Raw genomic sequence first — 44,699 nt, forward strand, 5'->3', positions numbered from 1 at the left:
CGCGGAGCGGGTGCCATCGCGCTGCGCGCGATGCAAGCGAACCCCCGCGCTGCGCGCGGGGGTTCCGCTCCCGCTCCGCGGGAGCGGAGGCGGCTCGCTGCGCTCCCCGCCCAGTAACCCTGCGGAGCAGGGTTACTGACGCTCCTTCCGCTGCGCTCCAGGAGCGCACGCCCCGCTATCGCGGGGCGTGGCCGGCCTTCGGTCGGAAGGTGGCTTCCGCTGCGCTCCAGCCACCGTGACGCTAACGCGTCACAAGGCGTACCACGCTTCGCGCGGCACGCCACAGCTAGCAGCGGGAAGGGTGTGCGGGGGCTGGTTGACTGGCTTTAGGTCACTCGATGTGTCCAGTGTCTGGGTCCACTTGGCGCAGGAACTCCCTCGCGTAGGCTTTCAGTTCCTCCGCGCTCGGCGGCTCGGCTCCATGCACTCGAGAGGTGAAGCCGTACTCCGGATCAGGTCCGGTCAGCCACGTGAAGTCATAGGTCCCCGGCTCGTCCGGGCGATCACAGACCTCGAACCGCTCCCCATCAACACTCAGCGTCCACTGGTGGCTTCTTCGTTCCATGACCGCCAGCCTGCCATCCGGAGCAACGCAGACAGGCACAGATGTGATGCTTCAAAAATACTCCCGGATCGACTTTGGATCACGACGCCTGTCCCAGGCGTGCCAGACAGGGAGCAGGCTGTCCCGGCTGACCGACACCAAGATGCGAAGAGAGGAACCGGCGCTAGTGCAGGCCTCCCAACGAACTTGAAGAGACGTCAGCCCCCCATGCCTCGACACCCACACCGGGATGTGACATGGAAGCCATGGGTGAGATGGGCCAGATCCGCCCGTGGGGGCCGCACGCTGACGCGTTCGTTGGTCGCATATAGAGCGCGCAGCCTCCGCGAGCCTTTGACCTGCGAAAAAGCGCGCAACATAGGCATCGCAGGATGCTCATATCGGCATCCTAGGATGCCGATACATGTCGCTCACGTTCATGTCGTGTGTGGTAATCGAGGGAACTCTCTGATTCTTTCGATTACCACACACGACATGTCGCAGTAGGTAAGCTAAAGACCGTCAGACAGCAGCCACGCAAGCCAGGTCGGGGGACGTACGTGCCGAAGCAGGGGCGGAGCGGGCACAGCCGGGAACTGGTGAACACCGCGACCGGTGAGGTCCATGAGCTGTGGGAGCCAGAGGAAGACGACTCCCGCCGGCCTTACGCCTTCGGCGGCCGACACGGGCAGTTCAGCTTCAGCCGCGTCAAGGCCATGCTGGCCAAGGACTCCGGGATCACCGGCGACGACTTACGCGTCTTCTTCTACTGCGGGATCATGACCTACGAGGAGGGCGGCGCGACCGCGAAGGACGCCGCCGAATTCCTCGGACTGACCCCGCAGGCCACCAGGAGGATCGCGAAGAAGCTCGCCGAGCACAAGATGTTCCTCCTGGCCGAAGTGATCGGCCGGACGATCAAGTACCGGGCAAGTCCGCACATCATTTCCGCCCTCTCCGGGCGGGAACAGTCCGAACAGGCCGCCGCCTTCCACCTGCCGACTCTGCCGGGACGCTCCGGCTCAGCATCGAAGGGCCGACCCCATGCCACGTCAAAGCCCGTACCCAGACCTCGCCGCCCTGCAGGAACGGACGAGGACACTGCCCCACCTGAAGCAGAACGTACTGATGACATACGCAATCCTCGGGGGCCTGGACAACGCCGTCGAGCGCACGGCGGCTGAACTAGCCGAGCGCATAGGAGTTCCAGCGCCGCACTTCTCACGCGCCCGCAGGGAACTCGTGGAAGACGGATGGCTGGAACACACACACAGCGAAGGCCAAGTGAAGTTCTTCCGCCTCGGCGACAAAGCCACCGGACGCAAGGTCGTCGTGTCCCTACGAAACCGACCAACCGCCTGAACAAACGTTTCACAGCCAGGCCCTCTACCCCCTCGCAGCACACCCAGCAAGAACGGCGCACCCACCGCAGCACCGGCGGCCAACTATGCCTGGTCCCCCAATCGGGTGAGCTGAGTTCAGAAGCACGCCGTTTTTTGTGCGCCTGGACCGTTAGTAGTACGTGAGGACTGAGAACGCGAGCGAGGACGGGACATGCAGCTGCTCCCGGCCGGTGGTCATCGTGAACGGTTACCGCTACGAAGTCGTGCCGGTGGAACCAGACACTGCATGTTGCACCCGCTGCTCGGCGCCCATCCACGGCTCCTGGCGCCTTGGCCGCACTTTGGACCTGACCAACCCGAACCTGTGCGGCCAGCCCCGTAAGGACGGTGAACCGTGCAGATGGGACACCTCCCGTGAGCCGTGCCGTGCCCACCCCAGCCCGGAGGCCTTGAAACGCCGACAAGCGGAGGAACAGGCTGCTCAGGAACGCCGGAAACGGGCTGAAGAAGAACGCCGCCACGAGACTGAACGGCGGCGCCGCAACATCATCATGATCCTCTCAGTGCGGTGCCCGCACTGCACTGCGCCGGCTGGCCGCCTGTGCCAATCCCCCAAGGGAGACACAGTGCGCAGCCTCCACCAGGCGCGGCGCAAGCTCGCTGGCGTCGACGGCCCCAAGGCCTTCGCCATCGAGGCAGCCAACTTCTACACGCCAACCGTCCCCGAACCGCCCCTCGACGGCGACCTGCGCGAACTGCTAGGCGACCCGCTCGAAGACCACACAGAGCAGGCCACCCGCCGCTACCTCGCCGAACAACAGCACACCGCCGCACGCAAAATGCTCGCAGCGCGCCGCGAGATGTGGCTCGCCGAAGCCGACCGTACCGCAGAGATCACAGCCCAGCCCTGCCCCACGTGCAACGCAGAGCAGTCGACCCCATGCGAACGAACCGCCCGATGGCACAACCCGTTCCATGAGGCAAGAGTGGACATCGCTATGACAGCCGCAGCAAACCCAGCCGAGTGACTCACACCACCGTGCCAGCCTGTGGCGCCCCGGAGATGAGAGACAGTAGCGGACGCCCTTGGCCCCCACGCCGGGGCAGCTTGGTCAGGTCTTCTCATCGATGACGTCGTGGAGGTATTGCACGGCGAGCTTTTCGGCGTGGCGGCGGCGTTCGATTGTCGCTCCGGTGTCGTCGAACCACCGCCGATAGAGCTCGACGCTGGCGAGGAGAGCCTGGCCGGCGTCATACCGGTCGTAGCCGCAGAGGGTTGCCTGAAGGTCGCGTGCCTCCTCCGGTGCGATTGATTCGAGGTGGCGGACGCCGCGAGGTGATGCACCCACCCGCCGAGCGGCCAGAGGCCCCAGCACGACCTCGCGAAGGTAGCTGAGGAAGCCGATGACCTCGAAGAGCTCACCGCGGCCAAGTTTCGTCGCACCGTAGTGCACCCAGATCCAGAACCGGTCCTCGATCCACTGGAGGTCGAGTGACGGGGCTGTCAGCGGATGCTCCGCGAGCGAGCTGGCCAGGCCGCCGTCTCGGTCCCAGAGGATGTCGGGGTCCTCGGCGCGCTCGGCAAAGTCGGAGGCCCGCACGAACTTGAAGTCGACATGGAGGAGGGGCGGGCCGATCAGCGTGATGATCAGGCGTGGTTCGCCGACGTGCTCCCCGGTAAACCCTGCCACAAGGGCAGCCCACGAACCGATCAACGCGAGTCGCTCCTGCATGACCGAGTCGTACGCCTTGTCATCGATGACCACGATCAGATCGACATCGGAGTAGATGTCGGGGTGTCCCCCGGCGATCGACCCTGCGACGGCAACACCGGCCACTCTCGAATCCTGCTGAATCCGAGGAAGCACCTCGCTGAGGAACTGGCTGTGCGGAGAAAGGGCGTCCATGGCATTCCTTCCGGTACGAGCAAAGTTTTCGAACGTACCATGCCCACCGGCCGGATGCGCGAGGAGCGCGGGGCGCAGAAGGCGCTGACGTACCTCACCAGCAGGCGATTTACGAGTTCCGCATGAAGCGGGCTGAGGAGCGGCGCGAACGACGGCAGCGGTTCGACGCGCGCATGGAGCGGAAGCAGAAGCAGTTCGATGAAATGCACGGGGTGACGATGCCGAAGGAGGACGATCTGTGAGCGGGCTGTTGTTCGCACCGGTCAATGCCGAGGGCGTGGTGGCCTCCCTGAACCTGTCGCAACCGGCATACCGCATCCTTCACGCCCTGCGGTCCCGCAGCGAGCCAGGTGGGCGCATAGAGACAGGCCAGGCTCAGATCGCTGCCCTCCTGGGACTGAGCCGACCGAGCGTCACCTCCGGCCTGCGCGACCTGATACTCGCCCGGCTGGTGAAGAAAGAACGCAACGGCGTCTACCGCATCAACCCCATGCTCGCCGGCTACCAGCATCCAGCTGAGGCCGTGGCCGCCATCGAGCAGATGAACCCCCTCGACCGGCTCGACGACCCGCACTTCGTCACCCGGTACCACCAAGCCGTCGAAGAGTACCGGGAGCAACTGGCCCGCGACCGCCGCAAAAAACTGCGAGTCGCCTGACCGTCCTGCACCCCATGACACCACCCACACGCACAAGGGCCAGGCGCGTTCGTCATGCCCGACATCAGATGGAGTTCAGCGCCCGCCGGGCCCGGTTGATGAGGTTGTGTGCGTTTGCCCCGTACACCGCCGACTCCCGGAGCAGATTCCACACCCGCAGGTAGGTGGCGATGGAGTCGGCATCGTCCAGCCACAGCTCGGCGTGCCAGTCCTCAGTGATGACGACTCGGTCGTCCAGGACGCAGAACCCGTTCGCGGCGGGTACCTTGAGTGAGGCTCCGAGCGGAATGATCCCCAGCTCCACGGTGTCCATACCGATCACGCCCGTGAGGCGGTCCAGCTGGGCTCCGAGGACGGACGGGGTGCAGATCAGGGCGTGAAGTGCCGCCTCCCACACCAGGGAGTAGAATCGGTGACCAGCCTCGTAGAGCCACTCCTGGCGGCGTATCCGGGCCCGTACGGCCTCATCAGTATCGCGGGCCGTCCCGTGGAGGTCGGCATAGCGGATGAAGATGGCCCGCGCGTAATCGGGAGTCTGGAGCATGCCCGGGACGACAGCCTCCTCCCACGCGCGGATGACCGTGGACCGTGACACCTCCAGGTTCCAGCTGTCCTGGACGGGCCGGTGACCGGCAGCGAGTTGGCGACGCCAGGAGCGAATGTGGGATTCGAACCCCTTGAGGCGGGCATCGAGTTCATCGATAGCATCGGACTGACCAACACCTTCAGCCCAGGCCCGCAGGTCATCGCTGGTCGCGGTCTGACGGCCACCCTCGAGTTTGTAGATCTTGGAGTGCGGCCAGCCAAGCCGCTGGGCAAGCTGGGTGCCGGTGAGCCGACCGCCGGGGGCCGACAGGCGCAATTCCCGGAGCCGTACTCCGAGGGCTTCCCGGGCCTGCTGAAAGTCTGTGCCCACCGGCTCCCCGTCAGCGCTGGCGCAGTTGCGCCACGAACTCGTCGTACGGCTTCGAGATGTGTACAGCGGCGTCGCGGATCTGGCAGTACCCCAGCACCACGGCAGGCTCCGTGATGACCTCCAGGTCCCCCAGCACGTCCTCGTCGTCAAAGTGGAGCACGACCACAAGGCGGCTGTCGAAGACCCAGAAGTCCTCGGCAGGGATGCGAGCGCGAACCGCGTCATCCCGCCATGCGTTGCGGACCTCCTCGCCGGTGGCAGCGTTGGTACGCGCGTAGTCCAGAAGAAACAACTGGCCTTCACTGGGCGGGTCGTTGACAACGCGGACGCGCCCGACGTACTTGCCGCGGTCGGTCTGTTGACGGATGTTGGTGCACCAGTCGCTGTCGAGGTCCATCGGGACCCGGCCCGTCCGCTGAAATTCTGCGAAGCCGGCGTCATCCCGATCAGAGGCGTAGCCGCAACGCGTCTCCAAGTGCCAAGCCGAGTGCTCGAACGTCTCGAAGAGGCGGCCGAACTCTTCGAAGCTGATCAGCTTGGCTACGCGTTCCATCTCCTTCGGTCCGTGGTTGACGAGCAGCTCACGCGGCACCACCACCGCCGCGTCGCCCGAACCGAAGTGCTGGAGCTGGACAAGATCTTCGGGATCGGTGAGCGGACTCCCTGGACGATGATCTCTCCGGAGTCAGCGTCGCTGTGTAGCGCCGGGCAGCCCCCGTTCTTGCTGTCCGTACCGTTGAACCGCAGTCGTCGTGCCATGTCGCCTCCGTCTTCGGAGTGTGGACGACCAGCATCACGGCGCGGGCAGGCCCCGCACTACAGGGCACCGCCCCCTTCACCAGACCACACGAGAACATCCGGCCAGTGTGCAAGAACATTCGAGAACATCGCCTGGCCCAGGTCAAGAGCGGGTCCCTACCGTCCTGTTCATGGCCCCACAACCAGCGACTTCGGCCCTCGCGCATATGGACCACGACCGAGGCCGCACAGCCGTCGCGCTGCGCCTCGCCGAACTCTTCCGCCAAAGGGGCGCCGTAGCATGACCACCGCGACTCCGTCGGCCCACTCGCGGGCGCTCGCCTCACTTCAGCTGCCTGGCACGGGACGACTGACACCCGCACAGCTTCGCAGCGCCAACTGCGTATGGTGCGGGACCGAGCTGCAGGGCGACACCGCGGTCGACCTCGGGCAGCGCTACGACAGCATCCTTGGTGTCGTCGGCCGCTGGTTCCCCCGCGGCTGCCGCCACTGCACACTCAAGCCGATCCTGACCAGCTACAACGGCCACCTGGGGACCTGCAAGCAGTGCATGGGTGGCCCAGCCCTCTGCCAGACCCGACGCGCCCTGAGGGCCCTGGCCCGGGAGCTGCGCCGATGAACGGCCTGAAAGCAGTACAGCCAGTCCAAACCGCGCCCGGTGCGCTCGTACACACCAGCGCCAAACGGCGACTGGCCGCCGGGCACTGGCTCCTCGCCGCCCACCCCGCACCCGAACAGGCCCGCCTGGAATGGCAGGAACACAAACTCGCCCTACTGCCCCTGGGCACGCTCTTCTCCGCCGTACGCATCCCCAGCCAGCTCATCCACACCCTCACCGGAACCGAAGAACCCGACGAGACCGACGACTTCCTCGACGACGCCCTCGACGGCGGACCCGTCATCCACGACCCCCGCGGACACCGCTACTACGCCCTCGCCCCCGCCAGCATGCCCCACACCTGGCAACACGCCGCAGCCGAATGGCGGGCCAAACTCGGCATCGAACTCCTCGGACACGGCACCCACCTCGGCGTTCCCAGCCCGGAACACGTGGACTTCGACCCCCGCTCATGTCCCTCCTACTGGGCCGTACCCATACACTCCCCCGCCACCCTCTGCACCCCACTCCGAGTCGCCCGACTCCTCACCACCACACACCACCAACTGACCAACGAACCCCACTGAGATCATCCGCTACAGCGACGCGGTGTCATCAGCCGGAAAAGGAGCGCCGTGCCCAGGGACGATCAGGCCGGCGACAATGAGCACTCGCAGACGGGAGACGCGCACGGCCTCGCAGTCCCGGGCCACCGGGCCGTCCACCGAGCCGTCAGGCCACCACCACAGGTCGCCGGCGAACGCCACCACGCCCTCGCTCGTGCCCGCGAGAAGCGCGATGTTCTCGGAGCTGGAGTCCTACGACTGAACGGGGCGTACGGCCGAGTACCACCGCGCGCAGGTCCGGGGACACCTTGGCTCAGCAGCTTGTGGTGGCCCGGAGCCGGCACGAGCGTCCTGGGCGGTCACTTTCCCTGTCTGTTGCTGACGGTGTCGCACAGCGCGCGGTCGACGAGGTTGCTGGCGGCCTTTTGTTGCCGGAGCGTTTGATCGAGGTCGTTGAAGCTGGTGGACATGGAGACGGTGACGGTGCGGCTGCCGTCGTCGGTGGCGCCGTTCAGGGTGATGTAGCCGGCTTCGCCTCCTTCATGGCTCCAGTAGCTGCCGCCGCAGGTCAGGGGGCGGTTGACCAAGCCGAGGCCGTAGCGTCCGCCGGGCCAGAATGCCTGGAACGGCTTGGGGACCGGGACGGTGTCCTGCATCTCGGCCATGCGCGCCCTGGGCAGCAGCTTGCCGCCCAGCAGTCCCTGGAAGAAGCGGTTGACGTCCGCCGTGGTGGAGACATAGCCGCCGAGGTCGGGGACGATCTGTTCGGTGACGTCGGTCCGTTCGCCGGGGGCGAATACCTGGTAGCCGTCGGCGTGCGGGCGGCGAAGGGTGGGCGTGGTGCCCGGCAGGTAGGTGTGGTTCATGCCGAGCGGTTTCAGGATCCGGCTCTCGACCTCCTCCTGCCATGGGCGGCCGGCGGCCTTTTCGACGATCATGCCGAGGACGACGTAGCCGGTGTTGGAGTAGCTCCAGCCGGTGCCGGGCTGGAAGTCCGGGTGGTGCTTCATCGCCCGGGCGACGATCTGTTCGGGGGTGTAGGTGTCGTAGCGGTGCTGGTGGTACTCCTGCGGGGTGTCGAAGCCGGGAAGGTCGTCGTGCAGGCCGCTGGTGTTCTGCAGGAGTTGGCGCACGGTGATCTTCCGTCCGTCGTTGCCGTTGCCGTTGATCACACCGGGCAGCCAGCGGTCCACCGTGTCGTCCAGTGACAGCTTGCCGTCGTCGACCAACTGCAGGATCGCAGTGGCCATGAGTGTTTTGCCGGTGCTGGCGATCCGGAAGTAGCCGTCGCGGGGCACCGGGCGGTTCGTGCCCGCCACGGCGACGCCGGTGGTGGCGACCAGATCCCGGCCGGAGGCGGTGGTCACCCGCGCCTGTACGCCCGTGACCCGCAGCGCCTGGATGGCATCGATGTCCCGGCGCAGGTCGTCTTGTTGGTAGCCGGGTGCGGACGTCGCGGCCGCGTCGTCCGAGGACTGGACAGCTATGGCCACACCCGCTGTGACGAGTGCTGCCGCCGCGACGGCCAGCCACCCTCGGCCGATCCGGCGGTGACGCTGCTGGGACGGGTGGCGCTGCGGCGCGGAGGCCGGGGTTGTGGATCTCATGAATCCCACGCTAGGTAAGCGTCGACTTGCAAGTCGCTACCACAGGCGGCCGATTGAAACCTACAGGTGGCTGTAGTGCCGCAGGGGCGGCCCGGCACGTACAGTGGCGCGTCCGAGGGCCGCTCCCGGTCCCGTACGACAGACGAAGGCGAACCAGTGCACCGCGTGATCGGCGAGGCCCGCGCACGGTTGGTCCAGACCGGGCGCAGCGGACGCTACCTGCTCGGCACCCTGATGACCGCGACGGTGACGCTCCTGGCGGCGCCACTGCTGTGCGTACCGTCGCTGGCAGCTCCCTGGGCGGAGAGCCACCGCCGGCGCGCCGGGGCGCTGCTGGGCCGACCGGTGCAGCCGCGCCCGCGCGACCTCCGCCGCGACCTTGCGTGGGTCGTGACTCAGGTGGCCACCGGCCTGCCCGCGGGCACACTCGCCATGCTGTGCCTGGGTAACCTGCTCCTCACCCTTGTCGTCACCGTGGGGTGGTGGGCCTTTCCCACGTCGGATCCGCCACGGCTGCTGCTCGGTGTCCGTATCAACAGCTGGGCCTCCGCGCTGACGATCAACCTGGCGCAATTCCTGCTCCTTGCGGCGCTGGCGGCCATCGCCCTGCCACCGCTCGCCCGGGTGCACGCGCGGTGCTGCCTGGCAGTCCTGGCACCGTCTCCCGCGGAGCAACTGGCCGCGCGCGTCACCGAGCTGACCCAGACGCGCGCAGACGTCCTGCAGGCGCACGGCGCGGAACTCCGCCGGATCGAACGCGACCTGCACGACGGCACCCAGGCCCGGCTGGTGGCCATCGCCATGCGGCTTGCCGTGGCCGGGGAGATCCTTCCCCAGAACCCGGACGCGGCCGCTGCGCTCGTACGGCAGGCCCAAGCCGAGACCGAGGAGGCTATGACCGAGCTGCGCTCGGTCATCCGCACCATCTACCCTCCGGTCCTGGCCGACCAGGGCCTCGTCGGCGCGCTCAGCACCCTGGCCACCAGGGCCGGCGTACCGACCCGCATCGACATCGGCGAGCTCGGTGAGGTCCCTGCCGCGGTCGAAGCGGTCGCCTACTTCGCCGTCACCGAGGCGCTGGCGAACATCGCCCGGCACAGCCGAGCCACCAAGGCCGCCGTCCACGTCACCCGCAACGGCGCGATGCTGTCCGCAGAGATCACCGACGACGGGACCGGCGGGGCGGACGCATCTCGAGGCAGCGGCCTGGACGGAATTGGCCGCCGCGCCGCCGCCCTGGACGGCACCATGAAGATCAGCAGCCCGCCGGGCGGGCCGACCACCATCACCGTGGAGCTGCCGTGCGTGTAGTCATCGTCGAGGACAACGTCCTGCTGTCGTCCGGACTCGAACTCCTGCTGGGCTCCCAGGGCTTCGAGGTCGCCGCGATCACGGATGACGCCCCCGGCTTCCTCGCCGCCGTCGAGACCCACCGCCCGGACGTCACCATCGTCGACGTGCGGCTGCCCCCGACCTTCCGCGACGAGGGTATCCGCGCCGCCCTCCGGGCCCGCCGCGACCGCCCCGGACTTCCCGTCCTGGTCCTGTCTCAGTACGTCGAGCAGGAATACGCCGGCCGCCTCCTCTCCGACACCCGCGGCGGCATCGGCTATCTACTCAAAGACCGGGTGAGCCGTATCGCAGAGTTCACCGAAGCACTGCGCCGCGTGGCCGCCGGCGGCACCGCCATGGACCCCGAGGTCATCGCCCAGCTCCTCGCCGTCCGCGGCGACCCCGTCGACGCCCTCACCCCCCGCGAACGCGAGGTCCTGGCTCTGATGGCCGAAGGTCACAACAACGCCACCATCGCCCAGCGGCTTTTCATCACCGACAACGCCGTCCACAAACACATCGGCAGCGTCTTCCTCAAACTCGGCCTGTCGGCCGGCGACAGCGGGCACCGCCGGGTCCGCGCCGTCCTGGCCTACCTCCGCCGCCACGGCGGCACCGAACCCAGCCCCTGTTGAGTAATCGACCGATTGATGAGCAACGCCGGCAACGCTTCGCCGCACAAGCTGCCAACCTCCCCCACACCGCCTGAACGAGGGCACGGCTCCCTTCGCAGACCCACGCGATCAAACTACGCTCGCGATATGGCCGACTTTCTCCAGGTGTCCACGGCAACCCCGACCCGAGACCAGGCTGTTGAACTGGCGCGGGCAGTCGTCAGCCATCGCCTCGCGGCAGGGGCGCAGATCGTCGGGCCCGTGATCTCCGCGTTCTGGCACGACGGGGAATTCGGCACCGGCGAGGAATGGCAGCTGCTGCTGAAAACCACCGCCGCCCGTTACCCGGAGCTGGAAGCCCACCTACTCAAGCATCACCCCTGGCAGAACCCTGAAATCGCTGCGGTGCCGATCGCAGCAGGGTCACAGGGCTGCCTCGACTGGATCGCTGCCAACACCACGCCGGAAGAGTAGGACGCCAGGTCACCGCGGCCTTGTCCAGAACGGCAGCCACCACGGGCGAAGAGACCTCGGCAGAAAGATCCAGAGCGCGTTCCGTCACCGTGGCCGCCTGCTCCACTTCGCCGACATGCAAGTAGGCGATGGCCAACTGGCGGATCCGTTCCCATGCCAACCCAGGCCACCTGCGGTTTCCTTGGGAGCAGGCGGAACGGAAACACCAATCAGAACCGCCCGACTTCTCACCACCACACACCACCAACTGACCAACGAACCCCATTGAGACGATCCGCTACAGCGAGGCGGTGCCGTCGGCCGGAAAAGGAGCGCCGTGCCCGGGGACGATCGGGTCGGCGACAGTGAGCACCCGCAGACGGGAGGCGCGCAGGGCCTCGCGGTCCGGGGCCACCGGGCCGTCCACCGAGCCGTCAGGCCACCACCACAGGTCGCCGGCGAACGCCACCACGGCCTCGCTCGTGCCCGCTAGAAGCGTGATGTCCTCGGGGCTGTGGCCCGGCGTTTGACGCGCCTCGCAGAAGCACAACACTGACCAACAAACGAGCCCCCGAACTGCGTGAGGCGGTGCGGCGCAACGAGGTCGTGCTCGCGGACCTGGAGCCGCTGCAGGGGGGCGAGTGGAGCCGATCGAGGGCGTCAGCCACGGGGCAGGAGGAGGCGGGATAGGGCGGCGGTGGCGAGGAGGAGGGCGGCGACGGTGAGGAGGCCGATGCGCATGCCCGGGAGGGAGAAGCCTCCGCCAGGGCCGGAGAGCAGGCTGCCGAAGAGGGCGACGGCAAGCGCACCGCCTGTCTGGCGGAACGAGTTGAGCAGCCCCGACGCTGTCCCCGCGCGCTCACCCGGGACGGCGTCCATCAGCAGCGCGGTCAGCACGGGCACCACGAGCGCCCCGCCGACGCTCAGCGGCAGCAGCAGCACCAGCACCAGCCACACCGGGGTGTGCGCGGCCAGCGGCAGCATGGCCAGCATCGCTCCGGTGAAGATCAGCTGGCCGGCGACGATCACCGGCCGCCGCCCGATCCGCTCCGCCAGCCGCGGCGAGACCAGGTTGGTCGCCGTCACCACCGCCGACATAGGGACGAACATCAGCCCGGCCGCGATCCCCGACATTCCGCGCAGCTGCTGGTAGTACAGCCCGAGGAGGAAGATCCCGCCGTAGAAGGCCGCGTTGACGGCGAAACCGACCGCCAGCGGGACGGCCACCCGGCGGTCCATCAGCATGCCCAGCGGGACCATGGGCTGGCGGTGCCGGGCCTCCACCACACGGAAGGCGCACCCGGAGGCGACGGCGAGCGCGGCGGCGGCCAGCACGGGGCCGCTGGTCCAGCCCAGGTGGCCACCCTCGATCACCGCGAAGGCCAGCCCGGCCAGGGCCAATACGGCGGTGAGCTGGCCGCCGCCGTCCACCGCGGCGGGTCGGCGCGCGGAGCGCGGCACGCGGACCAGCAGGCCCAGGATCACCGCGCCCACCGGGAGGTTGAGCAGGAAGACCGCCCGCCAGCCGGCCGAGTCGGTGAGCAGCCCGCCCAGCACCGGACCCGCGGCCATCGCCACCGAACCACCGACCGTCCACAGCGCGATGGCGCGGGCACGCGCCCGGGCGTCCTCGTAGGCTTGCCGGATCAGCGCCAGCGAGGCCGGCATCACGATCGCGGCGGCACCGCCCTGCGCCACGCGCGCGCCGACCAGCACGCCGATGCCGGGCGCGAGTGCGCAGCCGAGGGAGGCGAGGGTGAACAGGGCCACGCCCCAGGCGTAGGCGCGGCGGGCGCCCGCACGGTCGGCGAGGGCGCCGGCGGAGATCATCAGGGCCGCGAACATCAGGGTGTACGCGTCCACCACCCACTGCAGTCCGGTCATCCCGCCGCTGAGGGACTTCCCTATCGCGGGCAGGGCGATGTTGACGGCCGAGACGTCGATGGTGATGACCGTGAAGCCGAGCAGCGAGGCGACCAGCGCGACGCCACCGCGCCGCGGCACGGTGGGGGCGTCGGCGGGCGGCGCGGTTGGTCGGGACCGGTGCGGCTGTCGTCGCCGGAGCGTGGGCGTCGATGATTGCTGACCGTGCCCGTGGGCGATCGCGGTGGACGCGGACGTGGGAAGGACAGGGGTGGACCGCATGATGAACTCCTGTGTGAGCAAGTGGAATTGACTGTGAATCGGAGGGCGCCGGCGGGCGGCTCCAGCCTGCCGAGGCCGCGGTCCTGTGCCTCGCACCCCCTGGGCCCCGGCGGCCGGGCCGCCCGCTGCGGGAACAACTCTCCGCGCCCACGCGGCCTCCTGGCAGACCGGGCTGTTCCCGGGGTGCGGCGTTCCAGGACCTGACAGGGCCCCCCACGTTCCCGGTCCGCCTGCCACAATGGGCCGAATGGCAGCAGCAGACGCACGGGGCACCGAGCTCGGCAGATATCTGAAGGCCCGCAGGGCACAGGTCCGCCCGGAGGACGTCGGCCTCCCGGTCGGCGCGGGACTGCGCCGTACTCCCGGACTGCGCCGGGAGGAGCTGGCCGCGCTGGCCGGAGTGAGCGTCGACTACTACATCCGCCTGGAGCGCGGCCGGGAGACCAACCCCTCCCCCGCCGTCGTGGACGCCCTCGGCCGCGCGCTGCGACTGCGCGGCGACGCTTACGAACGCCTGCACGAGCTCGTGGAGTTGGCCTCAGGCCGGATCGGTGAACTGCCCGCCTCCTCCGATCACACCGTCCGCGACTCGGTGCTGCGGATGCTGGAGTCGGTGCGTCCGCTCCCCGCTTATGTGGTGAGCCGCTACAACCGCATACTGGCCGCGAACCCACCCGGCCGGCGACTGATGCCCGGACTCTGGGACTGGCCGCAGGACCAGCGCAACCTGACCCGCTATCTCTTCCTCCACCCGGTCGGCCGGACTCTCTACCAGCCGTGGGAGGAGACGGTCGCGCTCTCGGTGGCACATCTGCGGGCGGTCGCCGGAGCCGACCCGGACGACCCTGAGCTGACCGCGCTCGTCGGTGAACTGGTGCTGAAGTCACCGGAGTTCGGGCGACTCTGGGAGCGGTACGACGTCTGCGAACGCGGCGGCGGGCAGAAGTCCTTCCGCCATCCGAAGGTCGGACCGATGACCCTGACCTACGAGGTCATGCAACTGGCTCGGACGGGCGGCCAGCGGATGGTGGTCTACCAGGCAGCCCCCGGCACCCCGGACGAGACGGCCATGCTCCGCCTGGACTCCGCGGACGCCCGACCTGAGTCGGCGCCCTCGGACCATCCGGAGCCGGCCACCGGGCCATGCCCCGCCAGCATGCTTTCCCCCGCCCACGCCTCAGCCAGCTGAGCCTGGACCGCGACCCTCGCCTCTTCGGGCACATCTGCCCGACGATGAGCTCGCGCTGGAGCTCGGCGAGGGCCGCAGGCCGAACTTCGCGCGGCCCTCCAGAGCTTTGGAGGGCCGCCACCCGACAAGTAGCTCTCCGTAGCGGACCTGCGGGCTAGTTGTCCGTCCCGCCCGGGGCGTTCGGTCCAGTGACAATCGGGCCGTCGTGGGCGTCCACAGGATCCGCGACGGGGGTCGTGGTGACCAGGGCCAACGTGGCACAGCAGACAGCCAGAACAGGAAGTAGCGCACGGGGGCGCCACGACGAGGTTCGAACGGGACGCTCGATCAGTCGGTAGCTGGCCGCGGAGAGCAGGACGGCCGCGCAGACGGCTACGGACGCCTTCGCGGCCTGGTTCCATTCCGGGTGGCTGACACCGAGGTAGACCCACACGGGCCAGTGCCATAGGTAGAGCCCGTAACTGCGGTGCCCGAGCCATAGGAGCGGGCGGGACGACAGTGCCCTGCGGAACCGCTCCGCGTGCGCGATGGCATCGATCGACGCCGCCGCCGCGATCCCTGCCAGAGGCAGCTGCCAGGCGTAGAGGGCGGCCGAGTCGATGTCTGCGGTGCACCACAACCAGCCGAGGACCGCTACCGCCGGCCAGGAGAACCGGGAGAACCGGGAGAACAGACCCGGGCGGAACGCGATGACGGCTCCGAGCAGGAGCGCCCCGGCCCGGGTGTCGGTGCCCAGATAGGCGCGATCCGGGACGCCGGGGAGGTAGAGAAGGTGCGCCAGGAGGTAGCAGACCGCCGCAGCCGCGAGGAGAAGCCGGTGGGGATGGCGGATCCGCCCGGCCCCCCAGGTGGTGAGCCCGATCAGAAGGAGGGGCCACAGGAGGTAGAACTGTTCCTCGACGGCCAGGGACCACAGGTGGTTCAGTGGGGCCTGCTCTTTGGACACGTCCCAGTAGTCGACGTGTCCAAGGACCGCGTACCAGTTGGATGTATACGTGAGGGCGGCCAGTGTCTGGGCGTTCACGGTGGGACGCAGTCCCGGAGGATCCTGCAGGAGCATCCACGTCTGGACGGCTCCGACCACCAGCAGGACGGCGGGGAGGAGTCGTTTGACCCGCCGGAACCAGAAGCTCCACAGCGACGGGCGGGGAGCTGCTCGGACTCGCTCTGCCAGAAGCAGCCGGGTGATGACGAACCCCGAGATGACGAAGAACAGATCGACGCCGAGGAATCCGCCGTTCAGCCCGGTCCCGTAGTGGAAAGCCATGACTGCGGCAACGGCGAGGGCCCGTAGGCCGTCGATCGAATCGATCCTCCCGCGGAAAGTCTCCCCTGCTGCTGTGGCCGGACGTTGTTCGAGGGCCAGCGACACCTCAGGCACCGTCCTTGGTGAACATTGAGTTCAGAGCCCAGTTGGCGAGCCGTGCGCGGGCGGGTTTGGTGGGGTGGTCAGTGGGGTCGTAGACCTGTGTTCCTGCGAGGAGTTTGGGACACCCGTCGTCATTGCACAGTTGGCCGCGCAGATCCAGCAGTCGCACACCGGGATGTTTCGCCGAGGCTTCCCGCAGGACCCGGTTCATCACCAGGGCGGAGGAGCGGTACTTCGGATTGCCGACTTGCTGCGAAGTCATCAGGTACAGCGGGGTGTTCCGGCGGGTCAGGAGAGAGACGGCCTGGTTCAGCCGGTCCCGGAAGGCCTGCTCGTGGGTCGGCGAGGCGAGATCACGGGGATTTTCGTCGCCTGCCAGCCGCTGCGGGGTGACATCCCAGAAACCGACTGTCAACAAGGTGGCATCGGGCTTGTACTTCTCCAGATAGGAGGGCCACTGGGTGGGCCACTTGCGACATGCCTCCGGGGTCTCCTCGCCCACGGGGAGCAGGATTCCGCAGCCGCCGAGTCCCGCGTTCACGACGGTGTTGTGAGAGGCCGCGACTTCGCTCATACCGCGGCCGATGCTGGCGGACCAGGAGTCCCCTACCACCAACACGGTCTTCCCGGTCACCGCGGGGGAGAGAGAAGGGGAACCGAGAGGGGGAACTGCTGCCCCGTAATGTGGTTCACCGGCACTGCCCGGGACTGCTTCGGCATGTGTCGTCGCGTTCTTCTCCGCATGTTGTGGAGCGCAACCGCACGCCAGCACGGCGACCACTCCGGCGACGCCGAGTTGGCGAATTCTTCCTCGCATCATTATTACCCACCTGGATTCTCGGGAGTCCGTCATCGCCGGACGGCGCTTATGGATTCCGCGCGCAGGAGCTCTGTAATCAGGCGGAACGACACCCCGCGCTGACTCGGAAGCAATCGGATTGATCACGAGGAGGCTAGCCGTTCGGCCGCTACTGCCAAGTTCTGGCGCGCCCGTTGGTGCATCATCCGGAGGCAGTCTTCCGGTCGGCTTGGCCCGATTCGGTGAAATGCCGTACAGCCGAGTCGTGTCGGACAGTTGTCCAGCTGCCCCCCAGTACGCTCTGGGGTCGTACTCCGAGTTCTCGGAACCTGCTGATGAGCTGCGTACTGTCTTCGTCCGGAGGGATTGGCGATAATGCCTGTAGGTCAAGCACTGAAAGGTGTTTCCCTGTTCCTGGCGGGCAGTATTTCGGGGTGGCCGAGTGGGGCCTCCGGGGTTATTCAAGAACTCAAACCGGCACGCCCGGATCTTCCTTGCTATGCCGCTCCGTGCTCGTTCCCTGAAAGATCTCCATCCCTGCGCAATACCGGCCTACCCCCGTGGGGGGATCCAGCCCTCCTGCCGGGTACGGAAGGGAAGAAGGTGCTGGTTGTCGGAGACTCCTGGGCGCGGGATGCGGCTTCCGGGATTGCCACGGCCTTTGCCGGAAAGGGGCGAGTCAAGGATGCCTCTGCACTCGCCTGTGGGATCCGTAAGCCGATCAATCCGCTGCCGAACCGACATTGTCCGAACTGGGAGGTCGAATGGCCTGCCCTGATGAACAAGGTGCGTCCGGACGCGGTTCTGCTGAGCGTCCAGTGGGATGCGGCCGAGCAGCAGATCGACCCGGGTGGGAAGCAGGTGACGATTCGCGACGACGAGGCACGGAGGAGGTTTGTCGTCAATCTTGACCGGGCCATCCGAATCCTCTCCCAGAGGCACACCCCGGTCTACGTCTTCGGGTCTACCTTTGCGCATACCCCGGGCTCGATTGCGGTCTTGTTGTCCGGGATTCTTCTAGAATTTAGCAAGAAGTATCCCGGGGTGCATTACCTGGATATCTTCCACCAGCTCTGCAATGATTTGAATCAATGCCCGAGGAAGATTTCCGGGGTGCCCGTCTACGGCACCAACGTGCACTGCAGCAAGGAAACCAAAGCACGCCTCGGGAATTGGATTCTCAATTCGATGTTTCATCGGCAGATGGCGCGCATGGAAAATACCCGAAGAGGCTGGAGTGGGAAATGATTGACGTGAAGGTCGTGCGAGCGGCAGGCCCGGGACTACTGGCGGCCGCTCTGCTGGCGCTGCTGCCGGCGCCCGCGCATGCGGCTGACGGGGACTTCTACTGGAGTACCTCCGGACTGGGTGCGCAGGACGGAGTGCTGTCTTCCCCGGTGTCGGGTCGCTGTTACTCCCTAAGGGGGGACAACCCTCCGTTCTATGCGTCGAACTACACCGGCTGGACGGTGCGTTCGTATCAGTCCAGCGGGTGTGGAGGCGCAGTCCGGAGCACCATCGAGCCTGGTGGCGTGGGGCACGTCTACAAGTACGTGAAGTTTCAGTAGTGCTGGGGCTTTGGCGCATACATCTTGAGCCAAGGCCACAGGAAGAGCACAAACGAAACGGGACCCGTGACAGGCAGAAGATCAACACTGCCATCAGGGGTCCCGCTTGGCCTTGGCTCTGTTCACCGTCCAGCAGATCGCAGACCTCCCCGCCAGCCCAAGAAGACCGGCTGGCGGGTGGCCGATGTGGGTCCGAATCCCCCGCGCTAATCGAACTTCACGTACTTGAAGACGTGCCCAAACTCGCCGGGACCGATGGTGCTCTGGACTTTGCCCCGACAACCGCTGGACGGGTACGAACGAACCGTCCGGTCCGTGTTGTTCGATGCGTAGAATGGAGCGTTGTTCCCGACCAGGGAGTAACAGCGGCCCGACTTCGGGGAGGACAGCACTCCGTCCAGCGCACCCACTCCGGAGGTGCTCCAGGAGAAGTCCCCGTCCGCCGCGTGCGCGGGCGCCGGCAGCAGCGCCAGCAAAGTGGCCGCCAATAGCCCCGGGCCTGCCGCTCGCATGACCTTCACGCCATTCATTTCCACAGACTCCTTTCTTCTCGATTATTTTCCATGCAATGCGCCCGCATGGAACATGGAATTGAGAATCCAATTCCCAAGGCGCAGTTCAGATTGCTTACTGAGGTGACTGGGGCCGTAGACGGGAATCCCGGAGATCTCTTTCGGGCATTGATTCAAATCGTTGCAGAGCTGGTGGTGGGTATCCAGGTGATGCACCCTGGGATACTTCTTACTGAATTCCAGAAGAATCCCGGAGTATGCGACCGTCACCGAGCCCGGGTAATGCGTGCCAGGCCATCCGAGCAGGTACACCGGGGTCCGCCTTTGGGAGAGGATCCGGATGGCCTTGTCGAGACTGGTGACGAACTGCTTTCTCGCTTTGTCGTCGAGAATCGACACCGACTTCCCGCCCGGGTCGACCGGCTGTGGCAGCGCGTCCATCTGGACACTCATCAGAACCGCGTCCGGACGCACCTTGTTCATCAGTTTGGGCCACTCGGTCTTCCAGTTCGGACAACTTACGGAATGCCGAACGCGGATCCCGCAGCCGCCTCTCGCGGCATCCGTGACTTGCCCCTTTCCGGCAAAGGCCGTGGCAATCCCGGAGGCCGTAGCCATCCCCCAGGAATCTCCGACCACCAGCACTTTCTTCCCTTCCGCGCCCGGCAGGAGGGTGGGATCGCCCCACGGGGGGAGGCCGGTGTTACGCAAGGCTGGGGGTGTTTGAGGGAGCAAGCATGGAGCGGCGTAGCACGGAATGTCCGAGCGCGTCGGCTCTTGAGTGATCCCGGGGGTGCCACTCAGGCACCCAAAAATACCGGTTGCCAGGCACAGGGAGGTGCCTTTCAGCACTTGAAACGCGGGCATTTTCGCCAGCCCCTCCATGGAAGGAAGTACACAGTTCACCAGCAGATTTCGAGAACTCAGCGAACCAGAGCGTACTGGAGAGGAGCTGCTGTACGACTGCCCAACACGGCGAGGCTAGACGGCATTACGCCTGATCGGCCCTGGGCGACCGGGTGACTGCCACCGAATGATGCATCGACAACGGGCGTGCCAGAACCTCGCGCCGGCGACCGGACGTCTAACATCTTGCTGATCAATCCGATTGCTTCCGAGTCAGCGCGGGGTTTCGTTCCGCCTGATTACAGAGCTTCTGCGCGCGGACTCGACAAACGCCGTCCGGCGATGATGGACTCCCGAGAATTCCAGCCGCTCGGGCGGATGCGTTCTTCGATCTGTCGGACGTATTGCTGTGCGCGGACGGGCCGGTGAAGACACCGGTGGAGCTGTCGCTGACCGCTGAACACCGCCGTGGCTACGGCTCCCTGTACGCCGCGCTCAATCACGGCCGTCTCGACGTGGATCGGCTGCATGACCTGCTGGTATCAGTGTCGCTTCCGCGCTTCGGCGGGCGGCTTGTGGTGACCGTGGACGTCTCCCCGTGGCTGCGCTCGGACGCGGCGTGTTCGCCGCAGCGGTTGTTCTGCCACGTGCACGGCCGCTCCCGGTCGGCCGCGCAGATGATCCCCGGCTGGCCGTACTCGGTCGTCGCCGCGCCGGCCCCGGACCGCACCTCGTGGACCGCCGTGCTGGACGCTCGCCGGCTCGGTCCCGAGGACGACGCCGCGGCCGTCACCGCCGCCCAGCTGCGGCAGGCGATCGAGCGCCTCATCGCCGCCGGCCAGTGGCGCGGCAGTGACCGGGACATCCTGGTCGTGATGGACGCCGGCTACGACGTGATGCGACCGCCAGTCGAAGCACGGACCGGAGTTCCGCCTGGCGAAGGCGGAGACCGTAAACGGCACGCCCTGCTACGGCAAGGCCGAGGCCCGTGCGTGGGACCGGGTGTACCCCCGGCTCACCCACCGCTCGGCCTGGATCGATCTGGACGGCGAACTCCTATTGGTCGAGGGGATGTTGAGCCGACTCAAGGTCGACCACCTTCCCGGCGACCGCGACGCGCCACCGGTCTGGCTGTGGTCCTCCGCGACAGGCGCGGTCCCGGCAGAGGTCGGCGGACCGGTGGACCTGGCTCGTCATCGTCGCCCACACCCAGATCCGTCTCGCGTTGCCGTTGGCTGCCGATCAGCGCAAGCCCTGGGAGAAGACCACCGCTCCGGCACAACACCAAGCAGGATCCCGACCAGCCAATCTGCAAAGCCCCAGGTCAGGAAGCACACCACTGTGCAGGCACATCGGTCGACGACACACCCGTGTCCGTTGCCAATGATTCCAGCCTGTTTGCCAACGAACCCAGTCGCCGGGGCGGAGCGTTGGGGAAGCACGGACGTAGTCGCCGAGCCCATCGCCTCAGAGGATGACGGGTGGTCCCCCACGCGGTTGATCACGTCGTCCAAGTCTCGTGCCGCGTGGCTACCCGAGACAGCCACGCAGGCCGATAAAACGCGCTGCGCAGCGCGTGAAGATGGCCTGCATGAGCATTCAGCCCAACCCATCCACTGTTGTCACACCCCCGGCGCCAGCCCCTCGTTGGGCGATCTGGGCCGCGCATCTGACCACGCTGGTGGTCCTGCCGAGCAGTCTGTGGCGCATCGCCCTGGTGCTCGGATACCCGGCGGGTTACAGCAAGGCGGGCTTCGCCGGCTTCGAGACGACAGGGGCAAAGGTGTGGATGCTGACACTCAGCGTGATCTGCGAGCTGGGTGCCTTCCTGACGATCGGTCTGGTTCGGCCGTGGGGTGAGATCGTGCCGCGCTGGATACCTCTGATCGGAGGGCGAAGAGTCCGTCCCATGGCCGCCGTCATCCCTGCCGCTTTCGGGGCAATCGCGCTGACCCTGCTCTGGGCCAATGTCCCATGGTGGTGGACATACCCGCACACCGACATGACGCGCGCCGGGCACCTCTTCGTCGGCATGCTCTACCAGCCGTTGATCCTCTGGGGCCCGCTACTTGCTGCCGTCACCCTCTCCTACCACCGCCGCCACCACGCCCCGCGCCGCCGGGCAACGACGGACGAGTGAATGCCTGGCATTGCCATGGACGGCTGGATTCGGTGACAAGAGGGCTGGCTTCGTTGCCAACGGACCCGCCGCACTCTGCACCCCGCTCAGAATCGCCCGACTCCTCACCGCCACACACCACCACCTCGCGAACGAGCCCTAGCAACACAGCGCCGACCGCGCCAACAACTGGCGGATCCGTTCCAATGCCGACCGAGGCCACCTGCGGTTTCCTTGGGAGCAGGCGGAACGGAAACACCAATCGGCGCATCAATAGTCCAGCTCCAGCTGCTCGATACCCGTGAACACCACCAAGAGGCCCGCGGACGCCGCCCAGCGGGTCACCCGGGTCGGTTGCTCACTTCGGCCAGGCGACCGACCCCGGGTCTGCGTCGCCGAGTCCCCACGTCCCGGGGGCTCGCAGGCCGCGGACGCCGTCGGGGGTGCCGATGCCGGTGGGTGGGTCGTATCCCGGGCCTGCGCAGAAGGAGCCGGCGCATCCGGTGACGATGTCGTGGAAGTACTGGGGTTGTGCGTACGGGTAGGAGTTCGGGTAGGTGCCCGGGGCGGGCGTGCCGGCCAGGGCGTAGATGCCGGCGATCAGCGGGCCGGAGAGGCTGGTGCCGCCGGTGACCAGCCAGCCGGAGCGGCCGCTGACAGGGATCGTGTCGTACACCGCGAAACCGGGGTCGGGATCCGCGAGTGCGGAGACATCGACGGTGGTGCGGTTGCTGGGGCAGAAGGAATCGTGCTGGAAGGGCGGCTTGGGTTCGAAAGCAGAGCAGCCGGCTCCGCCGTGGGCCCAGGCGCTTTCGGCCCAGCCGCGGCGATTGTGTGCAGGGATCAGCGTGGTACCGCCCACCGAGGTGACGTAGGGGGAAGCCGAAGGGTAGACCGTCTGGCCTCCGATATCGCCCGAGCCGAAGGCGAAGACGACCCCGGGATGGTCGCGGAAGTGATGGTCGAACACACCCTCGTTCGGGCCCTCAGTGAGGGCCCAACTGTTGGAGACGAACTTCGCACCCTGGGCGACGGCCTGGTCGACTGCGGACAACAGGTTGAGGAGGTGGCTGTCGTCAGCCTCGACGACAAGGATCCTGCAGGACGGGCAGGCCGCGCTGACCGCGTCCACATCGATCGACTCTTCGAGCGCCCAACCCGGGTCGGTGACGGACGGGGGCGTGGGTCCACCGCGCTGGTTGATCACACGCAGGCATCCGCTGACCCTCGTACACGGCGGCAGGTGGAACTGGCGGCGGTAGACGGCCAGATCACTCTCCAGGTTCGGATCATGAAAGGGGATGGTGATCGCGACCGTCCGCCCTCCGCCGCCGCGGGGCAGCTCGTAGGCGCTCTGGATGTCCCTCGGGCCGTATCCGGCCGGTTGCTCGCCCGGCCCAAGGACCCGCCTCGCGGGCACATCGGTACGGGCCATCGCCAGGCAAAACGCCCGGTCAGGATCGTGCGTCTCCGGGCAGACACGCACGGACGCCGGGCCCGGGCCCGCGTTCGCACCGGTCGTTCGCGTCAGCCGCGGCCCATCTCCGGCCGGAAACGTCCCGACCTGAGCCGTCGCGGAACCGGCGACCCCGCTCGCTACCACAACCGCGGCGACCACAGATCCCAGCACGCGAAACCGCATGACTCTCCTTCAGGACAGCGAGCACAAACTCCCGTGAGCCGAAGGTCATCGTGGTCACACACACGCCTCGGTCCGGACGATCGACACGTGATCGCCCAACGGACGGCTCAGCATCTGCGCTCCAACAGGCCCGCAGGGGCAGACCACCGGGCCGCGCAGTCAGACCTTGAGGGGCCCCGCGGCCTCGAGTCCGAGGAGTGTGGGAATGCAAACAGGCACGAAGACAGCGCGGCGGGCTCGCGAGCATGTGGCGGCCCGCCGACCACGGATGCAGGTGAGCCGGTCGGAGCAGCAGGCCGTGGTGGACCGATTCCTGGCCGCCTTGCGCACCGGGCAGTTGCAGGAGCTGATGGAGATCATGGCACCCGGGGTGTTGTTGGTGACGTGGACATCACCGTTCGGGGCGACGGCCATGCCACCGTCCGCCTCGATCTGTTTGGCGACCTCGCGCGCCTCGTCCACCGCCTGGACGTACGGCAACGTACAGGCCGGAGCGCTGCCGCTTCTGGTGTGAGGCGGGCTACAGCACTTTCGGGTGCTCTTGCTGCCAAGGCGCCGCCCGTGTCACTATATCTGCACGCCTCCCCTGCCCAAATGCCGACGGCACAGGCCCCTCGCCGCCGACGGTTCGACTTCGCCGCCTCGCCCAGGCTGGAGTCGGCGGGGGAATCCATCCCCACAGCATCTGAGTTGAGAAACCCTCAAAGACCCCGCTCCCATGCGGGGTTCTCTGCATGGTTCGCCCCCACGACCCGGCTGCTGTGCGTCGTGATGGCAACGCCGGCAACTGATCATCCGCGGTCATGTCACATCCCGGGGAACCGCTTCGTCGTACTGCAGACATGCGTATCCCTGTGCGACCGGCACGCCGGGCGGGCACGCCCGCCCGGTGGTCCTCATCGGCCGCTGATGACCCGGAGGAACCACCAAGGCAATGAGTACCGTGGCCAAGGATTCACGAGACGGGGCGGACGGCGTCGCCGGCGGCGACCCGCGGCGTTGGCTGGCGCTGACTGTCCTTGCGGCAATGCAGTTCATGCTCGTCATGGACATAACCGTGGTGAACGTCGCGCTCCCCAAGATCCAGACCAACCTGCACTTCTCGTACGAGAACCTGGCCTGGGTGGTCAACGCCTACGTGCTGGTGGCGGGCGGCTTCCTGCTGCTGGGCGGGCGTCTCGCCGACATTTTCGGCCGTCGGCGCATGTTCATGACCGGTGTGCTGGTGTTCGGTGTCGCGTCGGCCGTCTGCGGCTCCGCGACCCACTCCTGGATGCTGGTCAGCGCCCGCTTCGTCCAGGGCCTGGGTGAGGCGTTCGCCGGACCGGCGGCGCTCGGCCTGATCCCCGTCCTGTTCCCGGACAACAAGGAGCGGGCGAAGGCGCTCGGCATGTGGGGCGGTCTGTCGGCGCTGTCCGGCGCGGTCGGCTCCGTCCTCGGCGGCACCTTCACCGACACGATCAGCTGGCGCTGGGTCTTCTTCATCAACATACCCGTCGCGATCATCGCGCTGATCATGGTGCCGCGCGTGATGGACGAGAGCAGGATGCCCGGCCGGCGCCGGATCGACGCGGTCGGTGCGGCCACCGCCACCGGCGGCCTCGTCTCGATCGTCTACGGCCTGCTCCAGGCCGCCGAGCACTCGTGGGGCTCCGGGCACGTGCTGCTGCCGCTGTTCGGCGGCATCGCCCTGCTGCTCCTCATGATCGCGTGGGAGGCCCGCGTTGCGGACCCGATGATCCCCCTGCGGTTCTTCAACAACCGCACCCGCGTGACGACCAACTTCGTCAGCCTGACCATGATCGGGTCGTTCCACGTCTACGCCTTCCTGCTCACCCTGTACGTCCAGCAGGTGCACCACTGGTCCCCGATGAAGACGGGCCTGTCCTACATCCCGCTCACCGTCACGATGATCTTCGGCGCGGGTCTGGCCACCGTCCTGATGCCGCGCATCGGCGTCAAGGGCGTCATGAGCATCGCCGTCTTCGGCTGCTCGGGGGCCCTGCTCATCGTCGCTGCCGGTCTCGACCCCACGGCCTCCTACGTCAGCGGGTTCATGCCTGGCCTGATGGTGTTCGGCTTCTTCAACGCCCTCGGCTACCCGGCCCTGATCAACGGCGCGCTGCACGACGTCACCGGCGCGGACTCGGGCCTGGCCTCCGGCGTCCAGACCGCCATGCAGCAGATCGGCGCGGCGCTCGGCCTGGCCACCCTGGTCCCCTTCGCCTTCCGCTACGTCAAGCACCACATCGAGGACGGCACCCTCGCGCAGGTCGCGCAGACCGACGGTTACGCGCTGGCGTTCCGCATCGCCGCCGGCATCCTCGCCTTCATGGGCCTGGTCGTCCTGGCGGTGCTGCAGAAGGGGGTGGCCACCGAGATGCGCGACGCCGTGTCCGAAGCGGCCACCGCCGAGCAGGCAGGCGCCCGGCCCTCCGCTGCCGCCGCCTCCTGAACCGCGTCTGAACGACGCGACCCGCACCGCCCCCGGACACCTCCCCGGGGGCGGTGCCTTGTTGTGGGCGGGCGGCCGGATGCCGAGGCCTCGTAGAACGCGACCCGAAGGCGGGACAACACGCCAAACGGCTCCACGACAGGCGCATCGGCGGGGAGACTGACGCGAGTTACAGATCAAGTTCAGGGAGTCCTGGATCTGATGTCCTGCTTCATTCCCTCCCAGAACGCGGGAGTTGCGATCTCAATGCAGAAACGACATGGGGAGCTGAGCGTGTTGACTCTACCGGCCTCAGCTGAGGGGGTATCAGAAGGCCACGGGGCCCGCTCCGTCGGCGTGGGCCGCGCCCACGCCAAGGCCATTTTGCTCGGGGAGCACGCGGTCGTCTACGGGGCTCCGGCACTCGCCCTTCCGGTTCCGCAGCTGACGGTCACGGCCACCGCCGGATGGTCCGACACCCCCGACGACGGCGGCGACGTGTCCTTCACGATGACCGGCTCCGCGTGGGGCCCGGTGGTCACCCAGGCCTCCGAAGGACTGCGCCGTCTCATCACCGAGTTCAAGTCCGCCTCCGGCGTGACCGACAGCCGCCACCTCGACGTGATCATCGACGCGGCGATCCCGCCCGGCCGGGGACTCGGCTCCAGCGCGGCCTGTGCGCGCGCGGTCGTCCTCGCCCTCGCCGACCTCTACGGCCGCGAGGTGACCGAGAAGGCGGTCTTCGACCTGGTGCAGTTCGCCGAGAACGTCGCGCACGGCAAGGCCAGCGGTGTCGACGCCCGCTCGGTCGGTGCGACCGTCCCGCTGCGCTTCCAGGCCGGCGAGGCCGAGGAGCTGAGCATCGGCTGCGACGCCCTGTTCATCCTCGCGGACAGCGGCGAAGCGGGCAGCACCAAGGAAGCCGTCGACATGCTGCGCGCGGGCTTCGAGCGCCAGGAGGGCGCGCGGGAGAACTTCGTGGGCCGTGCCACGCAGCTGACCGACGAGGTCGCGCAGGCCCTCGCCGACGGCAAGCTGGCCGACGCCGGGGCCCGTATGAACGACTGTCACGAGCTGCTCAGCGAGGTCGGCATCAGCACCGACCGGATCGACGCGCTGGTCGAGGCCGCACGCGCGGCAGGCAGCCTCGGCGCCAAGATCACCGGAGGCGGTCTGGGCGGCTGCGTGATCGCGCTGGCCCAGCCGGAACAGGCCCGCGAGGCCACGCGCCGGCTGCACGCGGCCGGCGCCGTACAGACATGGGTGCTACCGCAGAAGGGGCTTGCCGGGCATGCGCGCTGAGACGCGAACCACGCTGGTGCGACCGCGCGAGGGGGACACCGCGGCAGGTGTCACCGCCGTCGCGCACCCGAACATTGCGCTGATCAAGTACTGGGGCAAGCGCGACGAACAACTTCTCCTGCCGCGCACCGACAGCCTGTCGATGACCCTGGACATCTTCCCGACGACCACCACCGTCCGCCTCGCCCCCGGGGCCGGGCAGGACGCAGTGACCCTCAACGGCGTGCCCGCCGAGGGCGAGGCACTGCGCCGCGTCGCCGGCTTCCTGGAGCTGGTGCGGGAGACGGCCGGGGCCTCCGAGCGGGCCGTCGTGGACACCGTGAACACCGTGCCCACCGGCGCGGGCCTGGCGTCCTCCGCGAGCGGGTTCGCCGCCCTCGCACTCGCCGCCGCCGCGGCCTACGGGCTCGACCTCGACGCCACCGGGCTCTCGCGCCTGGCCCGGCGCGGATCCGGGTCGGCCTCGCGCTCCGTCTTCGGCGGCTTCGCGATGTGGCACGCCGGGACCGGCACACCCGCCGAGGCGGACCTCAGCTCCTACGCCGAGCCCGTGCCCGCGGCCGACCTCGACCCCGCGCTGGTCATCGCGGTCGTCAACGCCGGCCCGAAGGCCGTCTCCAGCCGCGCGGCCATGCGCCGCACCGTCGAGACCTCGCCGCTGTACGAGCCGTGGGCCGTCTCCAGCAAGGACGACCTGACCGAGATGCGCGCGGCGCTGCTCGCCGGCGACCTCGAAGCGGTCGGCGAGATCGCGGAGCGCAACGCGCTCGGCATGCACGCGACGATGCTGGCGGCGCGCCCGGCGGTGCGCTACCTGTCGGCGCCCACGCTCACCGTGCTCGACAGCGTGCTCCAGCTCCGGCAGGACGGCGTCCTGGCCTACGCGACCATGGACGCCGGACCGAACGTCAAGGTGCTGTGCCGCCGCGCGGACGCCGAGCGGGTGGCCGAGACCGTGCGCGGCGCCGTCGGAGACGGCCAGGTGCACATCGCCGGGCCGGGGCCGGGCGCGCGCCTGCTGCCCGAGGGCGGATGATGACCCGTCAGCACACGGTGGTCCGGCGGGCGCCGGGCAAACTGTTCGTCGCGGGCGAGTACGCGGTGGTGGACGCCGGCAACCCGGCGATCCTGGTGGCCGTCGACCGGTACATCACCGTCACCGTGACCGGCTCCGCCGAAGCGGGCGTCGAGATCTCCTCCGACCTCGGCCCGCGCGGCGTGCGCTGGCAGTGGCAAGACGGCAGGCTCCGCCCGTACGGCACGGACGACGAACAGGGGGTACGCGCCCGCCTGGCCCACGTGGTGTCGGCGATCGAGACCGTGGCCCGGCTGCTGGCCGAACGCGGCCTTCCCGTACCGGCGTTCAGCCTCGGCGTCGAAAGCGGCCTGCACGACGACGGCAGGAAGTACGGCCTCGGGTCGAGCGGCGCGGTGACCGTGGCGACCGTCGCGGCCGTGGCCGCCTTCGCGGGCCTTCGGCTGTCGCTCGAGGACCGCTACCGCCTGGCCATGCTCGCCACCGCCGCGCTCGAACCCAGGGCCTCCGGCGGTGACCTCGCCGCCAGCACGTGGGGCGGCTGGATCACCTACCAGGCGCCCGACCGGGCCGCCGTGCTCGACCTGGCCCGTGGAAGGGGCGTCGAGGAGGCGCTGCGCGCCCCCTGGCCGGGCTTCGCGGTACGCCGGCTGCCGGCGCCCAAGGGCCTGGCGCTGGAGGTCGGCTGGACCGGAAACCCCGCCTCCACCGCGGCCCTCGTCTCCGACCTGGACCGGCGGCGGGCCTGGCGGGGCAGCGCCTCCCACCAGAGGTTCGTGGAGACCACCACCGACTTCGTCGGCGCCGCCGTGGCCGCACTGGAGCAGCAGGACCGCGAGGGCCTGCTGGACCAGATCCGGCGGGCCCGGCAGGAGTTGGCTCGACTGGATGACGAGGTCGGTCTGGGAATCTTCACGACCAGGCTGACGGCGCTGTGCGACGCGGCCGAAGCCGTAGGCGGCGCCGCCAAGCCCTCCGGGGCGGGCGGCGGCGACTGCGGCATCGCTCTGCTCGACGCCGACGCGTCACGAGACATCGCTCACGTGCGGGAACGGTGGGCCGAGGCAGGGGTGCTGCCCCTGCCGATCGCCGCCGCGGAAGGGAACGAGGAATGATCGCACAACGCAAGGACGACCACGTCCGGCTCGCCGTGGAACAGCACCGGGAGCACAGCGGACGCAACCAGTTCGACGAGGTGTCGTTCGTCCACCACGCCCTGGCCGGCATCGACCGCGAGGACGTGTCCCTGGCCACGACGTTCGCGGGCATCACCTGGCAGGCGCCGCTGTACATCAACGCCATGACCGGCGGCAGCGAGAAGACCGGCATCATCAACCGGGACCTGGCCATCGCCGCCCGCGAGACCGGCGTACCCATCGCGTCGGGCTCCATGAGCGCCTACTTCAAGGACCCCGACTGCGCCGGCACCTTCAGCGTGCTGCGCGAGAACAACCCCGACGGGTTCGTCATGGCCAACGTCAACGCGACGGCGTCGGTGGAGAAGGCGCAGCGCGCCATCGACCTGATCAAGGCCAACGCCCTGCAGATCCACATCAACACGGCGCAGGAGACGCCCATGCCGGAGGGCGACCGGTCGTTCTCCTCCTGGGTCCCGCAGATCGAGAAGATCGCCGCCTCCGTCGACGTCCCCGTGATCGTCAAGGAGGTCGGCAACGGGCTGAGCCGCCAGACCGTCGACCTGATCGAGAAGCTGGGCGTGAAGGTCGCGGACCTCGGCGGCCGGGGCGGCACGGACTTCGCCCGCATCGAGAACGGCCGGCGTGAGCTCGCGGACTACGGCTACCTCCACGACTGGGGACAGTCCACCGCCGCCTGCCTGCTGGACGCGCAGGGCGCCGGCATCCCCGTCCTCGCCTCCGGCGGCGTACGCAACCCGCTCGACGCCGCCCGCGCCCTCGCGCTCGGCGCGTCCGGCGTCGGCGCCTCCGGGAAGTTCCTGCGCACGCTGCTGGACGGCGGCGTCGACGCGCTGGTCGCGTTGCTGACGGCCTGGCTGGACCAGCTCGCCGCGCTGCAGACCATGCTCGGCGCGCGCACCCCCGCCGACCTGAGCCGCTGCGATCTGCTGATCCACGGCGACCTGCGCGACTTCTGCACCGACCGAGGCATCGACACACGGCCGCTGGCCCGCCGCTCCAGCAGCTCCGACGCCGCCCACTGAGACGACAGGAACCACAACGATGACTGAGGCACACGCGATCGCCGGCGTCCCGATGCGCTGGGTGGGACCCCTGCGCATCTCCGGGAACGTCGCCACCACCGAGACCCAGGTCCCGCTCGCCACCTACGAGTCGCCGCTGTGGCCCTCCGTGGGCCGTGGCGCGAAGGTCTCCATGCTGGCCGAGAAGGGCATCGTCGCCACCCTCGTGGACGAGCGGATGACCCGTTCGGTACTGGTCGAGGCAGTGGACGCGCAGACCGCGCTGACGGCCGCGCGGACGATCGACTCGCGCATCACCGAGCTGCAGGAAGTGGTGCGCACCTGCAGCCGCTTCGCCGAGCTGATCAACATCCACCACGAGATCAACGCCAACCTGCTGTTCATCCGCTTCGAGTTCCGCACCGGCGACGCCTCCGGCCACAACATGGCCACCCTCGCCTCCGACGTGCTCCTCAAGCACCTGCTGGATACGATCCCCGGCATCTCCTACGGGTCGATCTCCGGCAACTACTGCACGGACAAGAAGGCGACCGCGATCAACGGCATCCTCGGCCGCGGCAAGAACGTGGTCACGGAACTGCTCGTGCCGCGTGAGGTGGTCGAGAACGTCCTGCACACCACGGCCGCCAAGATCGTCGAGCTGAACATCCGCAAGAACATGCTCGGCACGCTGCTCGCCGGCGGCATCCGCTCGGCGAACGCCCACTTCGCGAACATGCTGCTCGGGTTCTACCTGGCCACCGGCCAGGACGCGGCCAACATCGTCGAGGGCTCCCAGGGCGTCGTCATGGCCGAGGACCGCGACGGCGACCTCTACTTCGCCTGCACCCTGCCCAACCTGATCGTGGGCACGGTCGGCAACGGCAAGGGGCTCGCCTTCGTGGAGACCAACCTGGCCCGGCTCGGCTGCCGTGAGGAGCGCGAACCCGGCGAGAACGCCCGCAGGCTCGCCGTGATCTGTGCGGCGACCGTGCTGTGCGGTGAACTCTCGCTGCTCGCGGCCCAGACGAACCCGGGCGAACTGATGCGTGCACACGTCCAGCTGGAACGCGACAACCAGACAGCAAAGGTCGGTGTTTAAGGAAATGGCCAGCGATTCCTCCATAGGAATTCACGATCTGTCCTTCGCCACCACGGAGTACGTCCTGCCGCACACGGCACTCGCCGAGTACAACGGCACCGACATCGGCAAGTACCACAAGGGCATCGGTCAGCAGTCGATGAGCGTGCCCGCCGCCGACGAGGACATCGTGACCCTGGGCGCAGCCGCCGCCGCGCCCATCATCGCCCGGCACGGCAGCGACGGGATCCGTACGGTCGTCTTCGCGACGGAGTCGTCGATCGACCAGGCCAAGTCGGCCGGCATCTACGTGCACTCGCTGCTCGGGCTGCCCTCGGCCTGCCGCGTCGTGGAGCTCAAGCAGGCCTGCTACGGGGCGACCGCCGCCCTGCAGTTCGCCATCGGCCTGGTGCGCCGCGACCCCACGCAGCGGGTCCTCGTGGTCGCCAGCGACGTCTCCAAGTACGAGCTGGACAGCCCGGGTGAGGCCACCCAGGGCGCGGCGGCCGTCGCCATGCTGGTCAGCGCCGACCCCGCCCTGCTGCGCATCGAGGACCCCTCGGGCGTGTTCACCGCCGACGTCATGGACTTCTGGCGGCCCAACTACCGCGACGAGGCCCTGGTCGACGGGCAGGAGTCCATCACCGCGTACCTCCAGGCGGTGGAGGGCAGCTGGAAGGACTACACCGAGCAGGGCGGGCGCCCGCTCGACGAGTTCGCCGCGTTCTGCTACCACCAGCCGTTCACGAAGATGGCGTACAAGGCCCACCGGCACCTGCTGAACGTCACCGGGCACGACACCGACGAGGACCGCGTCGCCCGCGACCTCGGGCTGACCACGGCCTACAACAACGTCATCGGCAACAGCTACACCGCCGCGGTGTACCTGGGCCTCGCCGCCCTGCTCGACCAGGCGGACGACCTGACCGACCGGGCCATCGGCTTCCTCAGCTACGGCTCCGGCAGCGTCGCCGAGTTCTTCGCCGGGAGCGTCGTACCCGGCTACCGCGAGCACCTGCGCACCGAGGCCAACCGCGAGGCGATCGGCCGGCGCAAGACCGTCGACATCCCCCGCTACCGCGAGCTGCACGAGCGGTCCTTCCCGGCCGACGGCGGCGACCACCTCACCCCGGCCGAGACCACCGGACCCTTCCGGCTGGCGGCCCTGCGCGGACACAAGCGCATCTACGAAGCCCGCTGAGACCCGCTGGTCGCACAGCCCGTGACCCGCGGGCACGTCGCACGTCCACCGAGCCGCCCGGTCGCGCTCCTCGGTGCGCCTCACCCCGGTCGCACTGGTGCCGCTGATCACCCTCATCAGCGCCGCCGACCCGATGAACGTCGTCATCCGCGAGCCCGCCGGCAACCATCAGCCCGGCCGGCCCGGATCACACGGACTGCACAGACAGCGCAGACAGCACAGACAGCACAGACGGCAGGCAACGACGCCTGCCGGTTTCGCGGGCCCCGGCCGCATGCCGGGGCCCGGTTCGGTTTCTTGCCGACGACGGCCGCCCAGCCGCGGCCGATCGCACTGTCATGTCAAGACCACCTGAGGGGGGAGGCAGGCGCATGACCGAAGTCGGAATCCTCGGTACGGGTGCCTATGTGCCGGAACGAGTCGTCTCCAACGACGAGGTCGGAGCGACGGCACAGGTCGACGACGCCTGGGTCATCCGCAAGACCGCCATCCGGGAGCGCCGCTGGGCGGCCCCCGAGCAGGCCACCTCGGACCTGGCCGCGGCGGCGGGACGGGCCGCGCTTCGGTCGGCGGGCATCACCGCCGACGAGTTGTCCGTGATCGTGGTCGCCACTTCCACGCCGGACACACCCCAGCCACCCACCGCCGCCTATGTGCAGCACCTGCTCGGCGCGAACGACGCGGCGGCGTTCGACGTCAACGCCGTGTGCTCCGGGGAGGTGTTCGCGCTCGCCGCGGTCGAGGGCATCCTCGCCAGGCGCGGCGGCCACGCGCTGGTCATCGGCGCCGACGTGTACTCCCGCATCCTGAACCCGGCCGACCGCAGGACGGTCGTCCTCTTCGGGGACGGCGCCGGCGCGATGGTCCTCGGCACCGGCCGGGGCTCGCGCGTGCGGCACCTCAGCGCGCACACCTTCGGCGAACTGTCGGGCCTGATCCAGGTGCCGGCCGGCGGCAGCCGGCTGCCCTGCGACCCGGCGGTCCTCGAGGCCGGCCGGCAGTACTTCACGATGGACGGCCGCGCCGTGCGCGCCTTCGTCGAGGACCATCTGCCCGGGCTGACCAAGCAGTTCCTCCACGAGGCCGGTGTCGTCCCCGACGACATCCGCCACTTCGTGCCGCACCAGGCCAACGGCGTCATGCTCGACACCGTCTTCGGGGAAATGGCCCTGTCCCGGGCCACCATGCATCTCTCGCTGACGCACTACGGCAATACGGGTGCCGCCTCCATCCCGATCACCTTGGACGAAGCCGCCCGCGCGGGCGCCTTCGAGCGAGGCGACCTGATCCTCCTGGCCGGCTTCGGCGGAGGAATGTCGGCTGGATTCGCACTGGTCGAGTGGTGAAACCACTGCCTGGTTCACGGCGTTCAAGTCGGCCGGCGCGGCGCCCGCACGGCCCTCGCTCCGTTGCCCGACATCGGCAGAAACAGGAATCATGACAACGACACATCGCACTGTGTGCGTGATAGGCGCCGGCCCGCGTGGCCTCTCGGTGGTCGAGCGACTCTGCGCCAACGCCCGCTCGCTGTCGGACGGCACCACCGTCCAGGTCCATGTGGTCGACCCCTACCCGCCGGGACCCGGCAAGGTATGGCGCACGGACCAGTCCCGTCACCTGCTCATGAACACCGTGGCCGGCCAGATCTCGGTGTTCACCGATGCCAGCGTGGACCTGGGCGGTCCCCTGGAGCCGGGGCCGAGCCTGCACGAGTGGTCCGTGGCCCTCGTCGCGGGCGAGTTCGGCGACGCCCACCCGGCACACGTCGTGGAAGAAGCCCGCGCGCTGGGCCCCGACACCTACCCGACCCGCGCGTTCTACGGTCACTACCTCGCGTGGGTGTACCAGCGCATCGTCGAGGGGGCGCCCGCCGGGGTGACCGTCACCGCGCACGCCTCCCTCGCCGTGACCCTGGACGACGCCCCGGACGCCGGTGACGCGGCCCGCCAGCTGGTGGTGCTCGCCGACGGAACCGTGCTGGCGGACCTGGACGCGGTGATCCTGTGCCAGGGCCACCTGCCGGCCCGGGCGGACGCCGCCGAGCGGGAGTTCGTCTCCCGCGTACGGGAGGCGGGCCTCGCCTACATCGAGCCGGCCAACCCGGCCGACGTCGACCTGGACGTGCTGGCCCCGGGCACGAAGGTGCTGCTGCGCGGGCTCGGGCTGAACTTCTTCGACTACATGGCCCAGCTCACCGCCGGCCGCGGCGGCTCCTTCGAGGCGGTCGACGGCCGGCTCGTCTACCACCCCTCCGGCAAGGAGCCGCAGCTCTACGCCGGGTCCCGGCGCGGCATCCCGTACCAGGCCCGGGGCGAGAACGAGAAGGGCCCGCACGGCCGGCACGAGCCGCTCGTGCTCACCGCCGAGCGCATCGCCGAGCTGCGCCGCACCCACGAGCACTCCGGGCTCGACTTCAGGGAACAGCTGTGGCCGCTGATCGCCCGTGAGGTCGTGGCCGTCTACTACCGGACGCTGTTCACCTCGCGCGGACACGCCGCCCGGGCGCAGCAGCTCCAGGACGACCTGCTGGCGGCAGGATCGGGGAAGGAGGCGGGGCGTGCCGTCCTCGACGCGTACGGCCTCGACGAGAAGTACCGCTGGGACTGGGAGCTGATCGCCCGCCCCTACCGGGGCCGGGAGTTCACCAGCCCGCGGGACTTCACCGACTGGCTCCTCGGCTACCTGCGCGAGGACGTCGAGGAAGCCGAGTCCGGCAACGTCAGCGGCCCGCTCAAGGCGGCCCTCGACGTCCTGCGGGACCTGCGCAACGAGATCCGTCTCGCGGTCGACCACGGCGGCCTGCACGGCGACTCGTTCCGCACCGACCTGGACGGCTGGTACACCCCGCTCAACGCGTTCTTGTCGATCGGCCCGCCGGCGCGCCGCGTCGAGGAGATGACCGCGCTGATCGACGCCGGTGTGCTGCACATCGTCGGGCCCGAGCTGCGTGTCGAGGCCGGCGAGGGCGGCTACTCCGTCAGTTCGCCGCTCGTGCCCGGCTCCGCGGTCCGGGTGGACGTGCTCGTCGAGGCACGCCTGCCCGAGATCACCCTGCGCCGCACCGAGGACCCGCTGCTGCGCCACCTGCTGGAAACCGGGCAGTGCGGCACGTACCGCATCCCCACCCGTTCCGGCGGCACGTACGAGACCGACGGACTGGCCGTCACCGAGCGGCCGTTCCACCTGGTCGACGCGGCGGGACGGCCGCACCCGCGGCGCTTCGCCTTCGGTGTGCCGACCGAGTCGGTGCACTGGGTGACGGCCGCGGGCATCCGGCCCGGCGTCAACTCGGTGACGCTCACCGACTCCGACGCCATCGCGCGCGCGGCCCTGGGACTCACCCATGTCCACTGACCTGAGCCTCGCCGCGGAGACGGGGCTCGGCCTCGCGTCCATGGCGGATCCGGGTCTGCTGTCGCCGGTCTGGGCGGACACCCCTGTCGTGGCCGCGGTCTGCGACGGGGCGTGGCTGCAGGCCATGCTGGACGCCGAGGCGGCGCTGAGCCGGGCGCAGGCCCGGCTCGGCACGGTGCCCGCGGCTGCCGCGCGGGTGATCACCGAGGCCGCGCGGGCCGACCGGCTCGACCTGGTCTCCCTGGCCCGGCAGGCGCGCGAGTCCGCCAACCCGGTGGTGGCGCTCGTGCGGGAGTTCACCACGCTGGTAGCGAGCGAGGACCGGGAGGCGGCCCGGTATGTGCACCGCGGCTCGACCAGCCAGGACATCCTCGACACGGCGACCGTCCTGGTCGCCCGGCGGGCCCTGGAGCTGATCCGCGGCGACCTGGAACGCGTCGAGGAGGCGCTGGCCGTCCTGGCCGCAGAACACCGGGACACCCTGATGGCGGGCCGCACCCTGGCCCTGCACGCGGTGCCGACGACCTTCGGCCTCAAGGCGGCGGGCTGGCGCCACCTCGTGCTGGACGCGGTGGACAAGCTGGACGCATTGGGAGCCGGCCGGCTTCCCGTCCAACTCGGCGGTGCGGCAGGCACGCTGGCCGGATATCTCGAGTTCGCGCCGGCTGCCGAACCGGCCGTCTACGTCCAGGAGCTGACGGAGGCGTTCGCGGCCGAACTGGGGCTGTCGGCCCCCCTCGTGCCCTGGCACGTGCTGCGCACGCCCGTGGTGGATCTGGCCACGGCCGCCGCGTTCGTGTGCGGCGCCCTCGGCAAGATCGCGGTCGATGTGCTGTCGATGACCCGGACCGAGGTCGGTGAGGTGCACGAGCCGGCGCCCAGCGGCCGGGGCGCGTCCTCGGCGATGCCGCACAAGCGCAACCCCGTACTGGCGACGGCCATCCGGTCCGCCGCCCTGCAGGCCCCGCAGCTCGCCGCGACGGTGCTGGGCTGTCTGCCGAGCGAGGACGAGCGCTCGGCCGGCGCCTGGCACGCCGAATGGGAGCCCCTGCGCGCCCTGCTGCGGCTGGCCGGCGGCGCGGCGCACCAGGCGGTGGAGCTCGTCTCCCAGCTGTCGGTGGACCCGTGGCGCATGCGCGCCAACACCCAGATCACCGGGGGCCAGATCGTCTCGGAGCGGATCGCCGTCGTCCTCGCCCCGCTGCTCGGCAAGGCTCAGGCACGCGATCTGCTCAACGAGGCGTCCGCCCACTCGGCGCGCACCGGCGAGCTGCTGGCCGACGTCCTGCGGCAGGACAGCCGGGCGTCCGCCGTGCTCTCCGATGCCCGGCTGACCGATCTGTTCGAGCCAGAGGCGTACACCGGGGCCGCCGGCCCCCTGACGGACCGCGCGCTGTCCCGGTCCCTGCCGTCCGGAGGCAGGCGATAGGCGTCATGACTGCGCGGCTGTCCGATCATGGAACGTCGTCACCGACGGTCACGATCGGACGGCCGCGCTCACACCCACAGGCACCCCGCCGACCTGCGCGAGAACCACGACGATAAATGCGTCAGGACCGACGCCGTAAAGCTATCTCGGTAAGTTCGTCTATATCGAACTCCGAGCGGCCCGGTGTGCCGTAGCGGGTTATCTTTCCGCGGCTCACCCATTTTCGGATGGTTGCTTCGGACACGCCCGCCGCGAGGGCGGCAACATTCGTGGGAACGAGCCTGTGGCGGGGCGGTTTGGTCACGTGTTGACGACCTTTCGCTGACTCTCCATCAGCGGTCGCAGAGTAATCCACTCGTGCATCTCCCAGATATGTCCCGACGAGCACCCGATACTGCTCTTTCCAGCGCTCCCGATGCTCTGCGACGACGTGCTGATCGTCCCCGTGCAGTCGTCCACGACGCAGTCCCTGATGACGACGTGGAGTTCGCTCGGACCGGGGTCGATGGTGCGCAGCAGTTCCTGCCCGAGACTGTCGATCTCGTCCGCGAGATCGGCGGCCGGCGGCTGGGCTGCGAGCCACTCGAGGTTGAGCAGCAGAAAGTGCGCCAGGTGCGGAACCGACCGCGTCGGGGCGGCCTTGCCGAGCTTCTCCACGACGTATCCCGACCACGCCTCCAGGACGGCGAGGATGTTGTGCCGGGCGTCGAGCACGGACATGTTCAGGTGATCCCTGTTGCGGCTCCCGGAGACCTTCGCCTGGTACACCTGCCGGGATATTGGTGATATGTGATGCAGGCATTCCTGATAGAGACTGGGAAGGTTGCGCAGATTACGCTCGACCTGCCTGATGCACGGAATGCAGAGGACGGACCCAGCGGCGGCACGGAGTTCTCGGGCGTGATTTCTGGGGCATCTGTGAAACTCCATGGAATCTCCTTCATGAGGTGACTCGCCCTGCCGCCGTCACGGATATCGTGAAACCCCATGACGACGTTTTGTTGGTGTCAGTTGGTGGACCATGGAGGGAGGACCGGAATGAACGGACCGCACGCCGAAATCACGGAAGAACGTCACGGTGGTGAACCGGACGCTCTGCGGCAGAGAATGTCGACAAAGGGCCCGGTCCGGCCTGGCGGAATACCGGCCCCGACACATTCAGCGGATATCGCGTGTAACGTGCGTCCCGTACCCCCCGACGCTGCCCAGACATAACTGTGGGTGCACTGAGAGACTTCCACGGGGCGGTTGAAGGTGTCAACGCTGATCGTTGCCAATCAAGATGCTCTGAATTGACAATCAAGATGCTCTAAAGGGGAACTCCAGACTCTCTCAGTGCCGATCTGGGCATGTGATGCAGGGTCTGCGGGCCCTGCCGGACCCGGCCTTCGCCGTCTGAGTGCTCGACGTTCACCGGAGTCCTCATCGCAACCGCCTGGAAAAACGCTTGAGACCTTCGCGCCCGCCCGGCGCCGCGGGCCGGGCCCGCACAGTGCCGCCGACCGGGCCGACGTGCGCGCCCCCCACCAGGCAGATCAGCCCGGAAAACCCCCAAGGCACGGGGCGTTTCCCGGCTCCGCCCAAAGCGGTGCCACCGCGCCCGTCGCCGTCCGGACCGGCCGGGAATCCCCTGCCGCGGCGAGGGCCCCGCACCGCATGATGCATCTACAACGCACAGGAGGGGGACCGGAGATGAGCCTGGAGGCAGGTGCCGTCGACGGGGACGGCGGCCACGGCCACGCCGTGGTGATCGGCTCCGGCCTCGCCGGGCTCACCGCGGCCCGGGCCCTGGCCAACTTCATGGACCGGGTCACCGTGATCGAGCGCGACCGGCTGCCCCGCGGATTCGGGCGGCGCCGTGGCGTGCCCCAGGCCCGGCACACCCACACCCTCATGCCCGCAGCACACCAGGGCCTGGAGCAGCTGTTCCCGGGCATCGTCGCGGATCTCACCGGCGCCGGAGCGGTCCGGGTCCGCATGCCCAAGGACATGCTGCTGCTCGGCCCGGCCGGCTGGCTGCCCCGCTTCGACGCCGGCCTGTTAGTGCTCAGCGCCGGCCGCGACCTGATCGACGCCGTCGTACGCGACCGGCTGCGCGCCGACCCGAAGGTGACCTTCCTTCCGGAGCACGAGGTCGTCTCCCTGGAGCCCGGCCGCCATGACACCGTCGTCGGCGTCTGGGCGCGCGGCCGGGACCGGCAGACGCCCGACGGCTGGGGCCCCCGGCACCTGATCTCCGCCGACTTCGTGGTGGACGCCACCGGGCGCGGCTCCCACGCCCCCCAATGGCTCGCCGCACTCGGCTACCAGACGCCCCGGGAGTCGGTCGCCCACACCCGGACCACCTACGCCTCGACCGTGTTCGCGCCGCCCATCGGCCATGTCGCCGACTTCAGCAGCCTGCTGCTCATGGGCACCCCCGACCACCCCCGCCAGGGCATGCTCCACCCCATCGAGGGAGGCCGCTGGTCGGTGACGCTCAGCGCCGACGACGGCAGCCGCCCGCCCGCCGACCACGAGGCCCTGCTGCGCGCCGCGGGCGACCTGCGCCACCCGCTGCTGCGCGATGTCATCGAGGCCGCCACCCCCCTCGGCCCGGTCTACGCCTGCGCCCGCACCGAGAACCGCTGGCGCCACTACGAGAAGCTGCGCCGCTGGCCCGACCAGTTCTTCGTCGTCGGTGACGCCTACGTCTCCCTCGACCCGGCCCACGGCCACGGCATGACCCTCGCCGTGCAGTCCGCCCTCGTCCTCGACCACGTGCTGGCCAGCCAGGGAACCGCCATCGGCGTCAACTTCCGGCTGCGCCGCGCCCTCGCCGAGCACCTGGCCCCCGCCTGGCAGGCGAGTCTGCGCAACCTCGGTGCGGCCGGCGCCGAGGCGCACCTGGCGCCGGACGGACTGCGCGCCCGGCTCGGCCGGCGCTACGAGGCCCGGATCGCCGCCGCCGCGACCTGCGACGAGGACGCGGCCAGGCTGCTGCTCGAGCGCCTGCACACCGTGGACCCGCCGGCCGCCGGGCTGCGCCGCCGCGAGCTGCGGGCCCTCCTGCGCGCCACGCGCGTGCCCGCCCCGCTGACACCGCCCAGCACCACCCACGGCCAGGGCGCCCGGCCGCGCCGCCGCCTCACCGCGCCGGCCGTACCCGCCATCGGGGTCTCCATCGGCTCCGCCAGGCCCCCGGCCACGACCTCCTCGGCCCACTGGAGCGGCGCCGGTGGCTGAGCGGCCGGGCGGGCTGGGCGAAGGCCCCGATGCGGCAGCGGCCGGCCCACGGTCTTCTTCGCCTCCTCGATGTGCATGATGGTCCGTCAGCTTGCCGGCGGACCCTGTTTTTCATGCCTTCCTCGCGCCGGAATATTTCCTTCAGCGGATTTCAAGTCCGCTCGGCGGCCGGTTCCGGGAAACCCACCCGCATCGGGCGCCGGTGATAGCAGCTCAGCAGGGAGAGCAGCTTCTCCCCCGGTAGATCCGGCAGGAAGTCACACCCACCCGTCGCGTCCAGACGGGCCAGCAGTCCCAGGATGAGGGGGCCCGCGTCGCAATGGGCCGTCGAACCTTTCGATTCCGTCGCCATGACTGGAAGGTAACAGCACAACCCTGCCTGAGAACAGATGCCGGGGTTCCCCGGGACCCGCCCCTGGACGACGGCTGGAGAAATACTAGACGACACCTCGCGTATAACTCCATGAAAGCTTTATGGCCCCCTGAGGCAGACCGAGCAGAATCGACGCTGCAGACACTATCCAAATCCTGGTTAAAACCCTGAATCGACGGCCACTGGCAGGGTACGGAGGAAGAATGAACATAAGAGTGCTGGGTGCCCTGAGTGCCGAAGTGAACGGAATCTCGATCGTCCCGACCGCGGGCAAGCCCCGCCAGATCCTGGCGCTGCTCGCCCTCTCCCCCGGCCGGGTCGTGCCGGTGCCCACCCTCATGGAGGAGGTCTGGGGCACCGACCTGCCGCAGAGCTCGCTGACCACGCTCCAGACGTACATCCTCCAACTGCGTCGCATGCTGAGCACTGCCATGGGCCCGGACGTACCGGGCTCGGCCAAGGACATACTCGCCACCCGCTACGGCGGCTATCTGCTCCAGATCCCCGCCGAGGCGGTCGACGTCTACCGCTACGAGCGGCTGGTCACCAAGGGCCAGCACGCCTTCGAGGACGGTGAGGACGCCAGCGCGGCCTCCCTGCTGCGCGAGGCGCTGGACCTGTGGGAGGGACAGGCGCTGGTCGACGTCCGGGTCGGTTCGGTGCTGGAGATCGAGGTGCTGCGGCTGGAACAGAGCCGCCTGGTCGCCCAGGAACGCCGTATCGACGCCGAGCTGCGGCTGGGCCGGCACGTCGAACTGATCGCCGAGCTGACCGATCTGGTCGCCCGTCACCCCCAGCACGAGGGGCTGCACTCGCAGGCGATGGTGGCCCTGTACCGCTCGGGCCGGCAGGCCGCCGCGCTCGACGTCTACCTCCGGCTGCGCCAGTGCCTCATCGAGGAACTCGGCGTCGAGCCCTCGCCGCAGCTCCAGCGCATGCACCAGGCGATGCTCTCGGTCGACCCCCGCCTGGACGTCGTCGCGGGCCCCCGCCGCACCTCCACGTTCGACTTGTACGCGGCCTGACGCCGACGCACCTCATCTGTCCCCCTGCTCCCGGACCGACCATCCGGGCTGGTGACGCTCGGACGGATGCTCTGGCGTTCTTTTGGGATCCCGACTCCTTTCGACGGATGTCCCGCTGAGCAATCTGGGCGATGACACCGCCTGACCGGTCCCTGCATTCTGGTCTGTGAATGCGCTTTGCGGGAGCAGCAGTTGTCCTCACACGTCTCGCGAATGCGGCCGGATCGGAACTGGGGAAGGTCTCGTATGTCGTCCACTCTCTTCGGGTTTTCTGGCGATTTCGACGTCATCGTCATCGGCGGCGGACCCGCCGGTGCGACCACCGCAGCGCTTCTCGCCAAGCGCGGACACCGTGTTCTCATGCTCGACCGTGAGCGATTCCCCCGGTATCACGTCGGGGAGTCGCTCATCCCTGGCGTGATGGTTCCCATGGAGGAACTCGGCCTGAAGGAACGCATGGAGGCCAAGGGGTTCGAGCGTAAGTACGGCGGCACTCTGGTCTGGGGCAACAACGAGGTTCCGTGGAATTTCTCGTTCACCACGGGCGGTCGTATTCCCTACGCCTTCCACACGCGCCGTGCCGACCTGGACGCGCTGATTATGGACCGGGCCCGCGAACTGGGTGCCTTCGTCGTGGAGGACGCGACGGTGAAGGAGCCCATCGAGGAGGACGGCCGCGTCGTCGGCGTCCGCTACGCTCTGCGCGGCCTCAACGGAAACCACGAGGCCAGGGCCCGCCTGGTCATCGACGCCTCCGGGCAGGCCCGCGTGCTCGGCCGGAAGTACTCCGAGGTCAACTGGAACGAGCAGCTGCGCAACGTCGCGGTGTGGACGTACTTCGACAACTGCCACCGCCTCCCCGGCGACGAGTGGAGCAACATCCTCATCGAGGGCACCCAGGACGGCTGGTTCTGGGGCATCCCGATCGACAAGGGCGTCTTCAGCGTCGGTTACGTGACGCGTTCGGAGCTCGCGAGCGCGTCCGACAAGTCCCTCGAGGACCTCTTCGAGTCCGAGATCGCCCAGACCACCAAGCTGAAGGACCTGCTGCGGGACGCGACCCAGGCCGCGGGTTACCGCTCCGCGCGCGACTGGTCGTACACCAACGAGCGCTTCCACGGGAACGGCTGGGTGCTGGTGGGTGACGCCGCCGCGTTCGTCGACCCGCTGTTCTCGACCGGTGTCGCGCTCGCGACCCTGGCGGCGAGCACGCTGTCGAAGGTCGTCGACCAGATACTCCAGCACCCGGAGATCGAGGAGAAGGCGCTCGACCGGTACTCCGCGGCCTACCAGGACTTCTTCCACGACATCCGCCAGTTCGTCGAGGGGTTCTACGACCGCTCGAAGACCAAGGGCTTCTACTTCAACATGGCCCAGGACATGATCGACCCCGAGAAGAAGAACGACGCCGAGGTCGACTTCGTCAAGCTGATCTCCGGACTCAGCGGACGAGCGGGCGGACTGTTCGAGCTCAGCCTCGACGACCTCATCGAGGACGCCACGGGTGCATCCAGCGCCGGGAACTGAACGCAATGACGGAGCTCGCCGGCAGTCCCCGTGAGCGGGGACTGCCGGCGAGCTCCGTTTTCTTTCCGGTCACCGGCGCGAAGACGTCTTTCACGAATGCGAGCCTGCCGTCTGCTCTGCACGCAGAGGTTTCTCGGCAGGCGCAAGCCGGTTCCGCGACTTCGACTGACCGACAATCACCAGGGCGGCCGACACGATCACCAGGTTCTTGATGATGTACTGCCCTTCAAGAGTTCCGACGCAGAAGGACTCCCAGGTTTCTCTCGGGAACAAGAAGAGCGGAGTGAACGTTCCCGCCATGTGCCCGAGAAGTATCATGACCGTCAGAGTGCGCGCTTTTCCGCTGATCAAGAGCAGGCCGATAAATACTTCCAGTACGCCGGTCAGGACGGAAGCGACTGTTCCGTGGATGATCCCCAACGTCAGCTTGTCCACGGTTTTCAGGACCAGGGGTTCCGCCGGGCTGACCCCCGGAAAGAACTTGGGCACTCCGAACCACAGGTAGATGATTCCTATGGAGATCCGAAGTGCCACGATCCCGAACGAGGCACCGAGACTCTCGAGGAAGCGAGCGAACTGTCCATAAGTACGCATGGGCCTTAACTCCCCGTATGTGTCACGATTTCCGGCTATTTTCCCTTGACCGTCTCGCGTCCCGCTTAAGGCTTGGTGGAGACACGGCAGGGCGGGGTCCTGCGACGGATTGCAGGCGGCACGGGTACGCCAAACGCCTGGTGGTCACGGCTGGACAGCCGCCGTTCCACCAGGCGTTCTCACGTTCTGGCGTCTCCCGACATCGGTCACGCCTCGAGTTCCCGGGCACTCACCGCCCAGGGAATCGGCGCACCACTACTGGCCGGCCTCCGGGGCCGACGATGCGCCGGCGCCGGCGGGGCCGAGCAGGACCTTCGCCTCCAGGGAGCCCTCGCTCAGCTGGTGGTACGTCTGGAGCTTGAAGTACTCGCCGCCAGCGTAGGAGGCGACGTTGTAGAGGCCCTGGAGGGGGCCGGGGTAGGTGTGGGAGACGTTCTTGGCGAACTTCTCGACCTGCGCATCGACCGTGAT

Annotated in this window: 37 protein-coding genes and 6 pseudogenes; 27 read left to right on the top strand and 16 right to left on the bottom strand. The window is 68.6% G+C overall.

Features of this window, described 5'->3' with window-relative positions:
- Window positions 1–331 precede the first annotated feature (331 nt).
- Window positions 332–565 (bottom strand): hypothetical protein, encoded by a 234-nt coding sequence (locus tag ACWD35_RS38195; RefSeq protein ID WP_451355967.1) that lies wholly within the window; start codon window positions 563–565, stop codon window positions 332–334.
- 539 nt (window positions 566–1,104) lie between these two features.
- Between ACWD35_RS38195 and ACWD35_RS38200 the strand changes: the two genes are divergently transcribed.
- Both ACWD35_RS38200 and ACWD35_RS38205 read left to right on the top strand, forming a co-directional pair.
- A complete protein-coding gene (locus tag ACWD35_RS38200) occupies window positions 1,105–1,728 on the top strand; it encodes a MarR family transcriptional regulator (RefSeq protein WP_451355968.1) in 624 nt (207 codons plus the stop codon).
- A gap of 428 nt (window positions 1,729–2,156) precedes the next feature.
- Window positions 2,157–2,915, top strand: a complete 759-nt coding sequence (locus tag ACWD35_RS38205; RefSeq protein ID WP_451356002.1) for a zinc finger domain-containing protein — start codon at window positions 2,157–2,159, stop codon at window positions 2,913–2,915.
- 84 nt (window positions 2,916–2,999) lie between these two features.
- On the opposite strand, the gene ACWD35_RS38210 is transcribed toward ACWD35_RS38205, so the two are convergent.
- Entirely contained in the window at window positions 3,000–3,794 is a 795-nt protein-coding gene (locus tag ACWD35_RS38210; protein ID WP_451355969.1) for a nucleotidyltransferase domain-containing protein, read from the bottom strand.
- Window positions 3,795–4,032: 238 nt separating this feature from the next.
- Here ACWD35_RS38210 and ACWD35_RS38215 point away from each other — a divergent pair, with 238 nt between their 5' ends.
- The gene (locus ACWD35_RS38215; protein WP_451355970.1) at window positions 4,033–4,452 is read left to right on the top strand and encodes a MarR family transcriptional regulator; all 420 of its coding nucleotides are present in this window, start codon (window positions 4,033–4,035) and stop codon (window positions 4,450–4,452) included.
- Between the two features lie 64 nt (window positions 4,453–4,516).
- On the opposite strand, the gene ACWD35_RS38220 is transcribed toward ACWD35_RS38215, so the two are convergent.
- Together ACWD35_RS38220 and ACWD35_RS38225 are read right to left on the bottom strand one after the other, a co-directional pair.
- Window positions 4,517–5,368, bottom strand: a complete 852-nt coding sequence (locus ACWD35_RS38220) for a helix-turn-helix domain-containing protein (protein ID WP_451355971.1) — start codon at window positions 5,366–5,368, stop codon at window positions 4,517–4,519.
- A gap of 10 nt (window positions 5,369–5,378) precedes the next feature.
- A pseudogene (locus ACWD35_RS38225) lies at window positions 5,379–6,127 on the bottom strand (DUF6879 family protein).
- Window positions 6,128–6,407: 280 nt separating this feature from the next.
- Between ACWD35_RS38225 and ACWD35_RS38230 the strand changes: the two are divergent.
- From ACWD35_RS38230 to ACWD35_RS38240, 3 genes are all read left to right on the top strand, one after another.
- Window positions 6,408–6,746 (top strand): hypothetical protein, encoded by a 339-nt coding sequence (locus ACWD35_RS38230; protein ID WP_451355972.1) that lies wholly within the window; start codon window positions 6,408–6,410, stop codon window positions 6,744–6,746.
- Window positions 6,743–7,312 (top strand): hypothetical protein, encoded by a 570-nt coding sequence (locus ACWD35_RS38235; protein ID WP_451355973.1) that lies wholly within the window; start codon window positions 6,743–6,745, stop codon window positions 7,310–7,312. The genes ACWD35_RS38230 and ACWD35_RS38235 overlap by 4 nt, the downstream gene beginning before the upstream one ends.
- A 76-nt stretch (window positions 7,313–7,388) precedes the next feature.
- Window positions 7,389–7,553, top strand: a complete 165-nt coding sequence (locus ACWD35_RS38240; RefSeq protein ID WP_451355974.1) for a hypothetical protein — start codon at window positions 7,389–7,391, stop codon at window positions 7,551–7,553.
- A gap of 97 nt (window positions 7,554–7,650) precedes the next feature.
- Here the strand turns inward: ACWD35_RS38240 and ACWD35_RS38245 are convergent, their stop codons facing one another.
- Window positions 7,651–8,898, bottom strand: a complete 1,248-nt coding sequence (locus ACWD35_RS38245; protein WP_451355975.1) for a serine hydrolase domain-containing protein — start codon at window positions 8,896–8,898, stop codon at window positions 7,651–7,653.
- 156 nt (window positions 8,899–9,054) lie between these two features.
- Between ACWD35_RS38245 and ACWD35_RS38250 the strand changes: the two genes are divergently transcribed.
- The 3 genes from ACWD35_RS38250 (at window position 9,055) to cutA (ending at window position 11,318) form a co-directional block, all read left to right on the top strand.
- Window positions 9,055–10,209, top strand: coding sequence for a sensor histidine kinase (locus tag ACWD35_RS38250; RefSeq protein ID WP_451355976.1), 1,155 nt, complete (start codon window positions 9,055–9,057; stop codon window positions 10,207–10,209).
- Window positions 10,200–10,865, top strand: a complete 666-nt coding sequence (locus ACWD35_RS38255) for a response regulator (RefSeq protein ID WP_451355977.1) — start codon at window positions 10,200–10,202, stop codon at window positions 10,863–10,865. The genes ACWD35_RS38250 and ACWD35_RS38255 overlap by 10 nt, the downstream gene beginning before the upstream one ends.
- A 126-nt stretch (window positions 10,866–10,991) precedes the next feature.
- Window positions 10,992–11,318, top strand: a complete 327-nt coding sequence (gene cutA / locus ACWD35_RS38260; protein ID WP_451355978.1) for a divalent-cation tolerance protein CutA — start codon at window positions 10,992–10,994, stop codon at window positions 11,316–11,318.
- Between the two features lie 277 nt (window positions 11,319–11,595).
- Here the strand turns inward: cutA and ACWD35_RS38265 are convergent.
- Window positions 11,596–11,826, bottom strand: a pseudogene (locus ACWD35_RS38265) (MBL fold metallo-hydrolase); the annotation flags it as partial.
- A 131-nt stretch (window positions 11,827–11,957) separates the two neighbouring features.
- Window positions 11,958–13,442: an MFS transporter gene (locus ACWD35_RS38270; RefSeq protein ID WP_451355979.1), complete on the bottom strand. Its 1,485-nt coding sequence runs from the start codon at window positions 13,440–13,442 to the stop codon at window positions 11,958–11,960.
- Window positions 13,443–13,689: 247 nt separating this feature from the next.
- Between ACWD35_RS38270 and ACWD35_RS38275 the strand changes: the two genes are divergently transcribed.
- On the top strand, window positions 13,690–14,631 hold the full coding sequence (locus ACWD35_RS38275; protein WP_451355980.1) for a helix-turn-helix domain-containing protein: 942 nt from the start codon (window positions 13,690–13,692) through the stop codon (window positions 14,629–14,631).
- A 154-nt stretch (window positions 14,632–14,785) separates the two neighbouring features.
- On the opposite strand, the gene ACWD35_RS38280 is transcribed toward ACWD35_RS38275, so the two are convergent.
- Window positions 14,786–16,012 carry an acyltransferase family protein gene (locus ACWD35_RS38280; protein WP_451355981.1) on the bottom strand — a complete coding sequence of 409 codons (1,227 nt, stop codon included), beginning with the start codon at window positions 16,010–16,012 and terminating at the stop codon, window positions 14,786–14,788.
- Complete coding sequence (locus tag ACWD35_RS38285) at window positions 16,005–16,853, bottom strand: DUF459 domain-containing protein (protein WP_451355982.1); 849 nt, start codon at window positions 16,851–16,853, stop codon at window positions 16,005–16,007. Before ACWD35_RS38285 ends, ACWD35_RS38280 begins: the two co-directional genes overlap by 8 nt.
- 321 nt (window positions 16,854–17,174) lie before the next feature.
- On the opposite strand from ACWD35_RS38285, the gene ACWD35_RS38290 reads away from it, so the two are divergent.
- Entirely contained in the window at window positions 17,175–18,047 is an 873-nt protein-coding gene (locus ACWD35_RS38290; protein WP_451355983.1) for an SGNH hydrolase domain-containing protein, read from the top strand.
- A 526-nt stretch (window positions 18,048–18,573) separates the two neighbouring features.
- Here ACWD35_RS38290 and ACWD35_RS38295 read toward each other — a convergent pair.
- Both ACWD35_RS38295 and ACWD35_RS38300 read right to left on the bottom strand, forming a co-directional pair.
- On the bottom strand, window positions 18,574–18,897 hold the full coding sequence (locus ACWD35_RS38295; protein ID WP_451355984.1) for a hypothetical protein: 324 nt from the start codon (window positions 18,895–18,897) through the stop codon (window positions 18,574–18,576).
- A gap of 24 nt (window positions 18,898–18,921) precedes the next feature.
- A complete protein-coding gene (locus tag ACWD35_RS38300; protein ID WP_451355985.1) occupies window positions 18,922–19,764 on the bottom strand; it encodes a DUF459 domain-containing protein in 843 nt (280 codons plus the stop codon).
- A gap of 320 nt (window positions 19,765–20,084) precedes the next feature.
- Between ACWD35_RS38300 and ACWD35_RS38305 the strand changes: the two are divergent.
- Together ACWD35_RS38305 and ACWD35_RS38310 are read left to right on the top strand one after the other, a co-directional pair.
- Window positions 20,085–21,001 (top strand): annotated as a pseudogene (locus tag ACWD35_RS38305) (transposase); the annotation flags it as partial.
- Window positions 21,002–21,316: 315 nt separating this feature from the next.
- The gene (locus tag ACWD35_RS38310; protein ID WP_451355986.1) at window positions 21,317–21,865 is read left to right on the top strand and encodes a hypothetical protein; all 549 of its coding nucleotides are present in this window, start codon (window positions 21,317–21,319) and stop codon (window positions 21,863–21,865) included.
- A 337-nt stretch (window positions 21,866–22,202) separates the two neighbouring features.
- On the opposite strand, the gene ACWD35_RS38315 is transcribed toward ACWD35_RS38310, so the two are convergent.
- Window positions 22,203–23,279, bottom strand: coding sequence for a S53 family peptidase (locus ACWD35_RS38315; protein WP_451355987.1), 1,077 nt, complete (start codon window positions 23,277–23,279; stop codon window positions 22,203–22,205).
- 427 nt (window positions 23,280–23,706) lie between these two features.
- Here ACWD35_RS38315 and ACWD35_RS38320 point away from each other — a divergent pair.
- The 11 genes and pseudogenes from ACWD35_RS38320 to pcaB all read left to right on the top strand — a co-directional run.
- Window positions 23,707–23,871, top strand: a pseudogene (locus tag ACWD35_RS38320) (RNA polymerase subunit sigma-24); the annotation flags it as partial.
- A 549-nt stretch (window positions 23,872–24,420) separates the two neighbouring features.
- Window positions 24,421–25,941: an MFS transporter gene (locus tag ACWD35_RS38325; protein WP_451355988.1), complete on the top strand. Its 1,521-nt coding sequence runs from the start codon at window positions 24,421–24,423 to the stop codon at window positions 25,939–25,941.
- A 336-nt stretch (window positions 25,942–26,277) separates the two neighbouring features.
- Window positions 26,278–27,222 carry a mevalonate kinase gene (mvk, locus tag ACWD35_RS38330; RefSeq protein WP_451355989.1) on the top strand — a complete coding sequence of 315 codons (945 nt, stop codon included), beginning with the start codon at window positions 26,278–26,280 and terminating at the stop codon, window positions 27,220–27,222.
- A complete protein-coding gene (mvaD, locus tag ACWD35_RS38335) occupies window positions 27,212–28,258 on the top strand; it encodes a diphosphomevalonate decarboxylase (RefSeq protein WP_451355990.1) in 1,047 nt (348 codons plus the stop codon). The genes mvk and mvaD overlap by 11 nt, the downstream gene beginning before the upstream one ends.
- Entirely contained in the window at window positions 28,258–29,373 is a 1,116-nt protein-coding gene (locus ACWD35_RS38340) for a phosphomevalonate kinase (protein WP_451355991.1), read from the top strand. Before mvaD ends, ACWD35_RS38340 begins: the two co-directional genes overlap by 1 nt.
- A pseudogene (gene fni / locus ACWD35_RS38345) lies at window positions 29,370–30,459 on the top strand (type 2 isopentenyl-diphosphate Delta-isomerase); the annotation flags it as partial. The gene ACWD35_RS38340 and the pseudogene fni, both read left to right, overlap by 4 nt.
- Window positions 30,460–31,521, top strand: a complete 1,062-nt coding sequence (locus tag ACWD35_RS38350; protein ID WP_451356003.1) for a hydroxymethylglutaryl-CoA reductase — start codon at window positions 30,460–30,462, stop codon at window positions 31,519–31,521.
- A gap of 4 nt (window positions 31,522–31,525) precedes the next feature.
- Window positions 31,526–32,701, top strand: coding sequence for a hydroxymethylglutaryl-CoA synthase (locus ACWD35_RS38355; protein ID WP_451355992.1), 1,176 nt, complete (start codon window positions 31,526–31,528; stop codon window positions 32,699–32,701).
- A gap of 371 nt (window positions 32,702–33,072) precedes the next feature.
- Window positions 33,073–34,047 (top strand): 3-oxoacyl-ACP synthase III family protein, encoded by a 975-nt coding sequence (locus ACWD35_RS38360; RefSeq protein WP_451355993.1) that lies wholly within the window; start codon window positions 33,073–33,075, stop codon window positions 34,045–34,047.
- A gap of 91 nt (window positions 34,048–34,138) precedes the next feature.
- Window positions 34,139–36,055, top strand: coding sequence for an FAD/NAD(P)-binding protein (locus tag ACWD35_RS38365; RefSeq protein ID WP_451355994.1), 1,917 nt, complete (start codon window positions 34,139–34,141; stop codon window positions 36,053–36,055).
- Window positions 36,045–37,484 (top strand): 3-carboxy-cis,cis-muconate cycloisomerase, encoded by a 1,440-nt coding sequence (gene pcaB / locus ACWD35_RS38370; RefSeq protein WP_451355995.1) that lies wholly within the window; start codon window positions 36,045–36,047, stop codon window positions 37,482–37,484. The genes ACWD35_RS38365 and pcaB overlap by 11 nt, the downstream gene beginning before the upstream one ends.
- Before the next feature lie 300 nt (window positions 37,485–37,784).
- On the opposite strand, the gene ACWD35_RS38375 is transcribed toward pcaB, so the two are convergent.
- Entirely contained in the window at window positions 37,785–38,204 is a 420-nt protein-coding gene (locus ACWD35_RS38375) for a hypothetical protein (RefSeq protein ID WP_451355996.1), read from the bottom strand.
- Window positions 38,205–39,176: 972 nt separating this feature from the next.
- On the opposite strand from ACWD35_RS38375, the gene ACWD35_RS38380 reads away from it, so the two are divergent.
- The gene (locus ACWD35_RS38380) at window positions 39,177–40,709 is read left to right on the top strand and encodes an FAD-dependent oxidoreductase (protein WP_451355997.1); all 1,533 of its coding nucleotides are present in this window, start codon (window positions 39,177–39,179) and stop codon (window positions 40,707–40,709) included.
- A 151-nt stretch (window positions 40,710–40,860) separates the two neighbouring features.
- On the opposite strand, the gene ACWD35_RS38385 is transcribed toward ACWD35_RS38380, so the two are convergent.
- The gene (locus tag ACWD35_RS38385; RefSeq protein WP_451355998.1) at window positions 40,861–41,061 is read right to left on the bottom strand and encodes a hypothetical protein; all 201 of its coding nucleotides are present in this window, start codon (window positions 41,059–41,061) and stop codon (window positions 40,861–40,863) included.
- Between the two features lie 224 nt (window positions 41,062–41,285).
- Here ACWD35_RS38385 and ACWD35_RS38390 point away from each other — a divergent pair, with 224 nt between their 5' ends.
- Both ACWD35_RS38390 and ACWD35_RS38395 read left to right on the top strand, forming a co-directional pair.
- Complete coding sequence (locus tag ACWD35_RS38390; RefSeq protein ID WP_451355999.1) at window positions 41,286–42,107, top strand: AfsR/SARP family transcriptional regulator; 822 nt, start codon at window positions 41,286–41,288, stop codon at window positions 42,105–42,107.
- Window positions 42,108–42,353: 246 nt separating this feature from the next.
- On the top strand, window positions 42,354–43,634 hold the full coding sequence (locus ACWD35_RS38395) for an NAD(P)/FAD-dependent oxidoreductase (RefSeq protein ID WP_451356000.1): 1,281 nt from the start codon (window positions 42,354–42,356) through the stop codon (window positions 43,632–43,634).
- A 90-nt stretch (window positions 43,635–43,724) separates the two neighbouring features.
- Here ACWD35_RS38395 and ACWD35_RS38400 read toward each other — a convergent pair whose 3' ends face one another.
- Together ACWD35_RS38400 and ACWD35_RS38405 are read right to left on the bottom strand one after the other, a co-directional pair.
- Complete coding sequence (locus ACWD35_RS38400; protein ID WP_451356001.1) at window positions 43,725–44,228, bottom strand: DoxX family membrane protein; 504 nt, start codon at window positions 44,226–44,228, stop codon at window positions 43,725–43,727.
- A 255-nt stretch (window positions 44,229–44,483) separates the two neighbouring features.
- Window positions 44,484–44,699, bottom strand: a pseudogene (locus ACWD35_RS38405) (hypothetical protein); the annotation flags it as partial.

This window comes from Streptomyces sp. NPDC002671 (genome assembly GCF_053592475.1).

Coding starts and splice junctions, on each gene's coding strand:
- pcaB (WP_451355995.1), top strand. CDS start 36,045: ATGTCCACTGACCTGAGCCTCGCCGCGGAGACGGGGCTCGGCCTCGCG.
- cutA (WP_451355978.1), top strand. CDS start 10,992: ATGGCCGACTTTCTCCAGGTGTCCACGGCAACCCCGACCCGAGACCAG.
- ACWD35_RS38325 (WP_451355988.1), top strand. CDS start 24,421: ATGAGTACCGTGGCCAAGGATTCACGAGACGGGGCGGACGGCGTCGCC.
- ACWD35_RS38340 (WP_451355991.1), top strand. CDS start 28,258: ATGACCCGTCAGCACACGGTGGTCCGGCGGGCGCCGGGCAAACTGTTC.
- ACWD35_RS38290 (WP_451355983.1), top strand. CDS start 17,175: ATGCCTGTAGGTCAAGCACTGAAAGGTGTTTCCCTGTTCCTGGCGGGC.
- ACWD35_RS38390 (WP_451355999.1), top strand. CDS start 41,286: ATGAACATAAGAGTGCTGGGTGCCCTGAGTGCCGAAGTGAACGGAATC.
- ACWD35_RS38275 (WP_451355980.1), top strand. CDS start 13,690: ATGGCAGCAGCAGACGCACGGGGCACCGAGCTCGGCAGATATCTGAAG.
- ACWD35_RS38360 (WP_451355993.1), top strand. CDS start 33,073: ATGACCGAAGTCGGAATCCTCGGTACGGGTGCCTATGTGCCGGAACGA.
- ACWD35_RS38230 (WP_451355972.1), top strand. CDS start 6,408: ATGACCACCGCGACTCCGTCGGCCCACTCGCGGGCGCTCGCCTCACTT.
- ACWD35_RS38400 (WP_451356001.1), bottom strand. CDS start 44,228: ATGCGTACTTATGGACAGTTCGCTCGCTTCCTCGAGAGTCTCGGTGCC.
- ACWD35_RS38350 (WP_451356003.1), top strand. CDS start 30,460: ATGACTGAGGCACACGCGATCGCCGGCGTCCCGATGCGCTGGGTGGGA.
- ACWD35_RS38380 (WP_451355997.1), top strand. CDS start 39,177: ATGAGCCTGGAGGCAGGTGCCGTCGACGGGGACGGCGGCCACGGCCAC.
- ACWD35_RS38285 (WP_451355982.1), bottom strand. CDS start 16,853: ATGACGGACTCCCGAGAATCCAGGTGGGTAATAATGATGCGAGGAAGA.
- ACWD35_RS38310 (WP_451355986.1), top strand. CDS start 21,317: ATGAGCATTCAGCCCAACCCATCCACTGTTGTCACACCCCCGGCGCCA.
- ACWD35_RS38300 (WP_451355985.1), bottom strand. CDS start 19,764: ATGGAGGGGCTGGCGAAAATGCCCGCGTTTCAAGTGCTGAAAGGCACC.
- ACWD35_RS38395 (WP_451356000.1), top strand. CDS start 42,354: ATGTCGTCCACTCTCTTCGGGTTTTCTGGCGATTTCGACGTCATCGTC.
- ACWD35_RS38270 (WP_451355979.1), bottom strand. CDS start 13,442: ATGCGGTCCACCCCTGTCCTTCCCACGTCCGCGTCCACCGCGATCGCC.
- ACWD35_RS38295 (WP_451355984.1), bottom strand. CDS start 18,897: ATGAATGGCGTGAAGGTCATGCGAGCGGCAGGCCCGGGGCTATTGGCG.
- ACWD35_RS38235 (WP_451355973.1), top strand. CDS start 6,743: ATGAACGGCCTGAAAGCAGTACAGCCAGTCCAAACCGCGCCCGGTGCG.
- ACWD35_RS38240 (WP_451355974.1), top strand. CDS start 7,389: ATGAGCACTCGCAGACGGGAGACGCGCACGGCCTCGCAGTCCCGGGCC.
- mvaD (WP_451355990.1), top strand. CDS start 27,212: ATGCGCGCTGAGACGCGAACCACGCTGGTGCGACCGCGCGAGGGGGAC.
- ACWD35_RS38375 (WP_451355996.1), bottom strand. CDS start 38,204: ATGTCCGTGCTCGACGCCCGGCACAACATCCTCGCCGTCCTGGAGGCG.
- ACWD35_RS38315 (WP_451355987.1), bottom strand. CDS start 23,279: ATGGCCCGTACCGATGTGCCCGCGAGGCGGGTCCTTGGGCCGGGCGAG.
- ACWD35_RS38355 (WP_451355992.1), top strand. CDS start 31,526: ATGGCCAGCGATTCCTCCATAGGAATTCACGATCTGTCCTTCGCCACC.
- ACWD35_RS38195 (WP_451355967.1), bottom strand. CDS start 565: ATGGAACGAAGAAGCCACCAGTGGACGCTGAGTGTTGATGGGGAGCGG.
- ACWD35_RS38385 (WP_451355998.1), bottom strand. CDS start 41,061: ATGGCGACGGAATCGAAAGGTTCGACGGCCCATTGCGACGCGGGCCCC.
- ACWD35_RS38210 (WP_451355969.1), bottom strand. CDS start 3,794: ATGGACGCCCTTTCTCCGCACAGCCAGTTCCTCAGCGAGGTGCTTCCT.
- ACWD35_RS38365 (WP_451355994.1), top strand. CDS start 34,139: ATGACAACGACACATCGCACTGTGTGCGTGATAGGCGCCGGCCCGCGT.
- ACWD35_RS38245 (WP_451355975.1), bottom strand. CDS start 8,898: ATGAGATCCACAACCCCGGCCTCCGCGCCGCAGCGCCACCCGTCCCAG.